This window comes from Candidatus Arsenophonus triatominarum (assembly GCF_001640365.1).
In the GTDB taxonomy this organism is placed as follows: Bacteria; Pseudomonadota; Gammaproteobacteria; order Enterobacterales; family Enterobacteriaceae; genus Arsenophonus; species Arsenophonus triatominarum.
On record NZ_LWMI01000004.1, the window covers coordinates 1 to 54,869 of the forward strand.

General features: G+C 36.6%; 58 protein-coding genes and 33 pseudogenes (1 of these 91 running past the window's edge). 41 read left to right on the top strand and 50 right to left on the bottom strand.

Annotated elements, in window-relative coordinates:
* Positions 1–270: 270 nt before the first annotated feature.
* A pseudogene (locus tag AYJ55_RS32365) lies at positions 271–404 on the top strand (IS256 family transposase); the annotation flags it as partial.
* 9 nt (positions 405–413) lie between these two features.
* Here the strand turns inward: AYJ55_RS32365 and AYJ55_RS00830 are convergent.
* Positions 414–909 (bottom strand): annotated as a pseudogene (locus tag AYJ55_RS00830) (IS3 family transposase); the annotation flags it as partial.
* A gap of 80 nt (positions 910–989) precedes the next feature.
* On the opposite strand from AYJ55_RS00830, the pseudogene AYJ55_RS32370 reads away from it, so the two are divergent.
* The 3 genes and pseudogenes from AYJ55_RS32370 to AYJ55_RS32375 all read left to right on the top strand — a co-directional run.
* Positions 990–1,307 (top strand): annotated as a pseudogene (locus AYJ55_RS32370) (IS630 transposase-related protein); the annotation flags it as partial.
* Positions 1,308–1,324: 17 nt separating this feature from the next.
* Positions 1,325–1,813: an IS630 family transposase gene (locus AYJ55_RS00835; protein ID WP_063653499.1), complete on the top strand. Its 489-nt coding sequence runs from the start codon at positions 1,325–1,327 to the stop codon at positions 1,811–1,813.
* A gap of 179 nt (positions 1,814–1,992) precedes the next feature.
* Positions 1,993–2,572, top strand: a pseudogene (locus tag AYJ55_RS32375) (IS256 family transposase); the annotation flags it as partial.
* Between the two features lie 213 nt (positions 2,573–2,785).
* On the opposite strand, the gene AYJ55_RS00850 reads toward AYJ55_RS32375, so the two are convergent.
* The gene (locus AYJ55_RS00850) at positions 2,786–3,148 is read right to left on the bottom strand and encodes a plasmid partitioning/stability family protein (protein WP_063653619.1); all 363 of its coding nucleotides are present in this window, start codon (positions 3,146–3,148) and stop codon (positions 2,786–2,788) included.
* 7 nt (positions 3,149–3,155) lie between these two features.
* Positions 3,156–4,112 carry a plasmid segregation protein ParM domain-containing protein gene (parM, locus tag AYJ55_RS00855; RefSeq protein WP_063653621.1) on the bottom strand — a complete coding sequence of 319 codons (957 nt, stop codon included), beginning with the start codon at positions 4,110–4,112 and terminating at the stop codon, positions 3,156–3,158.
* A 628-nt stretch (positions 4,113–4,740) separates the two neighbouring features.
* On the opposite strand from parM, the gene AYJ55_RS00865 reads away from it, so the two are divergent.
* On the top strand, positions 4,741–4,944 hold the full coding sequence (locus tag AYJ55_RS00865) for a hypothetical protein (RefSeq protein ID WP_063653625.1): 204 nt from the start codon (positions 4,741–4,743) through the stop codon (positions 4,942–4,944).
* 269 nt (positions 4,945–5,213) lie between these two features.
* Positions 5,214–5,375, top strand: a pseudogene (locus tag AYJ55_RS24390) (helix-turn-helix domain-containing protein); the annotation flags it as partial.
* Here AYJ55_RS24390 and AYJ55_RS27645 read toward each other — a convergent pair.
* Positions 5,336–6,142 (bottom strand): F-box protein, encoded by an 807-nt coding sequence (locus AYJ55_RS27645; protein WP_187153133.1) that lies wholly within the window; start codon positions 6,140–6,142, stop codon positions 5,336–5,338. The pseudogene AYJ55_RS24390 and the gene AYJ55_RS27645 sit on opposite strands and share 40 nt — an antisense overlap.
* Before the next feature lie 132 nt (positions 6,143–6,274).
* Between AYJ55_RS27645 and AYJ55_RS00875 the strand changes: the two are divergent.
* Positions 6,275–6,520: pseudogene (locus AYJ55_RS00875) on the top strand (TerL protein); the annotation flags it as partial.
* 9 nt (positions 6,521–6,529) lie between these two features.
* On the opposite strand, the pseudogene AYJ55_RS00880 reads toward AYJ55_RS00875, so the two are convergent.
* The 5 genes and pseudogenes from AYJ55_RS00880 to AYJ55_RS00900 all read right to left on the bottom strand — a co-directional run.
* Positions 6,530–6,838: pseudogene (locus AYJ55_RS00880) on the bottom strand (integrase core domain-containing protein); the annotation flags it as partial.
* A gap of 43 nt (positions 6,839–6,881) precedes the next feature.
* On the bottom strand, positions 6,882–7,316 hold the full coding sequence (locus AYJ55_RS27650) for a transposase family protein (RefSeq protein ID WP_063653775.1): 435 nt from the start codon (positions 7,314–7,316) through the stop codon (positions 6,882–6,884).
* Entirely contained in the window at positions 7,268–7,780 is a 513-nt protein-coding gene (locus AYJ55_RS27655) for a helix-turn-helix domain-containing protein (RefSeq protein WP_063653633.1), read from the bottom strand. Before AYJ55_RS27655 ends, AYJ55_RS27650 begins: the two co-directional genes overlap by 49 nt.
* Positions 7,781–7,987: 207 nt before the next feature.
* Positions 7,988–8,596 carry a hypothetical protein gene (locus tag AYJ55_RS00895; protein WP_063653635.1) on the bottom strand — a complete coding sequence of 203 codons (609 nt, stop codon included), beginning with the start codon at positions 8,594–8,596 and terminating at the stop codon, positions 7,988–7,990.
* 260 nt (positions 8,597–8,856) lie between these two features.
* On the bottom strand, positions 8,857–9,648 hold the full coding sequence (locus tag AYJ55_RS00900; RefSeq protein ID WP_063653637.1) for a tyrosine-type recombinase/integrase: 792 nt from the start codon (positions 9,646–9,648) through the stop codon (positions 8,857–8,859).
* A 1-nt stretch (position 9,649) separates the two neighbouring features.
* Between AYJ55_RS00900 and AYJ55_RS30335 the strand changes: the two genes are divergently transcribed.
* Entirely contained in the window at positions 9,650–9,823 is a 174-nt protein-coding gene (locus AYJ55_RS30335; protein WP_187153134.1) for a hypothetical protein, read from the top strand.
* Between the two features lie 287 nt (positions 9,824–10,110).
* On the opposite strand, the gene AYJ55_RS00905 is transcribed toward AYJ55_RS30335, so the two are convergent.
* Positions 10,111–10,743 carry a glycoside hydrolase family 25 protein gene (locus tag AYJ55_RS00905; RefSeq protein ID WP_063653639.1) on the bottom strand — a complete coding sequence of 211 codons (633 nt, stop codon included), beginning with the start codon at positions 10,741–10,743 and terminating at the stop codon, positions 10,111–10,113.
* A gap of 124 nt (positions 10,744–10,867) precedes the next feature.
* A pseudogene (tnpA, locus tag AYJ55_RS35320) lies at positions 10,868–11,245 on the bottom strand (IS200/IS605 family transposase).
* 36 nt (positions 11,246–11,281) lie between these two features.
* Here tnpA and AYJ55_RS00910 point away from each other — a divergent pair.
* Positions 11,282–11,812 (top strand): RNA-guided endonuclease InsQ/TnpB family protein, encoded by a 531-nt coding sequence (locus tag AYJ55_RS00910; RefSeq protein WP_063653641.1) that lies wholly within the window; start codon positions 11,282–11,284, stop codon positions 11,810–11,812.
* A 229-nt stretch (positions 11,813–12,041) separates the two neighbouring features.
* Positions 12,042–12,518 (top strand): annotated as a pseudogene (locus AYJ55_RS00915) (helix-turn-helix domain-containing protein); the annotation flags it as partial.
* A 33-nt stretch (positions 12,519–12,551) separates the two neighbouring features.
* Here AYJ55_RS00915 and AYJ55_RS00920 read toward each other — a convergent pair.
* Complete coding sequence (locus AYJ55_RS00920) at positions 12,552–13,373, bottom strand: IS630 family transposase (protein ID WP_063653644.1); 822 nt, start codon at positions 13,371–13,373, stop codon at positions 12,552–12,554.
* A 622-nt stretch (positions 13,374–13,995) separates the two neighbouring features.
* Between AYJ55_RS00920 and AYJ55_RS27660 the strand changes: the two are divergent.
* From AYJ55_RS27660 to AYJ55_RS00945, 3 genes and pseudogenes are all read left to right on the top strand, one after another.
* Positions 13,996–15,166: pseudogene (locus tag AYJ55_RS27660) on the top strand (IS3 family transposase).
* A 322-nt stretch (positions 15,167–15,488) separates the two neighbouring features.
* The gene (locus AYJ55_RS00940; protein ID WP_187153135.1) at positions 15,489–15,908 is read left to right on the top strand and encodes a replication/maintenance protein RepL; all 420 of its coding nucleotides are present in this window, start codon (positions 15,489–15,491) and stop codon (positions 15,906–15,908) included.
* 155 nt (positions 15,909–16,063) lie between these two features.
* Positions 16,064–17,104: pseudogene (locus tag AYJ55_RS00945) on the top strand (IS481 family transposase).
* A 119-nt stretch (positions 17,105–17,223) separates the two neighbouring features.
* On the opposite strand, the pseudogene AYJ55_RS35325 reads toward AYJ55_RS00945, so the two are convergent.
* A pseudogene (locus AYJ55_RS35325) lies at positions 17,224–17,509 on the bottom strand (IS701 family transposase); the annotation flags it as partial.
* 123 nt (positions 17,510–17,632) lie between these two features.
* Here AYJ55_RS35325 and AYJ55_RS00950 point away from each other — a divergent pair.
* Together AYJ55_RS00950 and AYJ55_RS00955 are read left to right on the top strand one after the other, a co-directional pair.
* Positions 17,633–18,715 carry a zinc-dependent alcohol dehydrogenase family protein gene (locus AYJ55_RS00950; RefSeq protein WP_063653650.1) on the top strand — a complete coding sequence of 361 codons (1,083 nt, stop codon included), beginning with the start codon at positions 17,633–17,635 and terminating at the stop codon, positions 18,713–18,715.
* Positions 18,716–19,382: 667 nt separating this feature from the next.
* Positions 19,383–19,664, top strand: a pseudogene (locus AYJ55_RS00955) (recombinase family protein); the annotation flags it as partial.
* Between the two features lie 187 nt (positions 19,665–19,851).
* Here AYJ55_RS00955 and AYJ55_RS00960 read toward each other — a convergent pair.
* Positions 19,852–20,457 carry a transposase gene (locus AYJ55_RS00960; RefSeq protein ID WP_074167841.1) on the bottom strand — a complete coding sequence of 202 codons (606 nt, stop codon included), beginning with the start codon at positions 20,455–20,457 and terminating at the stop codon, positions 19,852–19,854.
* A 54-nt stretch (positions 20,458–20,511) separates the two neighbouring features.
* Between AYJ55_RS00960 and AYJ55_RS00965 the strand changes: the two genes are divergently transcribed.
* Positions 20,512–20,871, top strand: a complete 360-nt coding sequence (locus tag AYJ55_RS00965) for an IS630 transposase-related protein (protein ID WP_063653651.1) — start codon at positions 20,512–20,514, stop codon at positions 20,869–20,871.
* A pseudogene (locus AYJ55_RS24405) lies at positions 20,868–21,329 on the top strand (IS630 family transposase). Before AYJ55_RS00965 ends, AYJ55_RS24405 begins: the two are co-directional and overlap by 4 nt.
* A gap of 20 nt (positions 21,330–21,349) precedes the next feature.
* Here AYJ55_RS24405 and AYJ55_RS32380 read toward each other — a convergent pair.
* Together AYJ55_RS32380 and AYJ55_RS00980 are read right to left on the bottom strand one after the other, a co-directional pair.
* Positions 21,350–21,875, bottom strand: a pseudogene (locus AYJ55_RS32380) (IS91 family transposase); the annotation flags it as partial.
* A 26-nt stretch (positions 21,876–21,901) separates the two neighbouring features.
* A pseudogene (locus AYJ55_RS00980) lies at positions 21,902–22,226 on the bottom strand (transposase); the annotation flags it as partial.
* Positions 22,227–22,417: 191 nt separating this feature from the next.
* Here AYJ55_RS00980 and AYJ55_RS00985 point away from each other — a divergent pair.
* A pseudogene (locus AYJ55_RS00985) lies at positions 22,418–22,804 on the top strand (transposase); the annotation flags it as partial.
* 35 nt (positions 22,805–22,839) lie between these two features.
* Here AYJ55_RS00985 and AYJ55_RS00990 read toward each other — a convergent pair.
* Positions 22,840–23,769, bottom strand: coding sequence for a replication initiation protein (locus AYJ55_RS00990; RefSeq protein WP_063653660.1), 930 nt, complete (start codon positions 23,767–23,769; stop codon positions 22,840–22,842).
* A gap of 563 nt (positions 23,770–24,332) precedes the next feature.
* Here AYJ55_RS00990 and AYJ55_RS00995 point away from each other — a divergent pair.
* Positions 24,333–24,605 carry an HU family DNA-binding protein gene (locus tag AYJ55_RS00995; RefSeq protein ID WP_063653662.1) on the top strand — a complete coding sequence of 91 codons (273 nt, stop codon included), beginning with the start codon at positions 24,333–24,335 and terminating at the stop codon, positions 24,603–24,605.
* Between the two features lie 429 nt (positions 24,606–25,034).
* On the opposite strand, the pseudogene AYJ55_RS35330 reads toward AYJ55_RS00995, so the two are convergent.
* The 3 genes and pseudogenes from AYJ55_RS35330 to AYJ55_RS35340 all read right to left on the bottom strand — a co-directional run.
* A pseudogene (locus tag AYJ55_RS35330) lies at positions 25,035–25,394 on the bottom strand (transposase); the annotation flags it as partial.
* A 37-nt stretch (positions 25,395–25,431) separates the two neighbouring features.
* Positions 25,432–25,731: a hypothetical protein gene (locus AYJ55_RS35335; protein ID WP_425393763.1), complete on the bottom strand. Its 300-nt coding sequence runs from the start codon at positions 25,729–25,731 to the stop codon at positions 25,432–25,434.
* Between the two features lie 9 nt (positions 25,732–25,740).
* Positions 25,741–25,905, bottom strand: a pseudogene (locus tag AYJ55_RS35340) (transposase zinc-binding domain-containing protein); the annotation flags it as partial.
* Between the two features lie 310 nt (positions 25,906–26,215).
* Here AYJ55_RS35340 and relB point away from each other — a divergent pair.
* Together relB and AYJ55_RS01015 are read left to right on the top strand one after the other, a co-directional pair.
* Positions 26,216–26,458, top strand: coding sequence for a type II toxin-antitoxin system RelB family antitoxin (gene relB / locus AYJ55_RS01010; protein ID WP_063653668.1), 243 nt, complete (start codon positions 26,216–26,218; stop codon positions 26,456–26,458).
* On the top strand, positions 26,445–26,708 hold the full coding sequence (locus AYJ55_RS01015; RefSeq protein WP_222703379.1) for a type II toxin-antitoxin system RelE family toxin: 264 nt from the start codon (positions 26,445–26,447) through the stop codon (positions 26,706–26,708). The genes relB and AYJ55_RS01015 overlap by 14 nt, the downstream gene beginning before the upstream one ends.
* A 166-nt stretch (positions 26,709–26,874) precedes the next feature.
* On the opposite strand, the pseudogene AYJ55_RS32385 reads toward AYJ55_RS01015, so the two are convergent.
* Positions 26,875–27,042 (bottom strand): annotated as a pseudogene (locus AYJ55_RS32385) (IS256 family transposase); the annotation flags it as partial.
* An 8-nt stretch (positions 27,043–27,050) separates the two neighbouring features.
* On the opposite strand from AYJ55_RS32385, the pseudogene AYJ55_RS01020 reads away from it, so the two are divergent.
* Positions 27,051–27,363, top strand: a pseudogene (locus AYJ55_RS01020) (integrase core domain-containing protein); the annotation flags it as partial.
* A 167-nt stretch (positions 27,364–27,530) separates the two neighbouring features.
* Here the strand turns inward: AYJ55_RS01020 and AYJ55_RS01025 are convergent.
* Positions 27,531–27,878 (bottom strand): hypothetical protein, encoded by a 348-nt coding sequence (locus AYJ55_RS01025; protein ID WP_063653674.1) that lies wholly within the window; start codon positions 27,876–27,878, stop codon positions 27,531–27,533.
* Positions 27,879–28,185: 307 nt separating this feature from the next.
* Here AYJ55_RS01025 and AYJ55_RS35345 point away from each other — a divergent pair, with 307 nt between their 5' ends.
* On the top strand, positions 28,186–28,389 hold the full coding sequence (locus AYJ55_RS35345; protein ID WP_425393761.1) for a transposase: 204 nt from the start codon (positions 28,186–28,188) through the stop codon (positions 28,387–28,389).
* Positions 28,390–28,557: 168 nt separating this feature from the next.
* Positions 28,558–29,382 (top strand): IS630 family transposase, encoded by an 825-nt coding sequence (locus AYJ55_RS24420; protein ID WP_063657243.1) that lies wholly within the window; start codon positions 28,558–28,560, stop codon positions 29,380–29,382.
* A gap of 860 nt (positions 29,383–30,242) precedes the next feature.
* Here AYJ55_RS24420 and AYJ55_RS30350 read toward each other — a convergent pair.
* From AYJ55_RS30350 to AYJ55_RS24440, 7 genes and pseudogenes are all read right to left on the bottom strand, one after another.
* A complete protein-coding gene (locus AYJ55_RS30350) occupies positions 30,243–30,392 on the bottom strand; it encodes a hypothetical protein (RefSeq protein WP_187153138.1) in 150 nt (49 codons plus the stop codon).
* Positions 30,393–30,415: 23 nt separating this feature from the next.
* Positions 30,416–30,805 (bottom strand): hypothetical protein, encoded by a 390-nt coding sequence (locus AYJ55_RS01040; protein ID WP_063653678.1) that lies wholly within the window; start codon positions 30,803–30,805, stop codon positions 30,416–30,418.
* 48 nt (positions 30,806–30,853) lie between these two features.
* A pseudogene (locus AYJ55_RS01045) lies at positions 30,854–31,063 on the bottom strand (IS701 family transposase); the annotation flags it as partial.
* Between the two features lie 187 nt (positions 31,064–31,250).
* Positions 31,251–31,466, bottom strand: a complete 216-nt coding sequence (locus tag AYJ55_RS01050) for a hypothetical protein (protein ID WP_063657848.1) — start codon at positions 31,464–31,466, stop codon at positions 31,251–31,253.
* Complete coding sequence (locus tag AYJ55_RS34340) at positions 31,460–31,675, bottom strand: transposase (protein WP_162505204.1); 216 nt, start codon at positions 31,673–31,675, stop codon at positions 31,460–31,462. The genes AYJ55_RS01050 and AYJ55_RS34340 overlap by 7 nt, the downstream gene beginning before the upstream one ends.
* A gap of 159 nt (positions 31,676–31,834) precedes the next feature.
* Positions 31,835–32,218: pseudogene (locus AYJ55_RS32395) on the bottom strand (transposase); the annotation flags it as partial.
* Positions 32,219–32,222: 4 nt separating this feature from the next.
* Positions 32,223–32,426, bottom strand: a pseudogene (locus tag AYJ55_RS24440) (IS481 family transposase); the annotation flags it as partial.
* An 82-nt stretch (positions 32,427–32,508) separates the two neighbouring features.
* On the opposite strand from AYJ55_RS24440, the gene AYJ55_RS01060 reads away from it, so the two are divergent.
* A complete protein-coding gene (locus tag AYJ55_RS01060; RefSeq protein ID WP_063653686.1) occupies positions 32,509–33,297 on the top strand; it encodes a transposase family protein in 789 nt (262 codons plus the stop codon).
* Positions 33,298–33,330: 33 nt separating this feature from the next.
* Here the strand turns inward: AYJ55_RS01060 and AYJ55_RS01065 are convergent.
* The 5 genes and pseudogenes from AYJ55_RS01065 to AYJ55_RS35360 all read right to left on the bottom strand — a co-directional run.
* Positions 33,331–34,318 (bottom strand): annotated as a pseudogene (locus AYJ55_RS01065) (IS481 family transposase); the annotation flags it as partial.
* Between the two features lie 2 nt (positions 34,319–34,320).
* Positions 34,321–34,620, bottom strand: a complete 300-nt coding sequence (locus AYJ55_RS35350) for a recombinase family protein (protein ID WP_425393759.1) — start codon at positions 34,618–34,620, stop codon at positions 34,321–34,323.
* A 20-nt stretch (positions 34,621–34,640) separates the two neighbouring features.
* Positions 34,641–34,790, bottom strand: a complete 150-nt coding sequence (locus tag AYJ55_RS35355; RefSeq protein WP_425393760.1) for a recombinase family protein — start codon at positions 34,788–34,790, stop codon at positions 34,641–34,643.
* A gap of 541 nt (positions 34,791–35,331) precedes the next feature.
* A pseudogene (locus AYJ55_RS01075) lies at positions 35,332–36,027 on the bottom strand (integrase core domain-containing protein); the annotation flags it as partial.
* 158 nt (positions 36,028–36,185) lie between these two features.
* Positions 36,186–36,365 (bottom strand): annotated as a pseudogene (locus tag AYJ55_RS35360) (transposase family protein); the annotation flags it as partial.
* Between the two features lie 121 nt (positions 36,366–36,486).
* On the opposite strand from AYJ55_RS35360, the gene AYJ55_RS01080 reads away from it, so the two are divergent.
* Positions 36,487–36,852 (top strand): IS630 transposase-related protein, encoded by a 366-nt coding sequence (locus AYJ55_RS01080; RefSeq protein ID WP_063653415.1) that lies wholly within the window; start codon positions 36,487–36,489, stop codon positions 36,850–36,852.
* Positions 36,821–37,309 (top strand): IS630 family transposase, encoded by a 489-nt coding sequence (locus AYJ55_RS01085; protein ID WP_063653499.1) that lies wholly within the window; start codon positions 36,821–36,823, stop codon positions 37,307–37,309. Before AYJ55_RS01080 ends, AYJ55_RS01085 begins: the two co-directional genes overlap by 32 nt.
* 37 nt (positions 37,310–37,346) lie before the next feature.
* Here AYJ55_RS01085 and AYJ55_RS01090 read toward each other — a convergent pair.
* The 4 genes and pseudogenes from AYJ55_RS01090 to AYJ55_RS01100 form a co-directional block, all read right to left on the bottom strand.
* A pseudogene (locus AYJ55_RS01090) lies at positions 37,347–37,708 on the bottom strand (transposase); the annotation flags it as partial.
* A gap of 156 nt (positions 37,709–37,864) precedes the next feature.
* A complete protein-coding gene (locus tag AYJ55_RS01095) occupies positions 37,865–38,782 on the bottom strand; it encodes a YopJ/AvrA family T3SS effector serine/threonine acetyltransferase (protein WP_162505206.1) in 918 nt (305 codons plus the stop codon).
* 65 nt (positions 38,783–38,847) lie between these two features.
* Positions 38,848–38,976: a hypothetical protein gene (locus AYJ55_RS34345; protein WP_281181063.1), complete on the bottom strand. Its 129-nt coding sequence runs from the start codon at positions 38,974–38,976 to the stop codon at positions 38,848–38,850.
* 159 nt (positions 38,977–39,135) lie between these two features.
* The gene (locus tag AYJ55_RS01100; RefSeq protein ID WP_063653694.1) at positions 39,136–39,555 is read right to left on the bottom strand and encodes an NUMOD1 domain-containing DNA-binding protein; all 420 of its coding nucleotides are present in this window, start codon (positions 39,553–39,555) and stop codon (positions 39,136–39,138) included.
* A gap of 41 nt (positions 39,556–39,596) precedes the next feature.
* Here AYJ55_RS01100 and AYJ55_RS01105 point away from each other — a divergent pair, with 41 nt between their 5' ends.
* Together AYJ55_RS01105 and AYJ55_RS01110 are read left to right on the top strand one after the other, a co-directional pair.
* A complete protein-coding gene (locus AYJ55_RS01105) occupies positions 39,597–39,962 on the top strand; it encodes an IS630 transposase-related protein (protein WP_063653415.1) in 366 nt (121 codons plus the stop codon).
* Complete coding sequence (locus AYJ55_RS01110; protein WP_063653499.1) at positions 39,931–40,419, top strand: IS630 family transposase; 489 nt, start codon at positions 39,931–39,933, stop codon at positions 40,417–40,419. The genes AYJ55_RS01105 and AYJ55_RS01110 overlap by 32 nt, the downstream gene beginning before the upstream one ends.
* 178 nt (positions 40,420–40,597) lie before the next feature.
* On the opposite strand, the gene psiE is transcribed toward AYJ55_RS01110, so the two are convergent.
* Positions 40,598–41,002 carry a phosphate-starvation-inducible protein PsiE gene (psiE, locus tag AYJ55_RS01115; protein ID WP_425393762.1) on the bottom strand — a complete coding sequence of 135 codons (405 nt, stop codon included), beginning with the start codon at positions 41,000–41,002 and terminating at the stop codon, positions 40,598–40,600.
* A 132-nt stretch (positions 41,003–41,134) separates the two neighbouring features.
* On the opposite strand from psiE, the gene AYJ55_RS01120 reads away from it, so the two are divergent.
* Positions 41,135–41,623, top strand: coding sequence for an Hsp20 family protein (locus tag AYJ55_RS01120; protein WP_063653696.1), 489 nt, complete (start codon positions 41,135–41,137; stop codon positions 41,621–41,623).
* Positions 41,624–41,677: 54 nt separating this feature from the next.
* Here AYJ55_RS01120 and AYJ55_RS01125 read toward each other — a convergent pair whose 3' ends face one another.
* Positions 41,678–42,070 (bottom strand): relaxosome protein TraM, encoded by a 393-nt coding sequence (locus AYJ55_RS01125; RefSeq protein ID WP_063653698.1) that lies wholly within the window; start codon positions 42,068–42,070, stop codon positions 41,678–41,680.
* Positions 42,071–42,474: 404 nt separating this feature from the next.
* Between AYJ55_RS01125 and AYJ55_RS01130 the strand changes: the two genes are divergently transcribed.
* Together AYJ55_RS01130 and AYJ55_RS35055 are read left to right on the top strand one after the other, a co-directional pair.
* Positions 42,475–42,675, top strand: a complete 201-nt coding sequence (locus AYJ55_RS01130) for a hypothetical protein (protein WP_162505207.1) — start codon at positions 42,475–42,477, stop codon at positions 42,673–42,675.
* 105 nt (positions 42,676–42,780) lie between these two features.
* Entirely contained in the window at positions 42,781–42,960 is a 180-nt protein-coding gene (locus AYJ55_RS35055; RefSeq protein WP_063653703.1) for a lysozyme family protein, read from the top strand.
* Positions 42,961–42,977: 17 nt separating this feature from the next.
* Here AYJ55_RS35055 and AYJ55_RS30355 read toward each other — a convergent pair whose 3' ends face one another.
* On the bottom strand, positions 42,978–43,178 hold the full coding sequence (locus tag AYJ55_RS30355) for a polysaccharide deacetylase family protein (RefSeq protein WP_063653705.1): 201 nt from the start codon (positions 43,176–43,178) through the stop codon (positions 42,978–42,980).
* Positions 43,138–43,617: a hypothetical protein gene (locus tag AYJ55_RS01145; RefSeq protein WP_063653706.1), complete on the bottom strand. Its 480-nt coding sequence runs from the start codon at positions 43,615–43,617 to the stop codon at positions 43,138–43,140. The genes AYJ55_RS30355 and AYJ55_RS01145 overlap by 41 nt, the downstream gene beginning before the upstream one ends.
* Positions 43,618–43,708: 91 nt before the next feature.
* Between AYJ55_RS01145 and AYJ55_RS24455 the strand changes: the two are divergent.
* Positions 43,709–43,828: pseudogene (locus AYJ55_RS24455) on the top strand (helix-turn-helix domain-containing protein); the annotation flags it as partial.
* 21 nt (positions 43,829–43,849) lie between these two features.
* Here the strand turns inward: AYJ55_RS24455 and AYJ55_RS24460 are convergent.
* Complete coding sequence (locus tag AYJ55_RS24460) at positions 43,850–44,671, bottom strand: IS630 family transposase (RefSeq protein WP_063654603.1); 822 nt, start codon at positions 44,669–44,671, stop codon at positions 43,850–43,852.
* A gap of 37 nt (positions 44,672–44,708) precedes the next feature.
* Between AYJ55_RS24460 and AYJ55_RS24465 the strand changes: the two are divergent.
* Positions 44,709–45,059: pseudogene (locus AYJ55_RS24465) on the top strand (integrase core domain-containing protein); the annotation flags it as partial.
* A 171-nt stretch (positions 45,060–45,230) separates the two neighbouring features.
* Entirely contained in the window at positions 45,231–45,515 is a 285-nt protein-coding gene (locus AYJ55_RS35365; RefSeq protein ID WP_063653718.1) for a hypothetical protein, read from the top strand.
* Between the two features lie 34 nt (positions 45,516–45,549).
* On the opposite strand, the pseudogene AYJ55_RS01165 reads toward AYJ55_RS35365, so the two are convergent.
* Together AYJ55_RS01165 and AYJ55_RS35370 are read right to left on the bottom strand one after the other, a co-directional pair.
* A pseudogene (locus AYJ55_RS01165) lies at positions 45,550–46,421 on the bottom strand (IS256 family transposase).
* Positions 46,422–46,423: 2 nt separating this feature from the next.
* Positions 46,424–46,753: a transposase gene (locus AYJ55_RS35370; RefSeq protein WP_074167846.1), complete on the bottom strand. Its 330-nt coding sequence runs from the start codon at positions 46,751–46,753 to the stop codon at positions 46,424–46,426.
* A 105-nt stretch (positions 46,754–46,858) separates the two neighbouring features.
* Between AYJ55_RS35370 and AYJ55_RS30365 the strand changes: the two genes are divergently transcribed.
* Together AYJ55_RS30365 and lysM are read left to right on the top strand one after the other, a co-directional pair.
* Complete coding sequence (locus AYJ55_RS30365; RefSeq protein WP_187153139.1) at positions 46,859–47,122, top strand: hypothetical protein; 264 nt, start codon at positions 46,859–46,861, stop codon at positions 47,120–47,122.
* Between the two features lie 2 nt (positions 47,123–47,124).
* Positions 47,125–47,574, top strand: a complete 450-nt coding sequence (gene lysM / locus AYJ55_RS01175) for a peptidoglycan-binding protein LysM (RefSeq protein WP_063653722.1) — start codon at positions 47,125–47,127, stop codon at positions 47,572–47,574.
* 315 nt (positions 47,575–47,889) lie between these two features.
* Here the strand turns inward: lysM and AYJ55_RS01180 are convergent, their stop codons facing one another.
* Positions 47,890–48,789, bottom strand: coding sequence for a transposase family protein (locus AYJ55_RS01180; protein ID WP_074167847.1), 900 nt, complete (start codon positions 48,787–48,789; stop codon positions 47,890–47,892).
* Positions 48,790–48,914: 125 nt separating this feature from the next.
* Between AYJ55_RS01180 and AYJ55_RS01185 the strand changes: the two genes are divergently transcribed.
* Positions 48,915–50,384, top strand: coding sequence for a UvrD-helicase domain-containing protein (locus AYJ55_RS01185; protein WP_245677231.1), 1,470 nt, complete (start codon positions 48,915–48,917; stop codon positions 50,382–50,384).
* A 105-nt stretch (positions 50,385–50,489) separates the two neighbouring features.
* Here AYJ55_RS01185 and AYJ55_RS01190 read toward each other — a convergent pair.
* From AYJ55_RS01190 to AYJ55_RS34350, 4 genes and pseudogenes are all read right to left on the bottom strand, one after another.
* A pseudogene (locus tag AYJ55_RS01190) lies at positions 50,490–50,882 on the bottom strand (DDE-type integrase/transposase/recombinase); the annotation flags it as partial.
* Between the two features lie 53 nt (positions 50,883–50,935).
* Complete coding sequence (locus tag AYJ55_RS01195) at positions 50,936–51,835, bottom strand: transposase family protein (protein ID WP_063653726.1); 900 nt, start codon at positions 51,833–51,835, stop codon at positions 50,936–50,938.
* A gap of 93 nt (positions 51,836–51,928) precedes the next feature.
* Positions 51,929–52,261, bottom strand: a pseudogene (locus AYJ55_RS01200) (DDE-type integrase/transposase/recombinase); the annotation flags it as partial.
* 165 nt (positions 52,262–52,426) lie between these two features.
* Complete coding sequence (locus AYJ55_RS34350) at positions 52,427–52,561, bottom strand: hypothetical protein (protein ID WP_281181064.1); 135 nt, start codon at positions 52,559–52,561, stop codon at positions 52,427–52,429.
* A gap of 210 nt (positions 52,562–52,771) precedes the next feature.
* Between AYJ55_RS34350 and AYJ55_RS27675 the strand changes: the two genes are divergently transcribed.
* The 3 genes from AYJ55_RS27675 to AYJ55_RS01210 all read left to right on the top strand — a co-directional run.
* Positions 52,772–52,969, top strand: a complete 198-nt coding sequence (locus tag AYJ55_RS27675) for a hypothetical protein (protein ID WP_162505208.1) — start codon at positions 52,772–52,774, stop codon at positions 52,967–52,969.
* The gene (locus AYJ55_RS01205; protein WP_245677232.1) at positions 52,966–53,646 is read left to right on the top strand and encodes a transposase; all 681 of its coding nucleotides are present in this window, start codon (positions 52,966–52,968) and stop codon (positions 53,644–53,646) included. The genes AYJ55_RS27675 and AYJ55_RS01205 overlap by 4 nt, the downstream gene beginning before the upstream one ends.
* A 724-nt stretch (positions 53,647–54,370) precedes the next feature.
* Positions 54,371–54,869, top strand: the 5' portion of a protein-coding gene (locus tag AYJ55_RS01210; protein WP_063653730.1) for a replication/maintenance protein RepL. 26 nt of this gene lie beyond the right edge of the window; only the first 499 of its 525 coding nucleotides appear in the window; its start codon is at positions 54,371–54,373; its stop codon lies beyond the right edge, outside the window.

The following is a 54,869-nucleotide window of genomic DNA, read 5'->3' on the forward strand; positions in this document are numbered from 1 at the left end:
TTTTGCACAAGGACAAAGCATTCGAAAAATTGCCCGTGAACTCGGCATTTCCCGTAACCACGGTAAAACATCATTTTACAACAGCAGGAGATGCCAACTTATGCTAAAAGAACTCAACAACCGAGTAAGCTGGCACCTTTAAACCTTATTTGCTTCAGCGAATTGAATTGGCTAAACCTGATTGGATCCCTGCAACATCTTATTTGATGAGGTAGGGTAGTGTTCAAAATCTGTGTCATATCTTAAACTCAAAAAAAGAGGTATGACAATATGAGAAGTCAATCATTTAATTTTGATGAAGCGTTGAAGCAATTACAATCAGGTAAAAATTTACTCGGTACGGATGGAATACTCACACCACTCATAAACAGCTGCCCGAAGCTGCCCTGCAGGCAGAAATAGAACTGTAGTGGTCAACTAAAATTGGCCACCCTACCTGACTGTTCACGGAACAGTCGCTCTGATTCGTTTGGCGTTAATCCACCGTTATACCAGTGAGGTCTTATATCCGCTATAGTAGTGGGTTATGTAGCGAATAATGGCTGACTGAGCAGTACTAAAGCTTTGGTAGCCAGTCGTTGGCACCCATTCGGTCTTCAGACTACGGAAGAATCGTTCCATCGGACTATTATCCCAACAATTCCCTCTGCGACTGATACTTTGGGTCATCTGATAACGCCACAATGCCTGCCTATACTGACGACTGGTATAATGACTTCCCTGATCACTATGGAACATCACCTGTTTGGGATGCCCACGTAGTTCCCAAGCCATTTGTAGTGCTTTGGCGGTTAATTCTGAGTCTGGTGCAAATGACATTGCCCAGCCCACCGGTTTTCGGGCAAACAAATCCAATACCACAGCCAGATAGGCCCATCGTGAGCCTGTCCAAATATAGGTTACATCGCCGTCAGGGAGATTAAAGGGGCTTGCCAGAGAGTCATCCATGCCTGCTGGCGCTGAGTGCGTTGCTCTTTAGCGTCCAGTATATGAGTTATACAATTGATTTTCGACGTAAAGTAATATCTGTAAGGAAAGCCGAAGGTTTAACAATTCGAGAAACTGCGAAACAATTCCGTATTGGAAAAGCGTCTTTAGTACGTTGGCTTAAACGACCAGAGCCAAAAAATTCAACGCCACGTAAGAGGAAGCTCGATAAAAATGCTTTAGCAAAAGATGTGGAACAGTATCCAGATGCTTACCAAAAGGAACGGGCAGAGCGATTCGGTGTTTGTAAAAAGACTATTTGGCAATCCCTTAAAAAGCTGGGATTAACCTATAAAAAAAAACTCTATTCCATCCAAAAACCAACGAAAGCGACAGGCTGGCACATCAGCAAAAAAGACAACAGTATGAAAAAAAAGATAAATCTGTTGTTTTTATTGATGAAAGTGGTTTTTCACATGACACTCCACGAACTCACGGCTATTCCCCAAAAGGTCACCGTTGTTTTGGCCTGAAAAACTGGGGTGCTAAGGGAAGAACAAATGTTATTGGCGCTTTATTGGGAACAACCCTTTTTGCTATCGGATTATTTGATTGCAATATTAATCGTGATGTTTTTTATGTTTGGATCACAAAAATATTGCTCCCAGAACTTCCTGAAAATTCTGTTATTTTTATGGACAACGCTAGCTTTCACAAAGGTAAGAATATTGAACAGGCAATTATAAACGCAGGACACCAGATAGAATATTTGCCTGTGTATTCACCAGATTTAAATCCTATAGAACATAAATGGTCTCAAGCTAAACGTAAAAAGATGGAAACAGGATGCACTATCGATGACCTGTTTTTAATACATATGCTGTAATCAAAATTAAGTCGCCTAGCTATAGGTGTAATTTTGGTCAAGGACTAATTTGGCGGTTTCACATTTAAATTCAGCAGTAATTATTTTACTCATTTCGGCACCTATAAAAATTATGAGGTAAGCATATCACCTCAACTTAGGTGGCCAAATTTAGTATGCCACTACAGTCAATCGATACGCGTAAAAATGGCTATACTCGAAAAACGGTTAAATCGACATCAGGTCAATTTGAACTGAAAACGCCCAGAGACAGGTCAGGTGCTTTTGAGCCTCAGCTCATTAAGAAAAATCAGACAAAATTATCAGAGGATATTGATAACAAAATCCTATCGTTATTTGCATTAGGCATGAGTTATCGTGATATTCAAAAACATGTTGCAGAATTATATGGACTGGAAATATCAGATGGAGCTATTACGCATATTACTGACAAATTACTCCCTGAATTAAAAGCCTGGCAACAACGCCCTCTGGAGGCGCTCTATCCTTTTGTCTGGCTCGATGCCATTCATTACAAGATAAAACAGATGGTCACTATATCAATAAGGCAATCTACACAGTACTTGGACTAACCACCGATGGGCATAAGGAATTGTTAGGACTCTATATGTCTGAAAAGAAGGAGCACATCATTGGCTGAGCGTTCTGACTGACTTACATAACCGTGGTATACAAGATATTTTAATCGCTTGTATTGACGGATTAAAAGGGTTTCCAGAAGCGATAGCCAGTATTTTCCCGCAGACAGAAATTCAGCTATCATCAAACATAAAGTCGGGTTATTTAACCCGACTTTATGTTTGATGATAGGATTATTTGTTTGATACATAGAATTACCTTTTATTTAATTATCTAATGATGTTAATTAAAACCGGTAACGCTCTTTTTTAAATCAGAATTGTCAGATTAAGTTAAGATTAATACAATTTATGGCAAATTAATCATAAGACTTCAATAAAAAATTTCAACCAGTTATCCCAATTTTCCAAATAGATTTTTGGCATTATTGCGTGTTTCAAATGCCCTCAAATCTTCAACTGAATTCAATACGTCCACGTCAACATAATCATCGTCGAAATCAGGTATGTTGTTTTTTAACACAGTTTCCATCACTTTAGTGATTTCTTCAATCGTAGTTTTTTCTGTCAAAAGCTCGCTGAGCATATAAATCAATCGGGGCTCTTGTTTGAAAAATGCCACACCGGATAAAAACGCTGCACGCATGAATTTTCCTCTCTCTCCTTGTGGCATGTTCTCCAATACTTCACCAGCGTACTTGTCCGCAATGTTCCTATCAGGATTAATATAAAATTGAATTTTTCTGCGTGTGTCCATATCGATTTCACCCTATAGAAAACATGCCATTGACTAAATCAAACTGAGGGTTTTCGCTTTTAAAAAACCTATCTTCCCTCGTCACACAGTGGGATTTAATCGCATCGGCAATAATTTCTGCGCCTCCACCAATGACCAATACATGAGTATATCCACTGAATGTATTGACAGCGTCCAGTACACGATTAATCAGTCGATGTTTTGATTCTTTAAGTGCTGCAAGAACATGATTTATTTGGCTTGCATCGTTGATACGGCGTTTCAGGTAACTCATATCGTCACTGTGGATAATAATATCATCCGCTAAGTAGTTACTGCCATTGGTTTTTGCCAAACTAAGCGCTTCTTTGACCGATTGCGTCATCATTGATACGCCTAGATGGGAGTTTCCGTATATTTTCGATACGCCACTCATTTTTCCCATCACTTGTGCTATGTCCAATGTCGTACCACCCAAATCAACAACCAAAAGCGAATCGAGGTCATAAAGTTCTTTCGCTATTGAGAAACCAGCAGGTATTGATTCCGGCATCACCTCAACGTTTGTGATGTTAAAGGTTTTTCCACCTTTAACATCGACCACTTTTTTAAAATTTTCTTTTTTTCTTTGAATGTTCGCAAAATTCGGTTGATTCTTGGTATCAAAATATTCAGCAATCGGCAAAGATACGACGATTTCTACATCTTGTGGCGTTAATTTTGACTGAAGTAAGGCGTGATGCACTGCAATCACATTCACATCGCTATATTGATAACCCACATTGGTTGTTGTAATGGCAATAGGACTTATCGCATCGAAAGAATACATTTCTCCATTAATGGTATAATTTGAACTATTGCTGTCACCAAAAGAGACTGACCAGTCACGCTTAAAGCTGTTTGGGCTAATGAAGTGCTTCTGAATTCCTGCCTCACTCCACGTTAATTTTATATTTGTCGAACCGTCATCAATATATATTTTCATTAATCACCTTTGAGAAAAATAAAAAATAATTTAGTTTTAGTTTTGAGAATAATATAATCATTTAATGCTTAAAAATATATATAAATATCAAAATGAGTTATTAATTGGTAATTATAAGAGAAAATATGAGATTTTTAAAACAAATTGAGATAAATATGAGATTTAATTAATTCAAGTGTGAGATATTTAAGATGACCACAAAAAACGCCAGATATTCATTATCTGGCGTAGGTGGATAGAAAAATCTAATTATAGAGCATATTAATTAAGTATATGCAGAATTTCAAAATAACGATTTTCGGGTGCAAATTTGAAAAAAAAAGTGAAAAATTTTAATCACATAAATAATTGATTTTTAACGCTTTTTATCTGTATTTTGCACAGCGTTTGCTCTTTAACATTTTTTGTTTTCTTCCAGAGTGTCTGGAAGGCAGAGCACAGAAGTTTGAGTGTTCTGTTTTGATGTTTTTTACTTCTGCGCTAAGCGCGGATAACCCGTGCAAAAAATATCAACACAAGACATTCGAGGAGGAACCAAATTTGAATAAGCAACGCGAATTTGTAGAAATCATCGTTTTGCCAAAAAAATAATGCCAAAGCTAGAGAATACAAGCGTTTTGGCAATATTTTGAAGAGAAAAGACGCTGAAGGTGAATTTAACCAAAAACTCAAAAAAGCCTTTTGGCGAAACGAAAATCCACGCCAGCAATTATGGGATTTTCAACAACAGATTGTTGTTTATGCCAATTTGTTTATGCAACACCGCCAAAAACAGCAAAAACAAATAATAGCTGAACAAAGGGCGCGCATTGACGCCTATTTTTATAATTAAAAATCATTTTTCTTCAAATCTACTTTAAGCCCCACCAGGGAAATCACACGTTTTTTCATATGATGATTTTCTCATTTTTATATGAAATCGTTCTCAAAAATTCAATAACGGGAGTGATTGAGTGAAAAGTGCCGCTACATTGCGATTGATAGGTAATCCACATACGTATTATCTACATTAATCTTAACTTAATCTGACAATTCTGATTTAAAAAAGAGCGTTACCGGTTTTAATTAACATCATTAGATAATTAAATAAAAGGTAATTCTATGTATCAAACAAATAATCCTATCATCAAACATAAAGTCGGGTTACTTAACCTCGCTGAAAAGCTTAATAACGTCTCAAAAGCCTGTAAGATTATGGGGGTATCCCGAGATACGTTTTATCGCTACCAGGAACTTGTTAACGATGGTGGGATAGACGTAATGCAATCACCAGTTAAAAACATAGAACGGTGAGAATCACGATAGCTGGCAAGTACCTCATCTGAGAATTTACGTGTTCCATCTTTATTATTTAGCCCTGAAATGTAATTATAAACACGGCTAATTATAGCTGCAATCAGCAATCCGCTGTCTGTCTTTTTAGCCGTAAATAGTAAATCAGCCTTATTAAAAATTTCAGTGACACTTTTATGATTAGTGCTAGCTTTATCCAAGAATATTGATGATTCAGTATTTTTGTCTATACGCGAAGAAACTACAACAAAATTAAATAGTATGTGCACTGAGTCTAATAATTTCGTCAAAAAAGTATCTGAATCGGTATCCATTGGATAATTACAGTTTATCCTCAAGAGTTCGTCACTTTCGTTAAGAATTCTGAATTTTATATTAGCTAATGCTGCTAATGTTTGTGGTGAGGCATCTTTTGTAATGCAACGATAAAGAGCATAAGAATTAAACGCCAATTTCGACTTATTTTCACTTAGCTGTCCTTTACAGGTAAAAGAAAAATCATTGTTATAATAGTCTTCCGCCATGCTCTTTACACTTTCTAATGTGTTGGCAAAATCCTTGGAGGCTTGCCGGAAGTTAATATAGTCGTTTTCTGGTAAACGAAAGGCGATATTTTCAATCAGCTCGGGAGGCAAATTTTTTATACCGATCACGTTTGCTAAGGGACTATTTTGATTATTTGATGAGGTAGATTCTGAATCTGAATAAGAAACCAGGCGATGACTCGAATTGTTCACGTACATAGTTTTTCCTTTTTTTATTCTCTATTGATTGACTTATTATAAAATAGCGTATTTTTTTTATAAAACTCATCAATTACGCATTCCTATATCACCGTATTTTTCCTTCCTTTTGTCGGAAATTTTTCTATGCCGTTACCCTTTCCTTTTGACTTTAAAAAGCCGGATTATGTTCAGGTGTTTGAGTGGCGTGCTGAGCGATTAAAGCATCTTCGGGAGCAGCCGGAAAATCTTAAACTATTGGCTCATTTCTATCAGCAAAACCCCGCGCAGTTTATTATTGACTGGGGCATGACGACAGACCCGCGTAATATTGATTACGGCCTCCCCGTCACAACCCCTTTTTTACTGTTTCCGAAACAGGAAGCATGGATTGTGTAGTGGTCAACTAAAATTGGCCACCCTACCTGACTGTTCACGGAACAGTCGCTCTGATTCGTTTGGCGTTAATCCACCGTTATACCAGTGAGGTCTTATATCGCTATAGTAGTGGGTTATGTAGCGAATAATGGCTGACTGAGCAGTACTAAAGCTTTGGTAGCCAGTCGTTGGCACCCATTCGGTCTTCAGACTACGGAAGAATCGTTCCATCGGACTATTATCCCAAAAATTCCCTCTGCGACTGATACTTTGGGTCATCTGATAACGCCACAATGCCTGCCTATACTGACGACTGGTATAATAAGCGTGTTGCTTAATAGTGAAATAAGGGTATTTTCGGTGATTGAAGTAAATTTTAGGCTGTTCTGAGATGGAAATTCCAAAGACCGGCACTAAGGAGTAAAAAGGTATCATCAATAAAGGGTCTACGATTCCGTAAAATTTGGGTCATACAACCGAGGCGCTTGATACCCGCGATGGCGTGTTCAACCGTAATACGGATGCCCGAGATTATTTTATTTTCTTGTTTTTGTTCAGGCGATAAAGGTCTTTTTCGAGTTCCTTTTTTTGGGATTTGTGTATTAGGATGCTGTTTATCTATACCTTGAAAACCGGTATCGGCCCAGATGGTTACCTCAGGGGGAATATGGCGAATTATATCGACTTTATCGAGTAAGCGTTTATCGTGACGGCGCCCATTTTTGATCATGGGGATAAATCCAATTTTCCTCGTTTCGTCAGTCATAATAAGCCCTTTTCGAGTGGTCTGTCTTTTCTTTCCCGAATACATTTTTTTCGCCGACGCAGATTCTTAGGCTTTTGGACAGGTCGCTCTGTCCCATCAATAAAGACGTCTTTAACTCCAGGAAAGGCGCGAAAAAATTCCTCAGCAGAGCGAATTTGACGAGCGGGCAAAACACATTCTCGCCCCAAGGTCATCTCTAAAACCGGCAATAATATTTTTACCCAGCGACATACCCGTGTTCTATCTAAACCAAAAAGAAGTCCTTGCAAATCATAGGTCGGATAACATTTTAAATACAATAAAATAAAAAGCAGTTTATCTAATGGGGTTGGGATAAATCCTTTCTGCCCTGCACCCATCTGCCGCTCGTGATCTTTTCGATTCTTTTTCCGATAAATCAAATAACAAGCTGAAAATTCAGCGGCTAAATTTTTCAATTCTTCGACTGATAATCCAATGATTGCTTTACATAAACGATTATCTCGTAACAACCGCTCTTTGTTGATCATTTCAAACCGTTATTTTCTAAGTTAAACCTCTTTTTATTGTCTATAGCGTGACAAAAAATGCAAGTCTCTATTCAGCAACTATTTTATAGAATTACCTTTTATTTAATTATCTAATGATGTTAATTAAAATCGGTAACGCTATTTTTTAAATCAGAACTGTCAGATTAAGTTAAGACTAATACAAATTAGACGACCTGAAGGCATTTTTTACCCCATCAATTTTTTATAGGCTTCTGTTACCTCTTCTAGGGTCATATCACGAGTAATTGGATTTTCTTCCATGACATTTAACATGTCGTTTGGTGTCAAACTACTTTGCAGTTGCTTCATTTCGAGTATCAAGGTTTCGGGTACTGGAATACCTTCTATTTCCAAAAATTGGGCGGCCTCTAGTGAAGTGATTTCGGCTGATTTTTTTCGCTCGAGTATCGATCTTAAGTATTCTTTTTGTTGATGCTTTTCATCGTTAAAGAAGACTTCATTGATCCCCATCTTTTTGTAAACGGCAATATCATTGTGACTAGGCAATACTTCTTCTATCGTTGTCGTTTCGCCGTTTGCCGTGGTTTTAATAATTTTGCGTTTTCGGATTTTGGTATTTTGCCTTGCTATTTCCGCGATTTCTTTTTTCAAAATATCGGCTGCATGATGAAAGGCATGATCAAATTCGTAATAATCCTTTCGCCAGCTTCGAATTGTTTTTTCGTCAACGTGCAGCCACTTAGCAATGAAATGATTTGATACTTTTCCCTTAACCAAAGACAGGTTAATCACGTCATCAATATACGCTTTTTGGTATTTCGCTTTCCCTGACATGACAACCTCTTTTTAACCTTTTTGCAATATTCGCGAAATTAGCCATTTTGGGTGCGGACTTATTTTGCGGAAGTATGCGAAAAAAATCCCTCTTCATACCTTGTGATTATTAGGTTTTTCAATTTTTCAAAATGCGGAAGTATGACTGCGGAATTATGCATTTTTGGCTATTCTGTTATTTTTCGCCTGAATCCCTTTGATATCAAGCTATTCACGTTATCCTTGCATTTTCGTTAATGCTTAAAAAATAAACGCAAATGTTAAAAATTATAACGTAAAATATCTCTGCAAAATCGCCCGTAAATATCCATCGTAATTTGGATACTTTTGTGTCCCAATAATCGTGATACAAAATTCACATCCACCCCTTCTTCAAATGATTGAAGCGCTGCAAAATGCCGTAAATTATGAAAAGTGCCTATCCCATTTTCCGTTAATAATCTTTTTACGATTCCTGTTCGGCTATAGCACAACGATAATATTTCCCCACGTTCAGAAATCATTAATGGTAAGTTCATTCCCTTTTTATTCTTATCCAAAAAATCGAATAACTTTTTCGGTGTCTTAATCCTTCGTTGAACATCAACCTTCAAACCTTCAACCACACCATGACGGGTTACATGTTTTGAAATATTCAAATACTCCCCCTGAATATCGGCATAATCCAATGCCAGTATTTCACTGATTCGAAGTCCAATTACCGAGGCTAAGATAAAAGCAATCTTTTCTCTTACGGGTGCAACTTCGATCATCCTGTCGACATTTTCAAAGGCCGGAATAAAAAGGGGTTTTTCTCCTTTCCTCTTCAGTTTTGGAATGAGACTGACGCCAACATTTCGCATTGCTTTAAGCAGCAAATAGGCAGAATGCAGATGTTTAAGCGTATTTTCCGGTAAACCGTTAAATTCACTCGGGCGAATATTCAACGCCAATTTTTCCTGCAATGTGTCGTCAATCGAAAACAAGGCATGCTTAATCATATCGAGCGAACTTTGCCGTAAATGCCCCGTTTCATACTGAAAGACCTTTTTCCCCACATAAAACTGAATCAACTTGGAAGATACCAATCTCGGCATTGCTCTTTTTCTTTTGCCGTCATCGCCAAAAATCGATCAGAAAAAGAAAATAGCAAGCAGCTTCCCGCGTTTTAACGCTTTTGTGAAATCGCCCTGCTGCATTTTCGTAATGCACACGAAAACCCTCGCTGCCATGGCGAGTTTTTATTAATTTCATTTGAGATTATTGGAGGTGGAATGAATTGACATCTTACCTAATCACGAGTTTCGCACCAATAAAAAAACGCTCTATTTTTAAGTTTAATTCAGCATAATATATAAATAGACAAAATCTTATAAATTAAAAGCAACTTATTGTAATTTAAACAAATTTATACGTTTTAGTAACTTGCAAATTAACCATTGCTTTTAAGCCATTTCTGGAATTTTATATGCCTGTGCGAAACTCGTGCTAATATGAAGGATGCCGTTTCTTGAATACATTTGTTAAAGAAAAAATTAAACGGTTTTCACCCAATCCAAGTCAACCACATTTTCAGTGATCCCCTCAACCGTTCCTTTAGAACTATATTGCCACCATGTCCAGCTTTTACCTGCATTTTTCCAAGATAATGGTATACGTGGCGTTTCTACATTCCAATTAGCAATCCATAGCGGGTAAATACTAAAATCGTATTTATCCCATTTAACACCGCTATCCCAATATGCAGGTGAACAATATATAAACGTATCCTGACAGGACAATACTTCGTCTTTACTGATTAAATTTAATAAAACATGTAAATTATCTGCCATTACTTCAGGTGTAGCGCCTTGGTTATTTTTACTTTCTACGTCAATAGCTAACGAATTTTTAGAGGGGTCAAAACCAGCAGAAGATAAATTCTTTTTGATATTCTCAAACTGCTGTTGAGGAGTGCTACTTACAGCTCTAAAATAGTGGTAGCAATTAGCTTGAATGCCTGCATTCTTGGCATTCTTGAAATTTTCCTTGAATTTAGGATCAGTATAAGTCCCTCCTTCTGACATCTTAATAAAAACATGTTTTACACCACTATCAGCTACTTTTTTCCAGTCTATTGTTCCCTGCCATTTTGATACATCGATACCTTTTTCGTATTGACTATTCATTTTTATTGATCCTCTAATTACATTTAACTAAACTTGCGGAATTCTCCTTCCTGAATGTTAATTGCGAGTGAAACGAGTTTTTAACATTAGGTGGAAGATGAATAGCAAACAGTTCGAAGAGCTGTCATTTTTCTGGCCTTTCTTGTTTTTCAATATATGATTTGAGTACTTCAAGTGGTGCCCCACCTGCTGTAATCAAGCAGTAAGCTTGAGTCCGAAGTACGGGTTTCCAATAAAAACGATTGATATGTTAAGAATATTCTTTTCGTAACAATCTACTAGTGACCGTTTTTAGGTTATTCACAAAACGACTTGGTATGATATTAGGATGCATATCTAGTAATAAGTGAACATGATCAGCTTCTCCGCCAAATTGCTCTAACGATACATCCCACTTAGCACAGCATTCCGTACAGATAATTTCCAACCTATCCAATATCTCAGAAGTAAAACATTTTTTACGGTATTTTGTTACTAACACTAAATGATAATGTGATTTCATCTATATAACGCCAATTATTTTTATTTAGATTACTCAATGTGTGCTGCAAAGTACAGAATATATCCAGACAAAAATCAAAAAGAGCTTCTCGAACAACATTTCGGGCACGTTCGGCATATTTATAATTGGGCATTATCAGAAAAGAAAAAACATTGCGAAGAAACAGGGAAAAGTCTATCAAAACGTGAATTACAAGATAGGATGGTCGCAAGTAAAAAATCAGAAAAACCTTGGCTCAATGATATCAATAGTCAATCATTATTAGCTGCATTAAGCAATCTTAATACCGCATTTAGTAATTTTTTCAACAAGCGTGCAAAGTTTCCAAAGTTCAAGAAAAAATATGCTAGTGAACAATCATTTCAGTGTCCTCAGCATGTTACATTAGATGTACAAAATGGTGTTATCAACCTTCCAAAAATAAAGTTAATAAAAGCGGTTATACATCGTGTAATCGATGAAGGGAAAAATAAAAACGGTTACAATAAAAATCACCATCAGGAAAGTATTACGCAAGCATCATATTATTCGATGATGGTTTTATGTCACCTATCCCTGAAACTATAAGACCAGAAAAAAGTATAGGTATTGACCTCGGGTTATCCCATGCTTTCATATTATCTGTAGTAACTCATACTTGATCTGAAAGTTGCCGGTTATTTATACAGTACCTGTCAGGTTAAATTTGATTTAAATCTTTTGTATTAGTCTTAACTTAATCCGACAATTCTGATTTAAAAAAGAGCGTTACCGGTTTTAATTAACATCATTAGATAATTAAATAAAAGGTAATTCTATGTATCAAACAAATAATCCTATCATCAAACATAAAGTCGGGTTACTTAACCTCGCTGAAGAGCTTAATAACGTCTCAAAAGCCTGTAAGATTATGGGGGTATCCCGAGATACGTTTTATCGCTACCAGGAACTTGTTAACGATGGTGGGATAGACGCTTTAATTAATCAAAATCGACGGGTGGTGCCTAACGTAAAAAATAGAGTAGATGAACAGATTGAAAGCGCTGTAGTCGAGTATGCGATTGAATACCCTGCACACGGTCAACACCGCAGTAGTAATGAACTAAGAAAAAAAGGCATTTTTGTTTCGGGGAGTGGCGTTCGCTCTATTTGGCTGCGCCATAATCTCGAAAATTTTACAAAACGCCTAAAAGCGCTTGAAGATAAAATCGCAACAGAAGGAATTATCCTGTCAGAATCACAAATCAGTGCTCTAGAAAAGAAAGCGCAAGATGATGAAGCCTGTGGTGAGATTAATTTCTTATATAGCTAGGCGACTTAATTTTGATTACAGCATATGTATTAAAAACAGGTCATCGATAGTGCATCCTGTTTCCATCTTTTTACGTTTAGCTTGAGACCATTTATGTTCTATAGGATTTAAATCTGGTGAATACACAGGCAAATATTCTATCTGGTGTCCTGCGTTTATAATTGCCTGTTCAATATTCTTACCTTTGTGAAAGCTAGCGTTGTCCATAAAAATAACAGAATTTTCAGGAAGTTCTGGGAGCAATATTTTTGTGATCCAAACATAAAAAACATCACGATTAATATTGCAATCAAATAATCCGATAGCAAAAAGGATTGTTCCCAATAAAGCGCCAATAACATTTGTTCTTCCCTTAGCACCCCAGTTTTTCAGGCCAAAACAACGGTGACCTTTTGGGGAATAGCCGTGAGTTCGTGGAGTGTCATGTGAAAAACCACTTTCATCAATAAAAATAACAGATTTATCTTTTTTTTCATACTGTTGTCTTTTTTGCTGATGTGCCAGCCTGTCGCTTTCGTTGGTTTTTGGATGGAATAGAGTTTTTTTATAGGTTAATCCCAGCTTTTTAAGGGATTGCCAAATAGTCTTTTTACAAACACCGAATCGCTCTGCCCGTTCCTTTTGGTAAGCATCTGGATACTGTTCCACATCTTTTGCTAAAGCATTTTTATCGAGCTTCCTCTTACGTGGCGTTGAATTTTTTGGCTCTGGTCGTTTAAGCCAACGTACTAAAGACGCTTTTCCAATACGGAATTGTTTCGCAGTTTCTCGAATTGTTAAACCTTCGGCTTTCCTTACAGATATTACTTTACGTCGAAAATCAATTGTATAACTCATAACACACCTTGTAATCAAAATTAAGTCGCCTAGCTAGACATGAACGCTGATTGCTTTGATCAGGAAATCGCTGGACGATTCCAGATGCAGGAGCCACCACAGATCCTGATTCTGTCACGAGTTTCGCATCAATAAAAAAACGCTCTATTTTTAAGTTTAATTCAGCATAATATATAAATAGACAAAATCTTATAAATTAAAAGCAACTTATTGTAATTTAAACAAATTTATACGTTTTAGTAACTTGCAAATTAACCATTGCTTTTAAGCCATTTCTGGAATTTTATATGCCTGTGTGAAACTTGTGTCTGTATGGCTCGGTAAAAGAACGTTCATGGTTAGGAAATTGAATCGCACTTAAAAGCGGCTCGCAATCAGCGCCAGTTTCGACTCACATTAACTGCAAACCAACATCGTCATATTGAGAACGTAGCGTGCTACGTTCTTTTGTGATTTTCGAGTGACCTTGCTCCCTGTAATTTCTGGTTATCTTCCGCTTCCTCGCCCGTTCGCTCGCGTTGCTCGGTCACTTGGCTATGGCGAGCGGTGTGTAGTGGCATACTAAATTTGGCCACCTAAGTTGAGGTGATATGCTTACCTCATAATTTTTATAGGTGCCGAAATGAGTAAAATAATTACTGCTGAATTTAAATGTGAAACCGCCAAATTAGTCCTTGACCAAAATTACACCTACCAGGAAGCCGCGAAAGGCATGAACGTTAGTCTTTCAGCGATTAGCCGGTGGGTAAGAGCCCTTCGTTTAGAACGTCAAGGGAAAACATCGCCTGGTCTGCCATTAACACCTGAACAAATTGAGTTCAGAGAAATGAAGAAAAAAATCCACCGGCTGGAAATGGAGAATGACATCTTAAAAAAGGCTACTGTGCTCTTAATGTCCGACTCACTGAAAAATTTTCGGTAGTTGAAAAGCTAAGAGTGCTTTATCCGGTGAAAACTTTGTGTCGTATTTTTAATGTTCACCGAAGCAGTTATCGCTATTGGTGTCGGCTTAAGGAGCCAGATATTGAGCGGACGATAAAACGTAGCCTAGTCAGCGAAGCGTGGAACGTTAGTGGCGGCTCTGCTGGCGCAAGGACTATCGCCACGATGGTTACCAATACACACAACGTGAAACTTGGGCGGTAGTTAGCGGGTAAGTTGATGAAAGAATTAATCATCGTCAGTTGCCAAGAGCGAAAACATAAATACAACCGCGGTGGAAATGAACGTATTGATATTCCAAATCTGCTCAATAGGCAGTTCGCTGTTACAAAGCCTGACCAGGTTTGGTGCGGCGATGTAACCTATATTTGGACAGGCTCACGATGGGCCTATCTGGCTGTGGTATTGGATTTGTTTGCCCGAAAACAAAACCGGTGGGCTGGGCAATGTCATTTGCACCAGACTCAGAATTAACCGCCAAAGCACTACAAATGGCTTGGGAACTACGTGGGCATCCCAAACAGGTGATGTTCCATAGTGATCAGGGAAGTCATTATACCAGTCGTCAGTATAGGCAGGCATTGTGGCGTTATCAGATGACCCAAAGTATCAGTCGCAGAGGGAATTGTTGGGATAATAGTCCGATGGAACGATTCTTCCGTAGTCTGAAGACAGAATGGGTGCCAACGACTGGCTACCAAAGCTTTAGTACTGCTCAGTCAGCCATTATTCGCTACATAACCCACTACTATAGCGATATAAGACCTCACTGGTATAACGGTGGATTAACGCCAAACGAATCAGAGCGACTGTTCCGTGAACAGTCAGGTAGGGTGGCCAATTTTAGTTGACCACTACAGAGCACCGAACAACGTCGACAAGGAAGCTGTGGTTAATGTGTCGCTATGGAGTAGTCTGAAACTACTTATTGAAAGATTTAAGATAAGAATAGCGGGTTTAGTGTTTACAAGGCTTAACGCCAATATTAATACCGCCTAGCGGTATTTAAAATCATTGTGTTGGGTATTTATATTACCGTTGAAGAGTATTTAAAATACCGCCAAACAGTATTTTGATAAATTAAAAAGTATTTTTAATACTTTAAAAAAAGTATTTACAGGATGCGGTTTTATTATTATGATACTTATAAATCGGTATTTTATGGAGAGTGTAATGGCTTCAACGTATATAGATCACCTAACAGGAGAGATTTTAACAGAACCTGAATTTGTTAAGGTTTATATACGTGATCTCTGTCGTGTTAAAGGGATAAATGCCACTCAATATAAAATTTTTAATTTCATGTTATTAAACATGAACTATGAAAATGTTGTTGCTTACGGTTCGAAAACTAAAGCTGCTTTTTTGAAGGCAAATGATCTTAAGTTGCAAACTTTCAATAATAATATTAATTTTTTGATTTCTGCGGGCTTAATAGAACGAATTAGTAGAGGTGAATTTAGAGTAAATAAAAAATATGCTGTGAAAGTTGATTGGACAAGAGTTCAGTCAATTGAATGGACATCAGTTTACAGCAGAAATGGTATATCAGATAAAGTTAAAATTAACCAAGGTGTAGTAGCTCAGACTTGATATGACAGTTACCAGTTATTTATACAGTACCTGTCAGGTTAAATTTGATTTAAATCTTTTACATTAGTCTTAACTTAATCTGACAATTCTGATTTAAAAAAGAGCGTTACCGGTTTTAATTAACATCATTAGATAATTAAATAAAAGGTAATTCTATGTATCAAACAAATAATCCTATCATCAAACATAAAGTCGGGTTACTTAACCTCGCTGAAGAGCTTAATAACGTCTCAAAAGCCTGTAAGATTATGGGGGGATCCCGAGATACGTTTTATCGCTACCAGGAACTTGTTAACGATGGTGGGATAGACGCTTTAATTAATCAAAATCGACGGGTGCCTAACGTAAAAAATAGAGTAGATGAACAGATTGAAAGCGCTGTAGTCGAGTATGCGATTGAATACCCTGCACACGGTCAACACCGCAGTAGTAATGAACTAAGAAAAAAAGGCATTTTTGTTTCGGGGAGTGGCGTTCGCTCTATTTGGCTGCGCCATAATCTCGAAAATTTTACAAAACGCCTAAAAGCGCTTGAAGATAAAATCGCAACAGAAGGAATTATCCTGTCAGAATCACAAATCAGTGCTCTAGAAAAGAAAGCGCAAGATGATGAAGCCTGTGGTGAGATTGAAACAGCGCATCCAGGTTATCTGGGTTCACAAGATACTTTTTATGTCGGTCATTTAAAAGGCGTTGGTCGTGTTTATCAACAAACTTACATTGATACTTACAGTAAAGTCGTTCATTGTAAGCTTTACACAACAAAAAGCGCGATAACGGCGGCAGATTTATTAAATGACAAGGTTCTCCCTTTTTATTCCCAGCATGGGTTACCGGTGTTACGTATACTGACGGACAGAGGCAGTGAGTATTGTGGTAAAGTTGAACATCACGATTATCAACTTTATCTCGCTATCAATGATATTGATCATACAAAAACTAAAGCTCGTTCACCTCAAACTAATGGGATTTGTGAACGCTTTCATAGAACTGTATTACAAGAGTTCTATCAGGTGGCTTTTCGTAAGAAAATCTATAGGGCTTTAAATGAATTACAAGCTGATTTAGATAAATGGTTAGCGGAATATAATAACCAACGCACTCATCAAGGAAAAATGTGTTGCGGTTGAACTCCTATGGCAACTTTACACGATGGAAAACAACTTTGGAGAGAGAAAGATTTAAATCAAATTTAACCTGACAGGTACTGTATAAATAACCGGTAACTGTCAGCTCAAATCTGAGCTACTACGATAAGTATCGGGTTATACCAGTACTAACAAGCAATGACAAGTCGTCGCCATAGGCGACCACCTTGATTACCTGAATATTGATAATGGACCATCTCTATTTTTTTACTACGTGTTTTGGCAATCAATGTATTATCGGCAATTAGTACGCAAGGGCTTTTTTGTCTATAGAAGATTGAACTAATCGCCATAGGTCTTTAGGTAGAAAACATCTACTTTTAGCCATCGACTAATAGTGTCATGAGATAAAGGCGATGGACTTACTTCTGATAACGCCAAACCAAAGTATCTTACACTGCTTACTTGTAAGAATGTTTTATAGATATTTTTAATGCATGGATAACCGGACAAAATATGAACACCCTAATTTTTTCTTGTTTTGAACTTTATATTTCTTTTTTGGAGATTGAGAAACTTGTGTATAAGTTATAATATAAATTTATATAGAACAAAATGATGCGAAAAGGTATTAATATGCAAGGTGAAATGAAAGCTATTGTTTATTATGGCGAAAATGATATCCGTTTTGAAAATCGAAAAGTTCCTAAAATAATACAATCAACAGATGCAATTATTAAATTAACTAAAACCACCATTTGTGGTACAGACCTTGGTATATGGAAAGGAAAGAATCCAGAAATAAAGGAAACAGCAATTAACAAAGATGGATGCTTTAATGGTCGTATTTTAGGTCATGAAGGTATTGGTATTATTGAAAATGTCGGTGAAGCTGTAAAAAACTTTAAGCAAGGAGATAAAGTTATTATTTCTTGCATAAGTCGTTGTGGAACATGTGAAAATTGCCAAAAACAATTGTACTCCCATTGTATGAATCATGGTGGATGGATAATGGGATATATGATAGATGGGACTCAAGCAGAATATGTTCGTACCCCTTTTGCTGATACTTCATTATATTTGTTGCCAGAGAATTTAAATGATGATGTTGCAGTGATGCTTTCTGATGCTTTGCCAACCGCTCATGAAATCGGGGTACAGAATGGAGATATTAAACCCGGTGATACAGTTGCTATTGTTGGTGCAGGACCTGTAGGAATTGGATGTGTTCTGACGGCCCAACTTTATTCACCCAGCCAAATTATTGTGATAGATATTGATGAAAATCGTTTATCAATGTCAAAAGAATTAGGGGCTACGCATATAATAAATTCAAATAAAGATGACCCTACACAAAAGGTCTTAGAATTAACGCAAGCACGAGGGGTTGACTGTGCTATTGAAGCGGTAGGTATAGAATCTACATGGAATATTTGTCAAAATATTGTAAAAGAAGGCGGTCATTTGGCAAATGTTGGAGTACACGGTAAACCTGTTAACTTTTCAATTGAAAAATTATGGATAAAGAATTTAACTATCACAACAGGACTGGTTAATGCTAATACAACCAATATGTTAATGAAAACCTGTTGTTCTAATAAGCTTCCAATAGAAAAAATGATTACTCATCATTTTAGATTTAAGGAAATAGAAAAAGCCTATGATGTTTTTAAACATGCTGCTGATGAAAAAGCAATGAAAGTTATTATTGATTATTAAAATTTTATTGCAGATGCTATTCCCATTAAAATTATCAAACTCATGTTAAATATACCTACAACAACACTGTAGTACAGGGGAATCTTACAAGCTTTTTAGGCTCTTAGTGGCAATTTATTAACAGAATGTTATACCTAAAACATCCCGATTTTTTGATGAGAAAACTTATCTTTTTATGACTTACGATGTGTTTTTTTGCATGAGTACTAAAATTTGTCACGAGTTTCGCACCAATAAAAAAACGCTCTATTTTTAAGTTTAATTCAGCATAATATATAAATAGACAAAATCTTATAAATTAAAGGCAACTTATTGTAATTTAAACAAATTTATACGTTTTAGTAACTTGTAAATTAACCATTGCTTTTAAGCCATTTCTGGAATTTTATATGCCTGTGCGAAACTCGTGTTTGTGTTATTGCAAGTTTAAAATGGTACTTTATTTATCTGACCAACAAGAGGGGACGGTTAAGGATGACTAAAAAATCCTTAAGCGGTCATTTTAAATAGCCAAAAATAAACTAGCTAATTTACATCTAAAATTGCCATTCTTAGCTACTTCATTTAGGATAGTTAAATTAACTTTACTCAAATTGGCTACCATTATGAAAATAGCTCGTATCTACGATACGAGTCAGTACATCAGAACAGGACTAAACTCGAGAGGATGGCAAGAGGCAATGGATTTTACATTGCAGGGATTTACAAGGAAAAAGCATCGGGTGCTTGGGCAAACCGACCAAAACTTCTGCGTATGATCGCCGACCTGCAACCGTGTGATGTTGTTATTGCTGAAAAAATTGACCGCATCAGTCGTCTGCCTCTCCCTGAAGCTGAAAAATTGATCACCTCTATTAAGAAAAAGGGCGCCAGACTGTCCATTCAGGGTATAGTTGATCTCTCTGATTTGGCGGCCGACAGAGACGGCGTATCTCGTATCGTTCTTGATGTATAAGAAATTAATATCCGAAATGGTTACTCATTGACCTGAGCCATGATGAAATCCTTTTTATTTTCTTCTAAATTTTGCCAAAATTATGTTGAAGGTTGAGATAAGGAACGGAATAGATGGTTAAAAAACGATTAATTATTAATCAATTTTGAACAAAAGGATAGATCTACCCTGTCGTGAGTTTTTATCGCCACCGCAAACAAGCCAGATCATGGTGACGTGCCATAAGTTCTTTACGATTCAATCCAAAATTCATTCCTGCGAAAAGTAATTTTTTCCCACATAAGAGACAAGCAAGTGGATTGACTTTAAAGACGTGTTGATACATGTTTCGCCAGGTGACTTTTTTAGCGGGTTTTTTATCTTGCTGGGCTAAAGGATAAACAACAACCTCCGTTAACATTTTTCGCATCCGTGCTGATGGACTTAAAAAGCCGTAATAGCGGATCATGTGAAACCATTTTTCTGGCACATGAGACGCAAACAGGGTAATAAACTCATCGGATGTCATGACCAGGTCTTCCTGTTTTTTCGTGCGGTGACTCTTATAGCGTAACGTGATGTTATTTTCGCCGGAATAATGTTTTAAGCGACTGAGCGAGACAGGGGGGTTCTTTAGATAAAATCCGAGATAAAGGATGACATGGGTAATATTGGAAAGAATATCAGAAAGATTAATATTCCACCCGCGCATGTGGTGAGTATTAAGTAATTGATTCCATGATGCTTTACTTCTTCCTTCAGCTTTAAGCTCATCGGGAATGGTGAGCGTGTAATAATGTTTTCTCAATAATGCCGTTATCCGATATAGCTAGGCGACTTAATTTTGATTACAAGGTGTGTTATGAGTTATACAATTGATTTTCGACGTAAAGTAATATCTGTAAGGAAAGCCGAAGGTTTAACAATTCGAGAAACTGCGAAACAATTCCGTATTGGAAAAGCGTCTTTAGTACGTTGGCTTAAACGACCAGAGCCAAAAAATTCAACGCCACGTAAGAGGAAGCTCGATAAAAATGCTTTAGCAAAGGAACAGTATCCAGATGCTTACCAAAAGGAACGGGCAGAGCGATTCGGTGTTTGTAAAAAGACTATTTGGCAATCCCTTAAAAAGCTGGGATTAACCTATAAAAAAAACTCTATTCCATCCAAAAACCAACGAAAGCGACAGGCTGGCACATCAGCAAAAAAGACAACAGTATGAAAAAAAAAGATAAATCTGTTGTTTTTATTGATGAAAGTGGTTTTTCACATGACACTCCACGAACTCACGGCTATTCCCCAAAAGGTCACCGTTGTTTTGGCCTGAAAAACTGGGGTGCTAAGGGAAGAACAAATGTTATTGGCGCTTTATTGGGAACAACCCTTTTTGCTATCGGATTATTTGATTGCAATATTAACCGTGATGTTTTTTATGTTTGGATCACAAAAATATTGCTCCCATAACTTCCTGAAAATTCTGTTATTTTTATGGACAACGCTAGCTTTCACAAAGGTAAGAATATTGAACAGGCAATTATAAACGCAGGACACCAGATAGAATATTTGCCTGTGTATTCACCAGATTTAAATCCTATAGAACATAAATGGTCTCAAGCTAAACGTAAAAAGATGGAAACAGGATGCACTATCGATGACCTGTTTTTAATACATATGCTGTAATCAAAATTAAGTCGCCTAGCTATATCTCGCCAGGTATTCTTTTTAGTCACCCCGCCGGCTGTGGTTGAAAAATGAATATGCGGATGCCATTTTTGGTCTCGTCCCCAGGTATGGATGACAGTGAAAACGCCCGGGGTGATATTGAGGTCACGGCAGATGGTTAATATCACATCAGCGGCTAATCGATTCATTTCACCGAGAAGCCAACGGTTGGCGCGAATAATAGGCCAATATTCACAAGGCATGGTAAAAGTGATGTGCTGCCAAGGAAATTCGGGTAACCAAGCTAGCCGTATTGTTAATCCATTGTAGGCAAGCTTTGACGCCACAATGTGGGCAGCTTCGACTAAATTTAACCCGTTTCTCAGAATTACATTGAGGGTCAGGACAGCGCCAAATTGACCACCCCATAAGCGAAGTGCCGCAAGCCATAATCTTTACCATGATTTCCATCACAACAGTGCGGACACTATCAGGGGGGTGGCGATTAAGCCAATTGAGCCAGCGTTGACCAAATTGAAAAACATGACTAAAACGCGGTGACATAAAAAGGGACCAAAAGATTGAGACATTAAATCAGCCATAAAGGCTTTTTGGTCTTTACTGGCAATATAACGTAAGCTATTGCGAATTTGATGAACTACGCATAGCTGAACTTCTGTCTGCGGGAAAATACTGGCTATCGCTTCTGGAAACCCTTTTAATCCGCCAACACAAGCGATTAAAATATCTTGTATACCACGGTTATGTAAGTCAGTCAGAACGCTCAGCCAATGATGTGCTCCTTCTGTTTCAGACATATAGAGTCCTAACAATTCCTCATGCCCATCGGCGGTTAGTCCAAGTACTGTGTAGATTGCCTTAATTGATATAGTGACCATCATGTTTTATCTTGTACACGAGTTTCGCACAGGCATATAAAATTCCAGAAATGGCTAAAAGCAATGGTTAATTTGTAAGTTACTAAAACGTATAAATTTGTTTAAATTACAATAAATTGCTTTTAATTTATAAGATTTTGTCTATTTATATATTATGCTGAATTAAACTTAAAAATAGAGCGTTTTTTTATTGGTGCGAAACTCGTGTTAAAGCCGGTTTATCGTGTAGATACTAAAGCGGCTGCTGAGCTTGCCCTTGATGAACAGGAATCGAAATGGGGTGAAAAATACCCGATAGTGCTAGAATCCTGGCGAAGTAAATGGGAGTTGCTCAGTGCTTATTTTCGATACCCTAAAGCCATTAGAAAACCCATTTATACGACCAATGCAGTAGAGGCGGTTCATCGGCAGTTTAGGACATTAACTAAAACCAAAGGGGCTTTTCCTAATGAAAACAGCTTATTAAAATTACTCTATATTGGCATCAATCAGGTATCCAACAAATGGACTATGCCGATTAGTAACTGGGCGTTAACCATTGCTCAATTGTCCATCTATTTTAAAGGGCGCCTAGGATCGTTAGGTTTTGATTAGCTCTGCGTCAGTGTTGAAGCACAGGCGTAGAGCGATTAATTTGATTTAATAATATTTGCTTTTTTCACTACATCTGATGTATACGAAACATCTAATTCATCACACAAAGACAAAAACATTGCTGCTTCAATTTTATTAGCTTCCATTGAGGATATTTTTTTCTCTAGCATATCTAACATAGCGTAACGTGGATTATCGTTTTCTTTGAAAATAAATTCTTTTTCTTTTGAAATAGATTCGTTGAAATCAAGCTTAAAAGTTATTTTATTATATGGCTTGTAACTTTTCCCTGTTTTTTCTATAATAAAGCCGTCTTTATAATCTGATCTAAAAGTCCAGACCCCATTTGATTTAGAAACTATATTTTTTATAGGATTCTTTAAAGTAGCTCTCTTGAATCTTGGGAAATCAACATAATCATTAGGTGACACGCCAAGCATGTTACAAAATTCTTCTATGGATACAGTATAGTCTTTAATGCCTTTGAATCTACTAATTAACTCCAATATTCGTTTTTCATATCCACCTCTCAAAGATAATAATAATGTTAAATCTATTTCAGAGAATCCTGATGAATATTCCAGAAGATATTTAGCGGCATCTTTATCCATTCGTATAAACAAAACACCATCCTCAAAGCAAGCATTACTTATTATAACAACTTTACTAAACATTTTATTGTCTGGATCTTTCATTTCCAAAACTTTACCTATAATTTTTGTACCATCATATAGTGCTTTGTACAGGCCTTGCCTAGTCAAGTTAAAATGTTCTTCTAAGTCCTTTGCATGATACCTAAATTCAAAAACAACATTTTCATTAGTTACACCACTAAATTTTAACTTTTCCTGTTCCGCTTTTAATGATTTAACCAAAAGAGTTATTAGATCTTGCTCTCTAGGCTTTAAATTCATCTTACTTGTAATTAATTGATGAGGCTTTTTTACTTTTATCCAATTTTTCAAAATTTTCTCGCAACCTCATGCAATTAATCCTAAGGAAAAAAATAATAGCACAATACATGACATTTTTTAATAAAAAATATAAGTAATTATCAAATCTAATGTCAGCTAAATTAACCAATTGATAAAAAAATAATAAATAAAGATGACATTCAAATTACAACACCTGATGAAAGAGAAATGAAAAATCTTCTATGGATAAAAGTAATTCCAATGTCATGTATATCAATTTAAGTGATTGATTCATATAGCGTAAACTTGGTTATTACTTTCTTTTAGATCTATTACAAAAAAATTATTATTACCGTTATTCACACACAGGTGGATAACTTTTCTTATAACAAAAGCTCTAAATCGAAAAATATGTTACTACTGCGAGACCGTATTTCTTTTTTGCTAATGGTGATATTCCGCTTCCTCGATGAAAAACGAGTTTGCATCTTGCGGCAAGCAGCGGTATTTTAATTAAAAAGATTTTTTTTAAGCTAACTAACCTGAAATATTGCACTCTCTGATTATCACGGCTAGCATCACAAAATTAACGTATCCATTAATTCAGGCACAACATGAACAAAACAGAACTCATCAGTAAAGTTGCAGAGAAATCAGGTTTGAGCAAGAAAGACGCAGAGAAGTCCGTTAACGCTTTCATCGAATCTGTGACAGAATCTTTAAAATCCGGCAATGACGTACAACTCATTGGCTTTGGTAGTTTTCAGGTTAAGCAACGAGCAGCTAGAGGTGGACGAAACCCAAAAACAGGTGAAGTACTTAAAATCGCTGCTGCAAGCGTACCGTGTTTTAAAGCAGGTAAAAGTTTGAAAGAAGCAGTCAAATAGCATGACCGAAAAACATGTACGAATTAAAACTCCTGTACGAAACATAATTTGTCTATTTTTGTACGGGTGTTTTGGACAATGTCCGAAATCGAACGATTTTGGAAAACTAAAATTGCCTATCAAAATTAGAAGACTTTCGAGTTAACAATCAGAAAGAGGAATGTTTGGTTTTCAAAATTAAAATAAAGCCAACTTTTGAAGTTGGCTAATTATGTTGATGGAAATTTTTTAACGTCTAGATGTATAAGAAATTAATACCCGAAATGGTTACTCATTAACCTGCGCCATGATGAAATCCTTTTTATTTTCTTCTAAATTTTGCCAAAATTATGTTGAAGGTTGAGAGTAAGGAACGGAATAGATGGTTAAAAAACGATTAATTATTGATCAATTTTGAACAAAAAGATAGATCTACCCTGTCGTGAGTTCTTATCGCCACCGCAAACAAGCCAGATCATGGTGACGTGCCATAAGTTCTTTACGATTCAATCCAAAATTCATTCCTGCGAAAAGTAATTTTTCCCACAATAAGAGACAAGCAAGTGGATCGACTTTAAAGACGTGTTGATACATGTTTCGCCAGGTGACTTTTTTAGCGGGTTTTTTATCTTGCTGGGCTAAAGGATAAACAACCTCCGTTAACATTTTTCGCATCCGTGCTGATGGACTTAAAAAGCCGTAATAGCAGATCATGTGAAACCATTTTCTTGGCACATGAGACGCAAACCGGGTAATAAATACATCGGATGTCATGACTAGGTCTTCCTGTTTTTTCGTGCGGTGGCTCTTATAGCGTAACGTGTGTTATCTTCGCCGGAATAATGTTTTAAGCGACTGAGCGAGGCAGGGGGTTATTTAGATAAAATCCGAGATAAAGGGTGACATGGGTAATATTGGAAAGAATATCAGAAAGATTAATATTCCACCCGCGCATGTGGTGAGTATTAAGTAATTGATTCCATGATGCTTTACTTCTGTCTCGTCCCCAGGTATGGATGGCAGTGAAAACGCCCGGGGTGATATTGAGGTCACGGCAGATGGTTAATATCACATCAGCGGCTAATCGATTCATTTCACCGAGAAGCCAACGGTTGGCGCGAATAATAGGCCAATATTCACAAGGCATGGTAGAAGTGATGTGCTGCCAAGGAGCTTCGGGTAACCAAACTAGCGTATTGTTAATCCATTGTAGGTAAGCTTTGACGCCACAATGTGGGCAGCTTCGACTTTTGCAGGTAAATTTAACCCATTTCTCAGAATTACATTGAGGGTTAGGACAGCGCCAAATTGACCACCCCATAAGCGAAGTGCCGTTTTACCATGGTTTCCACACAACAGTGCGGACACTATCAGGGGGGTGGCGATTAAGCCAATTGAGCCAGCGTTGACCAAATTGAAAAACGTGACTAAAACGCGGTGACATAAAAGGGACCAAAAGATTGAGACAATAGATATCGGGTTATACCAGTACTAACAAGCAATGACAAGTCGTCGCCATAGGCGACCATCTTGAAAAGCAGAAAAAATACCGATTTAGTTCGAGTCATTGACTTAATTGTCACTACTAACCTATAATGTTTTTGCAATGCACTTACATTATAGGCCATAAAATGAAAAATTTAACAATTAGAATATCCAAAGAAGATAAAGAGTTATTGAAAGATTTTGCGGATTTTAACGGTATCTCTGTTTCAAATCTGTTAAGACAGTCAGCACTTGAACGCATTGAGAATGAAATTGATATCAAGCTTTATCAGTGCGCAAATAATATCATGAAAGAAATGACTGATGATGATGTTATTAGTCATGATGAGTTAATTTCTGATTTGGGTCTCGATGATGTATACCGTTAAATATCACAAAAATATCACAAAAACTTTAAAAAACATCAGCAAATCAGACCAAGTGTTTATTTTATCTTGGATAAATAAAAACCTGATTAACACTAAAAACCCAAGAATTCATGGAAAATCCTTAAAGGGAGAAAAAAAGGGTTTATGGCGTTATCGGGTCGGGAATTATCGAATTGTTGCAAATATTCAAGATAAAGAATTAATTATTCTAATAATAGATGTTGGTCACAGAAAAGATATTTATCGTTGAGATTCTGAGTAGAGAATTAAAATAAAATCAATGAATACAGTAGATATAACTTTTTAACGCCTAAGAATTCCAAAAAAATTTAACCTATTTAAATAGAATAACACTGTGAAAATAAATAATTTTTCCATTTTTTAGGAGGGTGTTCATAATTCTGTGTCAGGGGATTTTATATTTTGATTATACCATCTAGGCGCCCTTTAAAATAGATGGACAATTGAGCGATGGTTAACGCCCAGTTACTAATCGGCTTAGTCCATTTGTTGGATACCTGATTGATGCCAATATAGAGTAATTTTAATAAGCTGTTTTCATTAGGAAACAGTCCCTTTGGTTTTAGTTAATGAACATCACGATTATCAACTTTATCTCGCTATCAATGATATTGATCCATACAAAAACTAAAGCTCGTTCACCTCAAACTAATGGGATTTGTGAACGCTTTCATAAAACTGTATTACAAGAGTTCTATCAGGTGGCTTTTCGTAAGAAAATCTATAGGGCTTTAAATGAATTACAAGCTGATTTAGATAAATGGTTAGCGGAATATAATAACCAACGCACTCATCAAGGAAAAATGTGTTGCGGTCGAACTCCTATGGCAACTTTACACGATGGAAAACAACTTTGGAGAGAGAAAGATTTAAATCAAATTTAACCTGACAGGTACTGTATAAATAACCGGTAACTGTCAGATTAAGTCTGAGCTATTACATGTTGATGGCCTAAAGGGATCCCCTGACGCTATTGAAGCGGTTTATCCACAGACCCGCGTCAGTTATGCCTGAAAATTATTCCGTTTTGCTTAAGCTGAACCTTTCACTATTAATGCGCCATAATTTGATGGGAATTTGATTGAGGGTCCAATTGATGAACAATATCATCAACGAAATCTAACACATGATCAATTTGATTTGAATATTCCTTCAATGCCGAAGTATATTTACTAGCTTCAGGAAATTCAGATTCTATACAAGACAAACTCTTTTCTATTACACTATTAAGTTTGTCAGCTATATTTCTCATATGATGTAAATTGCTTTCAATATTAGAGAGAATCGTTTTAAATTTATCAAAAAAAGAATTAGAAACAACATTAGACTCAACGGTTAAAGAATTGTAATCATAGTTTGGATTTAATGAAGAAACACTATTATTTATATGGTTGTTCATTTTTTTCCCTTTTTAGTTGAAATTTTATCACTTAAATTAAACTTAATATCGATAATAATAAAATTAGGTATAATCTCCTTACCACATTTATTTATATAATTCTATCCTAAAGCAATTCCATCATATACTCAAAAATACTAGAATGGAATGCTATTCCCGTATAAGAATTTGAAAAATTTTCAGCTAAAAAGTAAGTTTCTGTCACATTTAAAATTTCTGTTGATAAAATGATATTTGAATCGTTCTCAGTATGAGTAGTTGCCATCAATATCTGGAGCTCCTCAATGCCCTGTTCGCGCCGCTACCTATGCTGCAATGGATACGACAGCAAGGTATCCAAATCGATATCTTCTCCGCCTTGCATACTTATTGCTGGCAACTCAATCAGCATCCGCGTGTTCATGTCTCGGTCCCTCGATGCAGTCTGAATGATAAACATGATGTGTACTCTAATTTGATAGGTAAATTAGACGACCTAAAGGCATTTTTTTACTCCATTAATTTTTTATAGGCTTCTGTTACCTCTTCTAGGGTCATATCACGAGTAATTGGATTTTCTTCCATGACATTTAACATGTTGTTTGGTGTCAAACTACTTTGCAATTGCTTAATTTCGAGTAGAAGTGTTGCCGGTACAGGAATATAGCTAGGCGACTTAATTTTGATTACAAGGTGTGTTATGAGTTATACAATTGATTTTCGACGTAAAGTAATATCTGTAAGGAAAGCCGAAGGTTTAACAATTCGAGAAACTGCGAAACAATTCCGTATTGGAAAAGCGTCTTTAGTACGTTGGCTTAAACGACCAGAGCCAAAAAATTCAACGCCACGTAAGAGGAAGCTCGATAAAAATGCTTTAGCAAAAGATGTGGAACAGTATCCAGATGCTTACCAAAAGGAACGGGCAGAGCGATTCGGTGTTTGTAAAAAGACTATTTGGCAATCCCTTAAAAAGCTGGGATTAACCTATAAAAAAAAACTCTATTCCATCCAAAAACCAACGAAAGCGACAGGCTGGCACATCAGCAAAAAAGACAACAGTATGAAAAAAAAAGATAAATCTGTTGTTTTTATTGATGAAAGTGGTTTTTCACATGACACTCCACGAACTCACGGCTATTCCCCAAAAGGTCACCGTTGTTTTGGCCTGAAAAACTGGGGTGCTAAGGGAAGAACAAATGTTATTGGCGCTTTATTGGGAACAACCCTTTTTGCTATCGGATTATTTGATTGCAATATTAACCGTGATGTTTTTTATGTTTGGATCACAAAAATATTGCTCCCAGAACTTCCTGAAAATTCTGTTATTTTTATGGACAACGCTAGCTTTCACAAAGGTAAGAATATTGAACAGGCAATTATAAACGCAGGACACCAGATAGAATATTTGCCTGTGTATTCACCAGATTTAAATCCTATAGAACATAAATGGTCTCAAGCTAAACGTAAAAAGATGGAAACAGGATGCACTATCGATGACCTGTTTTTAATACATATGCTGTAATCAAAATTAAGTCGCCTAGCTATACCTTCTATTTCCAAAAATTGAGCTGCTTCTAGTGAAGTGATTTCGCCGGATTTTTTCGCTCGAGTATCGATCTTAAGTATTCTTTCTGTTGCTGTTGTTCCTCGTTAAAAAAGACCTCATTGATCCCCATCTTTTTGTAAACGGCAATATCATTGTGGCTAGGCAATACTTCTTCTATCGTGGTCGTTTCGCCGTCTGCCGTGGTTTTAATAATTTTTCGTTTTCTAATTTTGGTATTTTGCCTTGCTGTTTCTGCTAGCTTTCACCAAAGACAGGTTGATCACGTCATCAACATACGCTTTTTTGTATTTCGCTTTCCCTGACATGACAACCTATTTTTAACCTTTATGCAACATTCGCGAAATTAGCCGTTTTGGGTTCGGACTTATTCTTCGGAACTATGCGAAAGAAATCCCTCTTAATAAGTTGTAATTATTAGTTTTTTTGATTTTCAAAAATTCGGAAGTATGACTTAGGAATTATGCGTTTTTTGCTATTCTGTAATTTTTCACCTGAATCCCTTTTAATCCCAGGCTATTTTCGTTAATGGTTAAAAAATAAACGCAAACGTTAAAAATCACAAAGTAAAATATCTCTGCAAAATCGCCCGTAAATATCCATCGTAATTTGGATACTTTTGTGTCCCAATAATCGTGATACAAAATTCACATCAACCCCCTTTTTCAAATAATTGAAGCGCTGCAAAATGTCGTGAATTATGGAAAGTGCCTATCCCATTTTCAGTTAATAATCTTTTTACTATTCCTGTTCTGCTATAGCACAAAGATAATCTTTCCCCACGTTCAGAAATGATTAAGGGAAAATTCATTCCCTTTTTAATTCTTATCCAAAAAATCAAATAGCTTTTTAGGTATCTTAATCCTTCGTTGAACATCAACCTTCAAACCTTCAACAACACCATGACGGGTTACATGTTTTGAAATATTCAAATATTCCCCTTGCATATCGGCATAATCTAATGCCAATATTTCACTTATCCGTAGCCCAATCACGGACGCTTCTTTTTTCTTACTGGCGCAACTTCGATCATCCTTTCGACATTTTCAAAGGCCGGAATAAAAAGGGGTTTTTCTCCTTTCCTTTTCAGTTTAGGTATCAGACTTACGCCAACATTCCGCAGCGCTTTTAACAACAAATAGGCAGAGTGCAGATGTTTAAGCGTATTTTCCGGCAAGCCGTTAAATTCACTCGGGCGAATATTCAACGCCAATTTGGCTTGCAACGGTTCGTCGATTGAAAACAGGGCATGTTTAATCGTATCGAGCGAACTTTGCCGCAAATGCCCCGTTTCACACTGTGAGACCTTTTTCCCCACATAAAACTGAATCAACTTGCGAAGATACCAATCTCGGCATTTCTCTTTTTCTTTTGCCGCCATCTCCAAAAATCGCTCGGATTCGCTCAGAAACACGAGTTTCGCACAAAACTAATTTGGGTACGCTATAAAACACGGATGTGCTCAGTAATAGCATTTTTGATTATGTCCCAATTTTGTTGATAAAGGGTTATTTTTTCAGATATACGACGTTTATGTTGTTCAAACCACGCAGAAATAGCGAGAAAAATGATTTCTTTGCGCTCGGCTCGTGCGAGCCTGACAGCGTTCAATACCACAATTTTGTTTAACTTCTCGGTGTATAAGAAATTAATACCCGAAATGGTTATTCATTAACCTGCGCCATGATGAAATCCTTTTTATTTTCTTCTAAATTTTGCCAAAATTATGTTGAAGGTTGAGATAAGGAACGGAATAGATGGTTAAAAAAAAGACCAATTATTAATCAATTTTGAACAAAAGGATAGATCTACCCTGTCGTGAGTTTTTATCGCCACCGCAAACAAGCCAGATCATGGTGACGTGCCATAAGTTCTTTACGATTCAATCCAAAATTCATTCCTGCGAAAAGTAATTTTTTTCCACATAAGAGACAAGCAAGTGGATCGACTTTAAAGACGTGTTGATACATGTTTCGCCAGGTGACTTTTTTAGCGGGTTTTTTATCTTGCTGGGCTAAAGGATAAACAACCTCCGTTAACATTTTCGCATCTGTGCTGATGGACTTAAAAAGCCGTAATAGCGGATCATGTGAAACCATTTTTCTGGCACATGAGACGCAAACTGGGTAATAAATACATCGGATGTCATGACCAGGTCTTCCTGTTTTTTCGTGCGGTGGCTCTTATAGCGTAACGTGATGTTATCTTCGTCGGAATAATAAGCCTGTTGCTCAATAGCAAAATTAATTATGACTTACAAAAAAACCAGCCGATGATGATAAAATCATCAATTTTTGCATTAAAAATAACCTATGTAAGATTAAAAAATAAACTATTTTTGTATTTTTTAGATGTATCTAACTTGTTTTTATTTTAAGCAACTTTATTTCACTATTGAGCAACATGCTTAATGTTTTAAGCGACTGAGCGAGACAGGGGGTTTCTTTAGATAAAATCCGAGATAAAGGGTGACATGGGTAATATTGGAAAGAATATCAGAAAGATTAATATTCCATCCGCGCTTGTAGTGAGTATTAAGTAATTGATTGCATGATGCTTTACTTCTTCCTTCAGCTTTAAGCTAATCGGGAATGGTGAGCGTGTAATAATGTTTTCTCAATAATGCCGTTATCCGATATAGCCACATTGTCATAATGTTTTCGCGATAAAAGCTGATATCCCGCCAGGTATTCTTTTTAGTCACCCCGCCGGCTGTGGTTGAAAAATGAATATGCGGATGCCATTTTTGGTCTCGTCCCCAGGTATGGATGGCAGTGAAAACGCCCGGGGTGATAACGAGCTTTAGTTTTTGTATGATCAATATCATTGATAGCGAGATAAAGTTGATAATCGTGATGTTCAACTTTGCCACAATACTCACTGCCTCTGTCCGTCAGTATACGTAACACCGATAACCCATGCTGGGAATAAAAAGGGAGAACCTTGTCATTTAATAAATCTGCCGCCGTTATCGCGCTTTTTGTTGTGTAAAGCTTACAATAAAATAGTTGCTGAATAGAGACTTGCATTTTTTGTCACGCTATAGACAATAAAAAGAGGTTTAACTTAAAATAACGGTTTGAAATGATCAACAAAGAGCGGTTGTTACGAGATAATCGTTTATGTAAAGCAATCATTGGATTATCAGTCGAAGAATTGAAAAATTTAGCCGCTGAATTTTCAGCTTGTTATTTGATTTATCGGAAAAAGAATCGAAAAGATCACGAGCGGCAGATGGGTGCAGGGCAGAAAGGATTTATCCCAACCCCATTAGATAAACTGCTTTTTATTTTATTGTATTTAAAATGTTATCCGACCTATGATTTGCAAGGACTTCTTTTTGGTTTAGATAGAACACGGGTATGTCGCTGGGTAAAAATATTATTGCCGGTTTTAGAGATGACCTTGGGGCGAGAATGTGTTTTGCCCGCTCGTCAAATTCGCTCTGCTGAGGAATTTTTTCGCGCCTTTCCTGGAGTTAAAGACGTCTTTATTGATGGGACAGAGCGACCTGTCCAAAAGCCTAAGAATCTGCGTCGGCGAAAAAAAATGTATTCGGGAAAGAAAAGACAGACCACTCGAAAAGGGCTTATTATGACTGACGAAACGAGGAAAATTGGATTTATCCCCATGATCAAAAATGGGCGCCGTCACGATAAACGCTTACTCGATAAAGTCGATATAATTCGCCATATTCCCCCTGAGGTAACCATCTGGGCCGATACCGGTTTTCAAGGTATAGATAAACAGCATCCTAATACACAAATCCCAAAAAAAGGAACTCGAAAAAGACCTTTATCGCCTGAACAAAAACAAGAAAATAAAATAATCTCGGGCATCCGTATTACGTGTAGTAGCTCAGACTTAATCTGACAGTTACCGGTTATTTATACAGTACCTGTCAGGTTAAATTTGATTTAAATCTTTCTCTCTCCAAAGTTGTTTTCCATCGTGTAAAGTTGCCATAGGAGTTCGACCGCAACACATTTTTCCTTGATGAGTGCGTTGGTTATTATATTCCGCTAACCATTTATCTAAATCAGCTTGTAATTCATTTAAAGCGCTATAGATTTTCTTACGAAAAGCCACCTGATAGAACTCTTGTAATACAGTTTTATGAAAGCGTTCACAAATCCCATTAGTTTGAGGTGAACGAGCTTTAGTTTTTGTATGATCAATATCATTGATAGCGAGATAAAGTTGATAATCGTGATGTTCAACTTTACCACAATACTCACTGCCTCTGTCCGTCAGTATACGTAACACCGGTAACCCATGCTGGGAATAAAAAGGGAGAACCTTGTCATTTAATAAATCTGCCGCCGTTATCGCGCTTTTTGTTGTGTAAAGCTTACAATGAACGACTTTACTGTAAGTATCAATGTAAGTTTGTTGATAAACACGACCAACGCCTTTTAAATGACCGACATAAAAAGTATCTTGTGAACCCAGATAACCTGGATGCGCTGTTTCAATCTCACCACAGGCTTCATCATCTTGCGCTTTCTTTTCTAGAGCACTGATTTGTGATTCTGACAGGATAATTCCTTCTGTTGCGATTTTATCTTCAAGCGCTTTTAGGCGTTTTGTAAAATTTTCGAGATTATGGCGCAGCCAAATAGAGCGAACGCCACTCCCCGAAACAAAAATGCCTTTTTTTCTTAGTTCATTACTACTGCGGTGTTGACCGTGTGCAGGGTATTCAATGGCATACTCAACTACAGCGCTTTCAATCTGTTCATCTACTCTATTTTTTACGTTAGGCACCCGTCGATTTTGATTAATTATTAATAGATTCCCCCCCCAATGAGCGACGATTAATATTTTCATAGCTATAAATATCACCTGTTCGCAAATACCGATAAATGGTTTCTCGAGATACGCCAAATTCTTTTGCTAATTTGGCTTTTTTTTGCCGTTTTTAGCTCTTGATTGCAATGACTGAATTTGCTTTTGGGTAAGACTTTTTTTCGTCCTTTGTAGATTCTTAGCGATAGCGATACCTTCAAGCTGTCGCTCTCTAATCAGTGCCCTTTCAAATTCCGCAAAAGCTCCCCCCATGACGGACAAAAGGAAATTTGACATAGGCGAATCCTCGCCCGTGAAAATTAGGTTTTCTTTGATGAATTCAACACTGACACCCTGCTCAGTCAATGACTTTACCAGACTGCGTAAATCGTCCAAATTCCTGGCCAATCAATCTAAACTATGCACGATCACCTATGTCCCCTTCCTTCACGGACATAGTTTAACAAAGCCTGTAACTGCGGTCGTTCTTTGTTTTTCGCTGATACTTTTTCTTCAAATACTTTGTCGAGGGGGATATTTTTCAATTGCCGTTCTAACTTTTGATCCTCGCTACTCACTCTAATATAACCTGAGTTCGGGATAAGCGGTAGTTATGAGAAAATAAAAATAGCTCATTTATCAATAAAAACCTTTTAAAATCAATTAAATGATAAAAAAAGTAAAGATTTTTAGTAATAGTGGGTTAAAAAACAACCTATTCTCTCTTCTAAAATCATGAAAAAAATCAAAATAAAGCACATATTTTATGTAATACTTTTTAAGTAACCATTTGAATATATAATAAAAAATTAAATTCCTTATCCCGAACTCAGGTTAATATATCCAACTCTTGCGCCTGCCATCTTAACTTCAAATTCCTATATTGTCATATTTAAGTTTATGAGTTTAAGTTTAATACGTCAACTAATTAACAATTATACTCTATTGACACACAAATTAAGCTGACCTGAAAATTGACATTAGGGGTTACTCTAATTTGACAGGTAAATTAGATTTATTAGCTCAGATTTGATCTGACAGTTACTGGTTATTTATACAGTACCTGTCAGGTTAAATTTGATTTAAATCTTTCTCTCTCCAAAGTTGTTTTCCATCGTGTCAAGTTGCAATAGGAGTTCGACCGCAACACATTTTTCCTTGATGAGTGCGTTGGTTATTATATTCCGCTAACCATTTATCTAAATCAGCTTGTAATTCATCTAAAGCCCTATAGATTTTCTTACGAAAAGCCACCTGATAGAACTCTTGTCATACAGTTTTATGAAAGCGTTCACAAATCCCATTGGTTTGAGGTGAACGAGCTTTAGTTTTTGTATGATCAATATCATTGATAGCGAGATAAAGTTGATAATCGTGATGCTCAACTTTACCACAATACTCACTGCCTCTGTCCGTCAGTATACGTAACACCGGTAACCTATGCTGGGAATAAAAAGGGAGAACCTTGTCATTTAATAAATCTGCCGCCGTTATCGCGCTTTTTGTTGTGTAAAGCTTACAATGAACGACTTTACTGTAAGTATCAATGTAAGTTTGTTGATAAACACGACCAACGCCTTTTAAATGACCGACATAAAAAGTATCTTGTGAACCCAGATAACCTGGATGCGCTGTTTCAATCTCACCACAGGCTTCATCATCTTGCGCTTTCTTTTCTAGAGCACTGATTTGTGATTCTGACAGAATAATCCCTTCTGTCGCTATTTTATCTTCTAGCGCCTTTAGACGTTTTTTTTAATTTTCAAGATGATGACGTAGCCAAATAGAGCGAACGCCACTCCCCGAAACAAAAATAAGCGTGTTGCTTAATAGTGAAATAAGGGTATTTCGGTGATTGGAAGTAAATTTTAGGCTGTTCTGAGATGGAAATTCCAAAGACCGGCACTAAGGAGTAAAAAGGTATCATCAATAAAGGGTCTACGATTCCGTAAAATTTGGGTCATACAACCGAGGCGCTTGATACCCGCGATGGCGTGTTCAACCGTAATACGGATGCCCGAGATTATTTTATTTTCTTGTTTTTGTTCAGGCGATAAAGGTCTTTTTCGAGTTCCTTTTTTTGGGATTTGTGTATTAGGATGCTGTTTATCTATACCTTGAAAACCGGTATAGCTAGGCGACTTAATTTTGATTACAGCATATGTATTAAAAACAGGTCATCGATAGTGCATCCTGTTTCCATCTTTTTACGTTTAGCTTGAGACCATTTATGTTCTATAGCTAGGCGACTTAATTTTGATTACAAGGTGTGTTATGAGTTATACAATTGATTTTCGACGTAAAGTAATATCTGTAAGGAAAGCCGAAGGTTTAACAATTCGAGAAACTGCGAAACAATTCCGTATTGGAAAAGCGTCTTTAGTACGTTGGCTTAAACGACCAGAGCCAAAAAATTCAACGCCACGTAAGAGGAAGCTCGATAAAAATGCTTTAGCAAAAGATGTGGAACAGTATCCAGATGCTTACCAAAAGGAACGGGCAGAGCGATTCGGTGTTTGTAAAAAGACTATTTGGCAATCCCTTAAAAAGCTGGGATTAACCTATAAAAAAAACTCTATTCCATCCAAAAACCAACGAAAGCGACAGGCTGGCACATCAGCAAAAAAGACAACAGTATGAAAAAAAAGATAAATCTGTTGTTTTTATTGATGAAAGTGGTTTTTCACATGACACTCCACGAACTCACGGCTATTCCCCAAAAGGTCACCGTTGTTTTGGCCTGAAAAACTGGGGTGCTAAGGGAAGAACAAATGTTATTGGCGCTTTATTGGGAACAACCCTTTTTGCTATCGGATTATTTGATTGCAATATTAATCGTGATGTTTTTTATGTTTGGATCACAAAAATATTGCTCCCAGAACTTCCTGAAAATTCTGTTATTTTTATGGACAACGCTAGCTTTCACAAAGGTAAGAATATTGAACAGGCAATTATAAACGCAGGACACCAGATAGAATATTTGCCTGTGTATTCACCAGATTTAAATCCTATAGAACATAAATGGTCTCAAGCTAAACGTAAAAAGATGGAAACAGGATGCACTATCGATGACCTGTTTTTAATACATATGCTGTAATCAAAATTAAGTCGCCTAGCTATATCGGCCCAGATGTGATGCCAATATAGAGTAATTTTAATAAGCTGTTTTCATTAGGAAAAGCCCCTTTGGTTTTAGTTAATTTCCTAAACTGCCGATGAACCACCTCTACTGCATTGGTCGTATAAATGGGTTTTCTAATGGCTTTAGGGTATCGAAAATAAGCACTGAGCAACTCCCATTTACTTCGCCAGGATTCTAGCACTATCGGGTATTTTTCACCCCATTTCGTTTCCAGTTCATCAAGGGCAAGCTCAGCAGCCGCTTTAGTATCTGCACGATAAACTGGCTTAAAATCAGCCATAAAGGCTTTTTGGTCTTTACTGGCATATAACGTAAGCTATTGCGAATTTGATGAACTACGCATAGCTGAATTTGTTTGATACATAAAATTACCTTTTATTTTATTATCTAATGATGTTAATTAAAACCGGTAACTCTCTTTTTTAAATCAGAATTGTTAGATTAAGTTAAGACTAATACATATAATGAAAATATAAAATTCCCTGACACAGAATTACGAACACCCTCCTCTTAGCTAGAACTGTTCGATTTAATAAGGAGTTTTTCATACAGATTCTTTCTCTTAATATGTGCAGAAGTAGACATATTTTTGCCATCAGGTCTAATGTGTAGATAATCATTGCATCTTTCTAGTATAGTTTGATTCTTCTTATTGATGATGTAATTCTCTCTTTCCTCTTTTTCATGTAACAAAAGATAATTATATATACGCTCTGCACTTTGCACATGTTTATAAAAAGTTACTGGAAGATATTTATCTAATTCTTCATGTTTTAAAAATCTATCTCTTTCACATAACACGCCATCAATATTATCTTTATGTAACTTTTTTAAATTATCAGATTCAAGATAAAGTTTTTTTGATAAAAAGAGACTAAAAATTCCGCATTCAGAGACGCTTTTTTGAATATTCATTGATACCATTGAAAATAAAAAATCATATACTTTCATGTTATTAATAATACATTTTATTCTTATTGCATTCAGCGCTGGAAAGGTATCACCAAGATTTGCAGGTTCAAATAGTACCAAAGATTTTTTGTCGTTAATTACCCTATAATCAAGCACTGTAAAATGGATACCGTCGGAACCAATTTTAGTTAAAATTCTAGCAGATTTAGACCCGCTAGAGACAACAAATTTTATACGTTCTTCAAGATCATCTCTGCTTCCCGCGAATGAGAGACTTATTTCTGGATGCTTTTTGTTTATATTACTTACTAGGTAAGGCATCAACTGAAGATCTAATCTTGCATAATCCTTACTTATCCAATCTCCATTCGCTATATCCTCTTCTAAGGAATTAATAATTTTTTTTAATTCCTCTTCTCTTATTTCATTTTTATTTTCTTCCCAAAGTAAACCATAAAAATTATTGCGGGCTATACCTTCTAACATAAAAACCTTAATTTCCTTTATCCTATCCATTAATAAATAATAAACATTATATTCTGTCTTTAGAATTAATCCCCATATTATTTTTCTTTAATTTTTTATTTTTCTTCATGATGTAAAATATTGACCTCATCGTTATCTAATCGTTTGGTTTGTTTATCTCTATTTTCTTCGTCTATCGATAGATTATCTTCGGCTGGTAAGGATAATTCCTCAGTATCTATCAATTTTTCAGCATCAACACTCTCAGGTAATTTGCTATCCTAATCTTTTAGTATGGATTCATTGATGTCAAGGTTTAACGCTTTGTCTATATCACCAACGGAAAGGCTTTCTTCCGCTGTTGTCGCCAATTCGTTCTGTTTCTCTGTTTCCTGCGTAATTTCTTATACATCAAGCGTTGCAACAAACTCTTTTAGTGATCGTTTGCCTCGCCGGATGGTCGTGAAGTCGATTTGCATTTGTTGACACGGCTGTGTTTCAAAACGGACGACAGGTTCGGGAACAATGCTTGGTTTAAGTTGACAAACAAATCGACGTAACTGAGCAATACCGCTTTGATAGCCTCTTTCAACTACCTCATCAAATAGGACTGTTGCAGGGATCCAATCAGTTTTAGCCAATTCAATTCGCTGAAGCAAATAAGGTTTAAAGGGTGCCAGTTTACTCGATTGTTGACTTCTTTTAGCATAAGTTGGCATCTCCTGTTGTTGTAAATGATGTTTTACGGTATTACGGGAAATGCCCAGTTCACGGGCCATTTTTCGAATGCTTTGTCCTTGTGCAAAGCGAACATGAATATCCACAAATATAGCTAGGCGACTTAATTTTGATTACAAGGTGTGTTATGAGTTATACAATTGATTTTCGACGTAAAGTAATATCTGTAAGGAAAGCCGAAGGTTTAACAATTCGAGAAACTGCGAAACAATTCCGTATTGGAAAAGCGTCTTTAGTACGTTGGCTTAAACGACCAGAGCCAAAAAATTCAACGCCACGTAAGAGGAAGCTCGATAAAAATGCTTTAGCAAAAGATGTGGAACAGTATCCAGATGCTTACCAAAAGGAACGGGCAGAGCGATTCGGTGTTTGTAAAAAGACTATTTGGCAATCCCTTAAAAAGCTGGGATTAACCTATAAAAAAAACTCTATTCCATCCAAAAACCAACGAAAGCGACAGGCTGGCACATCAGCAAAAAAGACAACAGTATGAAAAAAAAGATAAATCTGTTGTTTTTATTGATGAAAGTGGTTTTTCACATGACACTCCACGAACTCACGGCTATTCCCCAAAAGGTCACCGTTGTTTTGGCCTGAAAAACTGGGGTGCTAAGGGAAGAACAAATGTTATTGGCGCTTTATTGGGAACAACCCTTTTTGCTATCGGATTATTTGATTGCAATATTAACCGTGATGTTTTTTATGTTTGGATCACAAAAATATTGCTCCCAGAACTTCCTGAAAATTCTGTTATTTTTATGGACAACGCTAGCTTTCACAAAGGTAAGAATATTGAACAGGCAATTATAAACGCAGGACACCAGATAGAATATTTGCCTGTGTATTCACCAGATTTAAATCCTATAGAACATAAATGGTCTCAAGCTAAACGTAAAAAGATGGAAACAGGATGCACTATCGATGACCTGTTTTTAATACATATGCTGTAATCAAAATTAAGTCGCCTAGCTATATCTCCTTGGTTAACATAAATTACCCGTACAAAAATGTACGAATAATACCAAGTGGATCAGTTTTGCATGATCGGTGACACTAATAAAAAGAGATTGCTACTCTCGAGGCTAGAGTCAGTTAAGTCATATTTAATCGTTTTAATCAATAGTTTTTTTATTCTACAAGACGTTTGGCGTTAGCTAAATACAAGGCTAAAATCATGACTAATATCGAGATTGCATAAATCAGTACAGAAAATGGATCTTTATGTTCTACGATAATTAATCGAATGATAGCGGTAATACCGATATATACAAAATATTGTAAAGGGAAATGATACAGAGAATTAAAATATTTAATTATCAATGCGATAAATTCAAAATAGAGAAAATAATTAACGATACCTTCGAGTAAAAGGTAAGTCTGGGTAGGATTAGCTGACTTGAATAATAGTAAAGATAAGGTAAACGTTTCTTTCATCAAAAAAATAATCAAAATAACAGCTAACAATAATAGACTAAAACTAATTATCCATTGCAATATACGTGATATTAATGTTGACTGAGATAATTCAGATATTCGCAGTTTTGTCATATTTAGTAATTTCATTAACTATAAAATCCCCTTGAAAATAAATAAGGTTACCCCTATTTTAGTATTATAACTAAACAAAGTAATATACGAATCAATAAGCGCAAAAAGGAGGACAATATGTCTTATCGTTCTTTTTCTCTTATTCCAATGCTCAGTGATAACCTATTATCCGACAGATTTACTCAAATGGATAAATTGTTTAGCCGAATAACCGGTGAAAAACCTCTGTCAGATATTCCAGCTTACAATTTATACCAAAAAGATAAAGAAAATCTGGAACTCACAATCGCCGTGCCTGGCTATCACCAACACGAATTAGACATATCGGTGTTAAATAATAAACTAACCATCAGCGGAAAAAGTGAAACTGAGAAAGAAAAAGTTAGTCATGATAGCAAAACAGAGAAATGGTTACATAAAGGTATTGAGAAAAAAGGCTTTTCGATGAGTTTTGACCTTGACCATCGAATAAAAATACAAAATGCCAATTTAGCCGATGGATTGCTAACATTAATTTTTAATTATGAAATACCGGAAGAACAAAAACCACAAAAAATTGCTATTGGTCAAAAATCTCAACCAGAAGTTATTGAGCATAAACCTTAATTTAATAATGCCCCGAAATTAGGGGCATTATTTCTTTCATCATCAATTAACTATTTATTTTTGATTAAAAAAATAAATAAGTTTATATTTCATCTCTGATAAATATTTTTGATAGTTTTCCTCTGCACCTTGATGTTTAGCTTTATCGATATCGCCACGTCCACCAAGAAAAATAGTATTTGCAAAGTATTCTGTTTTTAAAACAGATTCAGCGATTAACGCTAATTTATCATCGACAGAAATAGAAGGTGTTTCATTAGAAACTTTATTTATATTTTTTTTCATAATACGACAGCCTAATTTAAGCATTTCTAATGCGATTGCTGTTCGATTACAGGATGATTTTCCTTCACCATCATTAATCCTTTTTTCAGAAATAGCATCAATAACATCGACAACCGATTTAGGAATACGTACAGTAACTTTATAATCTTCAGGAATCATCATTAATATACTAAATTAAATTTACAAATATTTAAAAAATAATTATGCCATCAATTACTGCTTTTTGACATCTTTTAATGGCGAAATAATAAAAATAAATTAAAATCAATTAGATAAAATAATGGCAAATGCTGGCTTTTTAAATGAAAAATCATTTTTTAATGGCAATTGCCATCATACTGTTTTTTTATATATATTTATATTAAAATTATATAGATTGTAAATAAATAACAAAAAAACTCTAAATGCATTCTTTCCTTAATTAACAATATATTGGCAAATAATTTTATTTATGCCATTTTTTAATGGCAATTTTTATAAAAAAATATAATTTAATTAATAAAAAATAAATATATTTCATATACTTAAAACAAAATGAGTATTTTGCGTGTGATGTGTGTAAGTTAGTGGTAGAAAAGCGAATTGAGGTAGGTAAACTTAAAAATGATTATTGGAATTCCTTTGAAAAATCCTTTTACTTTTTGGGGGCGACAATATGCCTAATTGTTCTTATTTTGAAAAAAGAATTTGATTATGAAGATAAAAAATTTAATGTTGCTGTTTTTTCTTTTTATCTCAAAATTCTCGCTGGCCAATTGCTTCGATAGAGCAGGAATTTATTATCAAATAGACCCCGATTATTTAAGAGCCATTGCCTAGCAAGAATCCAACTTTAATCAATCATCCTTGTTTAAATATTCCATATTGGTGCCATGATTTTGAGTCGTAACTTTGCTATCTACGGTAAACATTGGTTAGCCGTCGGAATGTATAACGCTGGAATGAAAAATACCAATACATCAATTAAAAATTGTTACCACTATGCCAGAAAAATTTATCAATACTACAACCAGATTAAAGACAGAAAAATTAACTCAAAACAAATTGATTAAAAAATTTTTTATTACTATCACTCATTTCCTGATAAAGCGTAATTCAAAGGTAACCAATTAATATTACGATTGATTAAATTTAATGCTATTTTTATACCTGCTGGTTCATTACCGTTACCATGAATTAAAACAATACTTCCTGATTTAGGTTGTTCACCTTTCGCTAACCAGGCATTACTACCAATTGGAATTAAACCTAAATTTTTTATTTTTTTCATTAGCGATTGCTAATAAACACCTAAAGAAATCACTTTCAAACAACCTATTTGAAGGACATAAATCAATACGAAGAAACATACCTTTAATATCATCAGAATGCGTCAACCCATAATTCTGCAAAAGATAAGGGCGAGATGAGTATTTTTTTAACGCCTTAAAATAGGGAATATGTTCTAACTTTTTAGTTGTAAAATAATTTGATTGATTATGTTGTAATGGTTTTCTGTAGTTTAAATTTACAGCTTTATCCGTTTCAGTGATAAGCGTTACCGGATCAACTAACAAATAATTAAGGTCGTTATTAGAAAAATAACTCCGAATAGCTATTTTTAACTCCCCTTTTGAATTATACATAGGGATAAAAATATTTTGATAATCATCAATAGCGGTTTTAGCATAAATTTTTGATAAAAAGAGAAAGAGTGCTATAAATTGCATTAGTCTTAACTTAATCTGACAATTATGATTTAAAAAAGAGCGTTACCGGTTTTAATTAACATCATTAGATAATTAAATAAAAGGTAATTCTATGTATCAAACAAATAATCCTATCATCAAACATAAAGTCGGGTTACTTAACCTCGCTGAAGAGCTTAATAACGTCTCAAAAGCCTGTAAGATTATGGGGGTATCCCGAGATACGTTTTATAGCTAGGCGACTTAATTTTGATTACAGCATATGTATTAAAAACAGGTCATCGATAGTGCATCCTGTTTCCATCTTTTTACGTTTAGCTTGAGACCATTTATGTTCTATAGGATTTAAATCTGGTGAATACACAGGCAAATATTCTATCTGGTGTCCTGCGTTTATAATTGCCTGTTCAATATTCTTACCTTTGTGAAAGCTAGCGTTGTCCATAAAAATAACAGAATTTTCAGGAAGTTCTGGGAGCAATATTTTTGTGATCCAAACATAAAAAACATCACGATTAATATTGCAATCAAATAATCCGATAGCAAAAAGGGTTGTTCCCAATAAAGCGCCAATAACATTTGTTCTTCCCTTAGCACCCCAGTTTTTCAGGCCAAAACAACGGTGACCTTTTGGGGAATAGCCGTGAGTTCGTGGAGTGTCATGTGAAAAACCACTTTCATCAATAAAAACAACAGATTTATCTTTTTTTTCATACTGTTGTCTTTTTTGCTGATGTGCCAGCCTGTCGCTTTCGTTGGTTTTTGGATGGAATAGAGTTTTTTTATAGGTTAATCCCAGCTTTTTAAGGGATTGCCAAATAGTCTTTTTACAAACACCGAATCGCTCTGCCCGTTCCTTTTGGTAAGCATCTGGATACTGTTCCACATCTTTTGCTAAAGCATTTTTATCGAGCTTCCTCTTACGTGGCGTTGAATTTTTTGGCTCTGGTCGTTTAAGCCAACGTACTAAAGACGCTTTTCCAATACGGAATTGTTTCGCAGTTTCTCGAATTGTTAAACCTTCGGCTTTCCTTACAGATATTACTTTACGTCGAAAATCAATTGTATAACTCATAACACACCTTGTAATCAAAATTAAGTCGCCTAGCTATATACTGACGGACAGAGGCAGTGAGTATTGTGGTAAAGTTGAACATCACGATTATCAACTTTATCTCGCTATCAACGATATTGATCATACAAAAACTAAAGCTCGTTCACCTCAAACTAATGGGATTTGTGAACGCTTTCATAAAACTGTATTACAAGAGTTCTATCAGGTGGCTTTTCGTAAGAAAATCTATAGGGCTTTAGATGAATTACAAGTTGATTTAGATAAATGGTTAGCGGAATATAATAACCAACGCACTCATCAAGGAAAAATGTGTTACGGTCGAACTCCTATGGCAACTTTACACGATGGAAAACAACTTTGGAGAGAGAAAGATTTAAATCAAATTTAACCTGACAGGTACTGTATAAATAACCGGCAGTTGTCATATTAAGTCTGAACTAATACATAGGTATCAGGTTATACCAGTACTAACAAGCAATGACAAGTCGTTGCCATAGGCGACCATCTTGATACAGGGAATTAAAGGAACTGATGATGTTGCTGGTCGGCACCGTGATTTATGGCAACCTGGGAGAATTATCGGTTTCGCCAGGGCACCGCCAGCAATGGCATGATAGCACAAATCCAAAATATGTTGTCAAGCATGTTTAAAAAATCCACCACCGATGCGGCGTTAACCGATAAGGAGCGTGCCTTGATTGGCAGTAGTACCCGCGTACAAATCCTGCGCTACGTGATTGACAGTGCCTCACTCAGTCTCGATGTTAAATGCGTTTTGCCTACACCGCTTGGGCCAAGCAACACTACATTTTTATTACGCTCAATTCCTGTATTTGTTGCTTAGGAAGAGGGTGTTCATAATTCTGTGTCAGGGGATTTTATATTTTGATTATACCATCTAGGCTCCCTTTAAAATAGATGGACAATTGAGCAATGGTTAACGCCCAGTTACTAATCGGCATAGTCCATTTGTTGGATACCTGATTGATGCCAATATAGAGTAATTTTAATAAGCTGTTTTCATTAGGAAAAGCCCCTTTGGTTTTAGTTAATTTCCTAAACTGCCGATGAACCACCTCTACTGCATTGGTCGTATAAATGGGTTTTCTAATGGCTTTAGGGTATCGAAAATAAGCACTGAGCAACTCCCATTTACTTCGCCAGGATTCTAGCACTATCGGGTATTTTTCATCCCATTTCGTTTCCAGTTCATCAATGGCAAGCTCAGCAGCCGCTTTAGTATCTGCACGATAAACCGGCTTTAAATCAGCCATAAAGGCTTTTTGGTCTTTACTGGCATATAACGTAAGCTATTGCGAATTTGATGAACTACGCATAGCTGAACTTCTGTCTGCGGGAAAATACTGGCTATCACTTCTGGAAACCCTTTTAATCCGTCAACACAAGCGATTAAAATATCTTGTATACCACAGTTATGTAAGTCAGTCAGAACGCTCAGCCAATGATGTGCTCCTTCTGTTTCAGACATATAGAGTCCTAACCATTCCTTATACCCATCGGTGGTTAGTCCAAGTACTGTGTAGATTGCCTTATTGATATAGTAACCATCATGTTTTATCTTGTAATGAATGGCATCGAGCCAGACAAAAGGATAGAGCGCCTCCAGAGGGCGTTGTTGCCAGGCTTTTAATTCAGGGAGTAATTTGTCAGTAATATGCGTAATAGCTCCATCTGATATTTCCAGTCCATATAATTCTGCAACATGTTTTTGAATATCACGATAACTCATGCCTAATGTAAATAACGATAGGATTTTGTTATCACATCCTCTGATAATTTTGTCTGATTTTTCTTAATGAGCTGAGGCTCAAAAGCACCTGACCTGTCTCTGGGCGTTTTCAGTTCAAATTGACCTGATGTCGATTTAACCGTTTTTCGAGTATAGCCATTTTTACGCGTATCGATTGACGTTGTCGATAGGGAGTGTTCTATTTCTGCCTGCAGGGCAGCTTCGGTCAGCTGTTTTATGAGTGGTGTGAGTATTCCATCCGTACCGAGTAAATTTTTACCTGATTGTAATTGCTTCAACGCTTCATCAAAATTAAATGATTGATTTCTCATATGTCATACCTCTTTTTTTGAGTTTAAGATATGACACAGATTTTTGAACACTACTCTTAGAAACCAGAAGATTAATCGCTATTGCTTTGATTTCATGAAGTGAAATTGCTTTGGCACTCGCTGCAATTTTCGAAGTTACCTTGTCACGAAATGAGGTATATTGTTAAAAAAGCTCAGGCTCATCTCGGACGGATTAGCCAACAAATCATCCGCATCACGTATTTCGCCTTCATCGTATTCTTCCTGAACGCCAAATATCGTGAGCAAAGCGCAAAACTGGTCTATTTCCTGTTCTTCGGTAATATCCGTCTGTTTTTCAGTATTAGCGATTATTGTCAAAAAACATTCATGCTCTCGCCCTGGAGTTAACCATGGGATTTTTTGATTTTATAAAAGAAGCCGGTGAAAAGGTAATTGATATGGTATCTGGAAACCATATCGAGCAAAGTAAAAAACTGACAGAATACATTAAAAACATGGATTTTCCTGGTGAAGATGACGTTAAAGTTGAGGTGATTGAAAGAAAAGCTACCGTTTATGGCGAAAATATTACTCAGGAATCAAAAGAAAAAATCCTTGTTGCTGTAGGGAATGTCGCTGGTATTACTTCAGTTGAAGATAAAATTACTGCATTAGCCACTAATGATAGTAAAGCTGAGAATAAATTCTATACGGTGGTTGCTGGCTATACGTTAAGTAAAATAGCTAAAGAACAGTACGGAAACGAAAAGGATTATCTGAAAATTTTTGAGGCTAATAAACCCATGCTAACGCATCCAGACAAAATATATCCAGGGCAAAAACTCATCATTCCACAATAGTATCAATATTTTGAATTTCAGAATTGAAATAAAGAAGCCAACCGCAACAGTTGGCTATTAGTATTGATGGAAATTTTTATATTTCTAATAATCAAATATCGACTCATGGCAACTCAATCATAAACTTTCAACAAAGATTTTCAACTCCATATTCCACAAGCAAACTTATCCAAATTGTTATGTTTTGCCAACTGACTTAATAGGCCATCTGAGTTTCAGTAAGTGCAGAAATTTTATCTAAAAAACTATTTATTTGATTCTCTAAGCGTGTTGCTTAATAGTGAAATAAGGGTATTTCGGTGATTGAAGTAAATTTTAGGCTGTTCTGAGATGGAAATTCCAAAGACCGGCACTAAGGAGTAAAAAGGTATCATCAATAAAGGGTCTACGATTCCGTAAAATTTGGGTCATACAACCGAGGCGCTTGATACCCGCGATGGCGTGTTCAACCGTAATACGGATGCCCGAGATTATTTTATTTTCTTGTTTTTGTTCAGGCGATAAAGGTCTTTTTCGAGTTCCTTTTTTTGGGATTTGTGTATTAGGATGCTGTTTATCTATACCTTGAAAACCGGTATCGGCCCAGATGGTTACCTCAGGGGGAATATGGCGAATTATATCGACTTTATCGAGTAAGCGTTTATCGTGACGGCGCCCATTTTTGATCATGGGGATAAATCCAATTTTCCTCGTTTCGTCAGTCATAATAAGCCCTTTTCGAGTGGTCTGTCTTTTCTTTCCCGAATACATTTTTTTTCGCCGACGCAGATTCTTAGGCTTTTGGACAGGTCGCTCTGTCCCATCAATAAAGACGTCTTTAACTCCAGGAAAGGCGCGAAAAAATTCCTCAGCAGAGCGAATTTGACGAGCGGGCAAAACACATTCTCGCCCCAAGGTCATCTCTAAAACCGGCAATAATATTTTTACCCAGCGACATACCCGTGTTCTATCTAAACCAAAAAGAAGTCCTTGCAAATCATAGGTCGGATAACATTTTAAATACAATAAAATAAAAAGCAGTTTATCTAATGGGGTTGGGATAAATCCTTTCTGCCCTGCACCCATCTGCCGCTCGTGATCTTTTCGATTCTTTTTCCGATAAATCAAATAACAAGCTGAAAATTCAGCGGCTAAATTTTTCAATTCTTCGACTGATAATCCAATGATTGCTTTACATAAACGATTATCTCGTAACAACCGCTCTTTGTTGACCATTTCGAACCGTTATTTTCTAAGTTAAACCTCTTTTTATTGTCTATAGCGTGACAAAAAATGCAAGTCTCTATTCAGCAACTATTTTTCTGGTAAACTCATTACATTGCGTTATGCAGGAGAATATTTTGATAAATCCAACGCCAGAACAACAAGCTGTCATTGACTGGCATGGTGAGAAGCTTGTGGTTAATGCTTTTGCCGGAACAGGAAAGACCTTAACGTTAGTGAAATATGCCGAAAAACGTCCAGAACTAAGGATGCTATATATTGCGTTTAATCGCTCAGTGAGAGAAGAGGCAGACGAGAAATTTCCCGCTAACGTGCTTTGTAAAACCTCTCATCAACTGGCATGGCCCTGCTTTGGCAGAAATTACGCTAATCGATTAACAAATTCTCTGCGTCTTTTTGATATTGCTAATGCTATTGAGAGTGATGACTGGTTATACGTAAAAGCGATTCAGGATACCTTAAAGAACTTTATGTGCAGTGTGGATAGTCAGATTATGTTACGTCACTGTCCTTCAATTCTAATGGGTGAAGTCAAAAAATCGTTTACCGCTAATGAGGTCGTCAGACAGAGCGAACGTCTTTGGCATCGAATGATTGACCTTTCTGATAATTTTCCCGTTATTCATGATATGTATTTAAAACTGTACCAACTATCCCAACCTAACCTTTCCCATCGTTTTGACGTTATTTTGTTTGATGAAGCGCAGGATGCTAACCCTGTTACCCATGATATTGTTTTCCGTCAAACCACGAAGTTAGTCATGGTTGGTGATGCTCATCAACAGATTTATCGTTTTCGAGGGGCGGTCGATGCGTTGAATGCCCCTTCGCTTACGGATGCTGACCGCCTCTGGTTAACGCATAGCTTTCGTTTTGGTGCCTGTGTCGCGGATGTGGCTAATGCATTACTGGCGATGAACGATGAACCCCATCAGGTGGTTGGCAGAGGTGAAAAAGATGACATTCTCGTTGATATTCCTAAGCAAGGCTTTCCTCACCGAGCCATACTCAGTCGAACGGTAGCCGGTGTGATTGGTTCGGCACTGGAAGCCAGTAGCAAAAAAGCGACTATCTATTGGGTTAATGGGATAGCGGCTTATCGTATCGATGAATTAATTAACCTTCACTGGTTTTCACTCGGTAAGCGAAAAAAGATGAGCAACCAACGGCTTTACACTGAATATCACGATTATTCGAATTATAAGCGCATGGCGAATGCCAGTGGTGACCAGGAAATGTTGCAATCTATCAAAATCATAGAGAAATTTACCCCGTTACCGAAGAAAGTGGATGTTTTACGTAAACGAACGGTAGACAGTGAAGATGAAGCAATAGTTACGGTTACAACTGCCCACCGAGCAAAGGGACTGGAGTGGGATATTGTCGAAATCAATAACGACTTTCCGAATAATCTTTTTGACCCTAATATGGACAAAGCAGCCTTTAGAGATGAAGTGAATTTGTTGTATGTTTCAACAACCCGAGCGAAGAAGACACTTATCCTCAATAAATTGTTGGTAAATATTCTGGCCAAAGTTGCTGAGAATGAAAAAAACGGCACTGACTTTATTCAGGAATGCCTCTAGAAACGCCTGTAATCGATTTTAAGTGGCCTATAAAGCGCTGTAAGTTTTTCAATATAGGTGAAAGAGATGTAGCGATTTTTAATTTGAAAGTCGTATATGTAGTGGTCAACTAAAATTGGCCACCCTACCTGACTGTTCACGGAACGGTCGCTCTGATTCGTTTGGCGTTAATCCACCGTTATACAAGTGAGGTCTTATATCGCTATAGTAGTGGGTTATGTAGCGAATAATGGTTGACTGAGCAGTACTAAAGCTTTGGTAGCCAGTCGTTGGCACCCATTCGGTCTTCAGACTACGGAAGAATCGTTCCATCGGACTATTATCCCAAAAATTCCCTCTGCGACTGATACTTTGGGTCATCTGATAACGCCACAATGCCTGCCTATACTGACGACTGGTATAATGACTTCCCTGATCACTATGGAACATCACCTGTTTTGGATGCCCACGTAGTTCCCAAGCCATTTGTAGTGCTTTGGCTGTTAATTCTGAGTCTGGTAAGCGTGTTGTTTAATAGTGAAATAAGGGTATTTCGGTGATTGAAGTAAATTTTAGGCTGTTCTGAGATGGAAATTCCAAAGACCGGCACTAAGGAGTAAAAAGGTATCATCAATAAAGGGTCTACGATTCCGTAAAATTTGGGTCATACAACCGAGGCGCTTGATACCCGCGATGGCGTGTTCAACCGTAATACGGATGCCCGAGATTATTTTATTTTCTTGTTTTTGTTCAGGCGATAAAGGTCTTTTTCGAGTTCCTTTTTTTGGGATTTGTGTATTAGGATGCTGTTTATCTATACCTTGAAAACCGGTATCGGCCCAGATGGTTACCTCAGGGGGAATATGGCGAATTATATCGACTTTATTGAGTAAGCGTTTATCGTGACGGCGCCCATTTTTGATCATGGGGATAAATCCAATTTTCCTCGTTTCGTCAGTCATAATAAGCCCTTTTCGAGTGGTCTGTCTTTTCTTTCCCGAATACATTTTTTTTCGCCGACGCAGATTCTTAGGCTTTTGGACAGGTCGCTCTGTCCCATCAATAAAGACGTCTTTAACTCCAGGAAAGGCGCGAAAAAATTCCTCAGCAGAGCGAATTTGACGAGCGGGCAAAACACATTCTCGCCCCAAGGTCATCTCTAAAACCGGTAATAATATTTTTACCCAGCGACATACCCGTGTTCTATCTAAACCAAAAAGAAGTCCTTGCAAATCATAGGTCGGATAACATTTTAAATACAATAAAATAAAAAGCAGTTTATCTAATGGGGTTGGGATAAATCCTTTCTGCCCTGCACCCATCTGCCGCTCGTGATCTTTTCGATTCTTTTTCCGATAAATCAAATAACAAGCTGAAAATTCAGCGGCTAAATTTTTCAATTCTTCGACTGATAATCCAATGATTGCTTTACATAAACGATTATCTCGTAACAACCGCTCTTTGTTGATCATTTCAAACCGTTATTTTCTAAGTTAAACCTCTTTTTATTGTCTATAGCGTGACAAAAAATGCAAGTCTCTATTCAGCAACTATTTTATTGCCTAGCCCACCGGTTTTCGGGCAAACAAATCCAATACCACAGCCAGATAGGCCCATCGTGAGCCTGTCCAAATATAGGTTACATCGCCGCACCAAACCTGGTCAGGCTTTGTAACAACGAACTGCCTATTGAGCAGATTTGGAATATCAATACGTTCATTTCCACCGCGGTTGTATTTATGTTTTCGCTCTTGGCAACTGACGATGATTAATTCTTTCATCAACTTACCCGCTAACCACCGCCCAAGTTTCACGTTGTGTGTATTGGTAACCATCGTGGCGATAGTCCTTGCGCCAGCAGAGCCGCCACTAACGTTCCACGCTTCGCTGACTAGGCTACAAGCCTGTTGCTCAATAGCAAAATTAATTATGACTTACAAAAAAACCAGCCGATGATGATAAAATCATCAATTTTTGCATTAAAAATAACCTATGTAAGATTAAAAAATAAACTATTTTTGTATTTTTTAGATGTATCTAACTTGTTTTTATTTTAAGCAACTTTATTTCACTATTGAGCAACATGCTTTACGTTTTATCGTCCGCTCAATATCTGGCTCCTTAGGCCGACACCAATAGCGATAACTGCTTCGGTGAACATTAAAAATACGACACAAAGTTTTCACCGGATAAAGCACTCTTAACTGTTGTGATGGGAACCATGGTAAAGCGGTACTTCGCTTATGGGGTGGTCAATTTGGCGCTGTCCTGACCCTCAATGTAATTCTGAGAAACGGGTTAAATTTAGTCGAAGCTGCCCACATTATGGCGTCAAAGCTTGCCTACAATGGATTAACAATACGCTAGCTTGGTTACCCGAATTTCCTTGGTAGCACATCACTTTTACCATGCCTTGTGAATATTGGCCTATTATTCGCGCCAACCGTTGGCTTCTCGGTGAAATGAATCGATTAGCCGCTGATGTGATATTAACCATCTGCCGTGACCTCAATATCACCCCGGGCGTTTTCACTGCCATCCATACCTGGGGACGAGACCAAAATGGCATCCGCATATTCATTTTTCAACCACAGCCGGCGGGGTGACTAAAAAGAATACCTGGCGGGATATCAGCTTTTATCGCGAAAACATTATGACAATGTGGCGATATCGGATAACGACATTATTGAGAAAACATTATTACACGCTCACCATTCCCGATGAGCTTAAAGCTGAAGGAAGAAGTAAAGCATCATGGAATCAATTACTTAACACTCACGACAAGCGTGGGTGGAATATTAATTTTTCTGATATTCTTTCCAATATTACCCATGTCACCCTTTATCTCGGATTTTATCTAAAGAAACCCCCTGTCTCGCTCAGTCGCTTAAAACATTATTCCGGCGAAGATAACATCACGTTACGCTATAAGAGCCACCGCACGAAAAAACAGGAAGACCTGGTCATGACATCCGATGAATTTATTACCCTGTTTGCGTCTCATGTGCCAGAAAAATGGTTTTACATGATCTGCTATTACGGCTTTTTAAGTCCATCAGCACGGATGCGAAAAATGTTAACGGAGGTTGTTTATTCTTTAGCCCAGCAAGATAAAAAATCCGCTAAAAAAGTCACCTGGCGAAACATGTATCAACACGTCTTTAAAGTCGATCCACTTGCTTGTCTCTTATATGGGAAAAAATTACTTTTCGCAGGAATGAATTTTGGATTGAATCGTAAAGAACTTATGGCACGTCATCATGATCTGGCTTGTTTGCGGTGACGATAAAAACTCACGACAGGCTAGATCTATCTTTCCGTTCAAAATTGATTAACAATTAATCGTTTTTTAACTATCTATTCTGTTCCTTATCTCAACCTTCAATATAATTTTGGCGAAATTTAGAAGAAAATAAAAAGGATTTCATCATGGCGTAGGTTAATGAGTAACCATTTCGGGTATTAATTTCTTATACATCAAGCGTCAAGATGAAGTACTTCACTGGGTAAGTGCTGGCAAAACCTATTGGGAAATCTCTGTAATTTTCGAGTGACCTAGCTCCTTGTAATTTCCGGCTATCTTCCGCTTCCTCGCCCGTTCTCTCACTTCGTTCGGTCACTTGGCTGTGGCGAGCGGTGGTGGTTAAGTTTTGAAAATATTTTTTAATTTATTTTAAAAGAAAATCGTGTTTTTACTTAACTGAGTCCGCTCACCGCAGGAGACGTTGAGGCGGGGCGCAGCTTGCGAGCACCGAACAACGTTGACGAGGAAGCGGAAGTTAATCTGTTACTAATGAGTTGTTTGTTAAACTTAGATAAAAAGACTTAAGAAAGGGAGATACTCTAACTTACTGAAATATAACGTATCGCGTTTTCATTTTCTGTTAGTGTTACTATCATTTTTAGATAGAGTAAATTTCAAAATAAGGCATTAATTTGATAGAAAGTCTATTTTTTTTGATATACTATCTATCTAAAATATTATTTTAGATGAAAGTGACGTTATCATGAAATCATCAAAAAATGAAACTGCTATACGATATAACAGTAATCCTTTTATTAACAATATGCTATTATCAACAAAAATGAAACAAATCAAGGTTTCTAGATTGGGTAAAGATGACAACATACTAGTTAATAGAACTACTGGTGAAGTTAATGGAACACATGTGATTACTTATCGTAAAGTAGATGATGAGAAATTCGTTAAATTATTCACTTCAAATATTGCTTTAACTTTTGATCTTAAATCTGCTGGTATAAAGGCTTTTAATGTTCTTATGTGGTCTGTTCAAAGAACAGCTATTGATACTGATCTAGTGTGTCTTGATAAATATGCTCTTAATGATTTTCTTCAAGAAAATACATTGAAAATGAGTATGCCAACTTTTTGGCGCGGTCTTAAAGAGTTAGAGGATGTTAAAGTAATAGCTAAGGCAAGAAAACTTGGTTTTTATTACATAAACCCTAACTTTGTTTTTAATGGAGATCGGATAGCATTTACAA

Bases quoted from the DNA above. Each gene is read 5' to 3' on its own strand.
- AYJ55_RS00850 (WP_063653619.1), bottom strand. From the start codon at position 3,148: ATGGACACACGCAGAAAAATTCAATTTTATATTAATCCTGATAGGAAC.
- parM (WP_063653621.1), bottom strand. From the start codon at position 4,112: ATGAAAATATATATTGATGACGGTTCGACAAATATAAAATTAACGTGG.
- AYJ55_RS27650 (WP_063653775.1), bottom strand. From the start codon at position 7,316: ATGTATTCGGGAAAGAAAAGACAGACCACTCGAAAAGGGCTTATTATG.
- AYJ55_RS27655 (WP_063653633.1), bottom strand. From the start codon at position 7,780: ATGATCAACAAAGAGCGGTTGTTACGAGATAATCGTTTATGTAAAGCA.
- AYJ55_RS00895 (WP_063653635.1), bottom strand. From the start codon at position 8,596: ATGTCAGGGAAAGCGAAATACCAAAAAGCGTATATTGATGACGTGATT.
- AYJ55_RS00905 (WP_063653639.1), bottom strand. From the start codon at position 10,743: ATGAATAGTCAATACGAAAAAGGTATCGATGTATCAAAATGGCAGGGA.
- AYJ55_RS00910 (WP_063653641.1), top strand. From the start codon at position 11,282: ATGTGTGCTGCAAAGTACAGAATATATCCAGACAAAAATCAAAAAGAG.
- AYJ55_RS00920 (WP_063653644.1), bottom strand. From the start codon at position 13,373: ATGAGTTATACAATTGATTTTCGACGTAAAGTAATATCTGTAAGGAAA.
- AYJ55_RS00940 (WP_187153135.1), top strand. From the start codon at position 15,489: ATGGCTTCAACGTATATAGATCACCTAACAGGAGAGATTTTAACAGAA.
- AYJ55_RS00950 (WP_063653650.1), top strand. From the start codon at position 17,633: ATGCAAGGTGAAATGAAAGCTATTGTTTATTATGGCGAAAATGATATC.
- AYJ55_RS00965 (WP_063653651.1), top strand. From the start codon at position 20,512: ATGAGTTATACAATTGATTTTCGACGTAAAGTAATATCTGTAAGGAAA.
- AYJ55_RS00995 (WP_063653662.1), top strand. From the start codon at position 24,333: ATGAACAAAACAGAACTCATCAGTAAAGTTGCAGAGAAATCAGGTTTG.
- AYJ55_RS35335 (WP_425393763.1), bottom strand. From the start codon at position 25,731: ATGCCTTGTGAATATTGGCCTATTATTCGCGCCAACCGTTGGCTTCTC.
- relB (WP_063653668.1), top strand. From the start codon at position 26,216: ATGAAAAATTTAACAATTAGAATATCCAAAGAAGATAAAGAGTTATTG.
- AYJ55_RS01015 (WP_222703379.1), top strand. From the start codon at position 26,445: ATGTATACCGTTAAATATCACAAAAATATCACAAAAACTTTAAAAAAC.
- AYJ55_RS01025 (WP_063653674.1), bottom strand. From the start codon at position 27,878: ATGAACAACCATATAAATAATAGTGTTTCTTCATTAAATCCAAACTAT.
- AYJ55_RS35345 (WP_425393761.1), top strand. From the start codon at position 28,186: ATGCTGCAATGGATACGACAGCAAGGTATCCAAATCGATATCTTCTCC.
- AYJ55_RS24420 (WP_063657243.1), top strand. From the start codon at position 28,558: ATGAGTTATACAATTGATTTTCGACGTAAAGTAATATCTGTAAGGAAA.
- AYJ55_RS01040 (WP_063653678.1), bottom strand. From the start codon at position 30,805: ATGGCGGCAAAAGAAAAAGAGAAATGCCGAGATTGGTATCTTCGCAAG.
- AYJ55_RS01050 (WP_063657848.1), bottom strand. From the start codon at position 31,466: ATGTTAACGGAGGTTGTTTATCCTTTAGCCCAGCAAGATAAAAAACCC.
- AYJ55_RS01060 (WP_063653686.1), top strand. From the start codon at position 32,509: ATGATCAACAAAGAGCGGTTGTTACGAGATAATCGTTTATGTAAAGCA.
- AYJ55_RS01080 (WP_063653415.1), top strand. From the start codon at position 36,487: ATGAGTTATACAATTGATTTTCGACGTAAAGTAATATCTGTAAGGAAA.
- AYJ55_RS01095 (WP_162505206.1), bottom strand. From the start codon at position 38,782: ATGGATAGGATAAAGGAAATTAAGGTTTTTATGTTAGAAGGTATAGCC.
- AYJ55_RS01105 (WP_063653415.1), top strand. From the start codon at position 39,597: ATGAGTTATACAATTGATTTTCGACGTAAAGTAATATCTGTAAGGAAA.
- AYJ55_RS01120 (WP_063653696.1), top strand. From the start codon at position 41,135: ATGTCTTATCGTTCTTTTTCTCTTATTCCAATGCTCAGTGATAACCTA.
- AYJ55_RS01125 (WP_063653698.1), bottom strand. From the start codon at position 42,070: ATGATGATTCCTGAAGATTATAAAGTTACTGTACGTATTCCTAAATCG.
- AYJ55_RS35055 (WP_063653703.1), top strand. From the start codon at position 42,781: ATGATTTTGAGTCGTAACTTTGCTATCTACGGTAAACATTGGTTAGCC.
- AYJ55_RS30355 (WP_063653705.1), bottom strand. From the start codon at position 43,178: ATGAAAAAAATAAAAAATTTAGGTTTAATTCCAATTGGTAGTAATGCC.
- AYJ55_RS01145 (WP_063653706.1), bottom strand. From the start codon at position 43,617: ATGCAATTTATAGCACTCTTTCTCTTTTTATCAAAAATTTATGCTAAA.
- AYJ55_RS24460 (WP_063654603.1), bottom strand. From the start codon at position 44,671: ATGAGTTATACAATTGATTTTCGACGTAAAGTAATATCTGTAAGGAAA.
- AYJ55_RS35365 (WP_063653718.1), top strand. From the start codon at position 45,231: ATGGCAACCTGGGAGAATTATCGGTTTCGCCAGGGCACCGCCAGCAAT.
- AYJ55_RS35370 (WP_074167846.1), bottom strand. From the start codon at position 46,753: ATGAGAAATCAATCATTTAATTTTGATGAAGCGTTGAAGCAATTACAA.
- lysM (WP_063653722.1), top strand. From the start codon at position 47,125: ATGGGATTTTTTGATTTTATAAAAGAAGCCGGTGAAAAGGTAATTGAT.
- AYJ55_RS01180 (WP_074167847.1), bottom strand. From the start codon at position 48,789: ATGGTCAACAAAGAGCGGTTGTTACGAGATAATCGTTTATGTAAAGCA.
- AYJ55_RS01195 (WP_063653726.1), bottom strand. From the start codon at position 51,835: ATGATCAACAAAGAGCGGTTGTTACGAGATAATCGTTTATGTAAAGCA.
- AYJ55_RS27675 (WP_162505208.1), top strand. From the start codon at position 52,772: ATGCCTTGTGAATATTGGCCTATTATTCGCGCCAACCGTTGGCTTCTC.